The organism is Variovorax sp. JS1663 (assembly GCF_002157355.1).
GTDB lineage: Bacteria > Pseudomonadota > Gammaproteobacteria > Burkholderiales > Burkholderiaceae_C > Variovorax.
The window spans coordinates 1-54,728 of the sequence record NZ_LYMK01000042.1 but is presented as its reverse complement, the minus strand read 5'-3'; the positions used below and the strand labels follow the sequence as shown (position 1 = coordinate 54,728).

Sequence of the window (54,728 nt, the reverse complement as noted above, 5' to 3'; positions counted from 1 at the left end):
CGCCGTGCGGGCGAGGCCGAGAACCCCTACCTGGCCGCGCGCCGCACCTGGAACGATCACGTGGGCAGCGTCGTCTCGCAGCGCCAAACCTGGCAGGTGATAGGCATCCTGTCGCTGTTGATCGCGCTGGCCGGCGTGGGTGGCGTGATCCACATCGGCAGCCAGTCGAAGTTCATCCCCTACGTGGTCGAGGTGGACAAGCTGGGCCAGACGGTGGCCGCCGGCCCGGTGCAGGCCGCAGGGAAGGCCGATCCGCGTGTCATCCACGCCGCCGTTGCGGACTGGATGAGCTGCGCGCGCATGGTGTCGCCTGACGTGGCCTTGCAGCGCAAGTGCGTGTTCAAGGCGTACTCGATGCTCGCCCCCAACGATCCGGCGACGCCAAAGATGAACGAGTGGTTGAACGGCACGCCCGATTCCAGCCCGTTCAAGCGCGCCGAGAAGGAAATGGTCAGCGTCGAGATCAAGACCGTCATCCCGCAAACGCCCGACACCTGGCAAGTCGAGTGGGTGGAAACCACGCGCGACCGCCAAGGCACGCTGAAAGGTCAGCCCGTCACCTGGCGCGCGCTCGTGACTACCTACATCGCCGAGGTCACGCCCAACACCACCGATGAGCAACTGCGGAACAACCCGTTGAGCATCTACGTGCGTGATTACTCCTGGTCCCGCATCCAATGAATTCGAGGTCATCCACCATGAAGAAAACCCTCTCCGCTTTGATCGTGGGCGCTGCTGTGGCGGTGCCCTCCCTGGCTCTGGCCGCCCCTGGCGACGACATTGCCGACAAGTATTTCAACAAGACCAACCCGACGCTGACCGCTCAAGAGCGCGCGGCGCTCGCCATCGCCAAACGGTGGGAAGCGGGGTCGGCGACCGGCATCAAGCCGGTGGCCGGCTCGGGCGGTGCCATCAAGTTCGTGTACGGCGCGCAGCAGCCGAGCATCGTTTGCGCGGTGCTCCAGGTGTGCGACGTGGCCTTGCAGCCCGGCGAACAAGTGAACTCGATCAACCTGGGCGACACGGCCAGGTGGACGGTGGAACCGGCCATCACCGGCAGCGGCGCGACCGAGGTTCAGCACCTCATCATCAAGCCGATGGACGTGGGCCTCGAAACCAGCCTGGTTGTGACCACGAACCGCCGCAGCTACCACTTCCGCCTGCGCTCGCATCGCACCGAGTACATGCCGCAAGTCTCGTTCACGTACCCCGAGGAAGCGCAAGCCAAGTGGGACGCGATCCAGCGCCGCGAGAAGCAGGAACGCACCGACAACACCCTGCCGGCGACGGGCGAGTACCTGGGCGATCTCTCGTTCGACTATGAGCTGTCCGGGTCGGCGAGCTGGAAGCCTGTGCGCGTCTACAACGATGGCCGCAAGACCATCATCGAAATGCCCGGCACGATGCAGCAGACCGAAGCGCCGACGCTCCTGGTCGTGCGCAAAGAGGGCGGCTTGTTCACCGACGACGAAACGGTGCTGGTCAATTACCGCGTGCAGGGCAATCGCTACATCGTGGACACGGTGTTTGACCGCGCGATCCTGATTGCCGGTGTTGGCAGTAGCCAAGACCGCGTGACCATCAGCCGGAGGAAGTGACCATGCGCAAGATCGTCTCTCTCGCGCTGCTCGCCCTCGCCCTGGGCCTCGGCGGCTGCGCAACCACCAGCCAGTACGGCAACTTCGTCCAGTCGGCCGCGCTCGATCAGCAGAAGCTCGCCACCGACGCGGTGCAGCAGCTCGCCACGCTGTACGCGCCGGCGCGCACGCGCCTGGAGCTGCAACAGCCGACGCCCGATCCGTTCGGCCAGGCGCTCGTCAAGTCGCTGCGCGACAAGGGCTATGCCCTCCTGGAGTACGCCCCGGCCGGCGCTTCCACGCAGGCCCCGGCCTCGGCGGCATCGCAGGCGAGCGCACCGGCCACCACGGCCGCGTCGGGCGGCCTGCCGTTGCGCTACGTGCTCGACCAGGCTGGCGACTCGAACCTGTACCGCCTGACCTTGATGGTCGGCAATCAATCCATCACCCGCCCTTACCTGGCGCAAAACGGCACGTTCGCGCCGGCCGGGTACTGGGTGCGCAAGGAGTGACGCCATGACAGAAAACGCCGATCAGATGGCACCTGACGCTTCGCCTGGCGAAGTGTCCAAGAAGGCGGGCGTCCGTCGCGTCAACAACATGCCCATGTACATCCTCGGCGGCGTCCTGCTGTCGTTCGTGCTGGTCATGGCCCTGGTCGCGGCGGATCGCGCGGCCAAGCAGAACGCGCCGGCGGACGGCCCCAAGGAGAAGGCCGGCAACACGTCGATGTTCGCCAAGGAGATCGCAGGCGACAAGACCGGCGGCTTGATCGAGCCGGCAAGCCCGCTCAAGGTGCCCGACATGCCGACCGGCCCGGCGTCGGCTCCGCTGGAGATCGCGCGGCCGTCCAACCCGGACGCGCCGCCGGCCCCGCCGGCCAACCCCGGCAACCCGGGCCAGCCGGTGAACGACGACGAGGCCCAGCGCATCCGCATGGCGAAGATGCAGATGTTCGGCGAAGCCGTGAAGGCCAAGACCACCGTGCGCGTGGATGCCCCGCGTAGCAACGGCTCCGCGCCGGGTGGCCCGAGCACCTACACCGGCACGCCGCAGACGCGCGATGAAATGCTGACCCGCATCGCAGCGGTGCAGCAGCAAATCGACGCGCAGCGCAGCAACGATCCGACCGCCGCCTATCAAGCACGCCTGGCGCAGATTCGCGGCATGGGCGTCGGTGGTGGCGGCGCGGCTCCGGCCGCCGGCGGCATGGGCGCGGGCGGTGCGCCGCAGCTCCTGCAAACCTCGACCAGCGGCGGCGGGCGCAACAGCATGGCGCAGTTCGGCCAAGGTGGGCAGGGCGACCGCTGGAAGCTGGATTCGCAGCCGGAAGCGCCGCGCACACCGTTCGAGCTGCGCGCGGGCTTCGTCGTGCCGGCCACGCTCATTTCGGGCATCAACTCCGATCTGCCGGGCCAAATCATGGCCCAGGTCGCGCAGGACGTGTACGACACACCGACCGGCAAGCACCTGTTGATCCCGCAGGGATCGCGCCTCGTCGGCTCGTATTCGAGCGACGTGGCCTACGGCCAAGCGCGCGTGCTGGTTGCGTGGCAACGCATCGTGTTCCCCGATGGCAAGGCGATGGACATTGGCGCGATGCCAGGCGCGGACAGCGCGGGATACGCGGGCTTCCACGACCAGGTGAACAACCACTATGTGCGCCTGTTCGGCTCGGCCTTCCTCATGTCCGGCGTGACAGCAGGCATCACCTACAGCCAACGCCAGAACCAGGCCACAAACACCTATGGCGCACCGAGCGCCAGCAGTGCCCTAAGCGAAGCCCTCGGCCAGCAGCTCGGCCAGGTTACGGCGCAACTCATCGCCAAGAACCTGAGCATTTCGCCGACGCTGGAAATTCGGCCGGGGTATCGCTTCAACGTCGTGGTCACGAAGGACATGACGTTTTCCAAGCCGTACCGTTCCTTCGATTACTAACGCCATAGGAGAAAAGCACCATGAAGCCGAAGTTTTTAGCCGCTAAATTGGCCCTCGTCATTGCTGTTTCGAGCACGCTGGCGGTCACACCTGTGCAGGCTGGCATCCCCGTCATCGACGGCACCAACCTGTCGCAGAACATCATGACGGCCATCGAATCGGTGGCCCAGACGCTCAAGCAAATTGAGCAGTACAGCACCCAGCTCCAGCAGTATCAAAACCAACTCCAGAACACGATGGCCCCGGCCGCGTATATCTGGGATCAGGCGCAATCGACCATCAACGGGTTGATGAACGCGGTCAACACGCTGGATTACTACAAGACCCAACTCGGCAGCCTGGACAGCTACATCGGCAAGTTCCAGGACTTGAACTACTACAAGAACTCGCCGTGCTTTACGGCGGCAGGGTGCTCCGACGCGGAACGCGCAGCACTTCGGAATGTGGCCCAGCTCGCGAGCGAGTCGCAGAAGAAGGCCAACGATGCCTTGTTCAAGGGCCTCGATAGGCAGCAAACGAATCTCACGGCCGATGCAGCGACGTTGCAGCGTCTTCAATCGGCAGCGCAGGGCGCGCAGGGCCAAATGCAGGCCATCGGCTACGCCAACCAGCTCGCCAGCCAGCAGGCCAACCAGCTCTTGCAGATTCGTGGCCTGCTGATCGCGCAGCAGAACGCGATGGCAACCAAGATGCAGGCCGACGCCGACAAGGAAGCCCAGCAGGCGGCAGCGGCCGCACAACTGCGCCAGGGCAGCTACCGGGCCAGCCCGGCGCGCACCTGGTAAGGGGGATTCATGAAAGCAATCAAGGCTCTGTCCTTGGCCTCGGCCGCCCTCGTGGCGGCCTTGGTCGCCGGCTGCGACAACAAGCCGGCCACGGCCCCCATGCCGGAAGTGAACGACGAGAACTGCAAGCCCGAGAACATCGCCAAGATCGAGGACAAGGGCGTCCAGCAGGCTTTTTCGTCGCTGTGCTTGCGTCGTGGTGGGGATTTCAAGCCCAGCCCGAAACGCGAATGGTGAGGTGCTGACGATGAGAATGCCAGCCAATCTAAAAACCCTCGCCCTGCCGCTGTTCGTCTGGCTGGCGTTCTTCGCGGTCGATGCCCACGCGGCCATCGACAACGCCGGCGTGTTCGATAGCGTGCTGGATCGCTACCAGGCCGCCGCGAGCGGCTGGGCCGGTGTCATCACCACGGCCGCAACCTGGCTCTTCTGGACGCTGGTTGTGATCTCGATGGTCTGGACGTTCGGCATGATGGCCTTGCGCAAGGCCGACATTGGCGAGTTCTTCGCGGAGTTCGTCCGCTTCACGATCTTTACCGGCTTCTTCTGGTGGGCGCTAACCAACGGCCCTAACTTCGCCTCGTCCATCTATGCGTCGTTGCGGCAGCTCGCCGGCAACGCGACGGGCCTGGGCAATGCTCTGTCGCCCTCGGGCATCGTGGACGTGGGCTTTGCGATCTTCGACAAGGTGATGGATCAGTCCTCGGTGTGGTCGCCGGTGGACAGCATGGCCGGCATCCTCATGGCCGTGGCGATCCTGGTCATCCTGGCCCTGGTCGGTGTGAATATGCTTCTGCTGCTCGCGTCGGGCTGGGTGCTCGCCTACGGCGGCGTGTTCTTCCTCGGCTTCGGTGGTTCGCGCTGGACTTCCGACATGGCGATCAACTACTACAAGGTCGTCCTGGGCGTGGCCGCGCAGCTCTTCGCAATGGTGCTCCTGGTGGGCATCGGCAAGACCTTCCTCGATGACTACTACTCGCGCATGAGCGCCGGCATCAGCCTCAAGGAAATGGGCGTGATGCTGATCGTCGTCATCATCCTCTTGGCGTTGGTCAACAAGATTCCGCCGCTCATCGCCGGGATCATCACCGGCGCGAGCGTGGGCGGTGCCGGCATCGGCCAGTTCGGTGCAGGTGCTGCGTTGGGTGCCGCAGGCATGGCAGCAGCAGCGGCCGCGACCGGCGGCGCCGCTCTGGCCGCCGGCGCAGCCTCGGCCGCCGGTGGTGCCTCTGCCGTCATGGCCGCCTTCTCGAAGGCCAATGAGAACGTGTCGGCAGGCACGGACGTTATGTCGGCCTTCTCGGGCGGCGGCAGCTCGGGCGGCGGTGCGGGCGGCGGCGGCGACGCCGGCACCGGCAGCACGCCCTTCGCTCAGGCTGCGGGCTTTAGCGGCAGCTCCGGCGGTGGCTCTTCGTCGGGTGGCGGCAGCCCCTCGACCGGCAGCAGCTCGGGCAGCTCGAAGGGCGGCGATAAGGGCGGCGGCAAAGCCGACGCCGGCGGCCAGGGCAGCAGCTCGACGGCCAGCACCGGCAGCAGTGCCGACAAGGCCGCCAAGAACGAACCCAAGCCCGCCGGCGGGGCAGGGCAAGGGCAGCAGGCCGCACCGGGCAGCACCGGCCCCGGCTTGCTCGCATCGGCCGCATCGGCCCTCGGCACGGCCGGCCGCATCGCCGCCGACGCCGGCGCGAACTTGGCGAAGGGAACCGCCGATGTTGCCAAGGCCAAAGCCGCGAGCCTGCGCGAAGCCGCAGCCGAGCGGATCGCCGACACCACTGGCGGAAAGATCGCCGCCGCGATCAAGGCGCAAGGAAGCGGCACGGCCGAGAACATCGACGTGCCCGACCAGCAGCCCGCGCCGAGCTTCGGCGACAACAGCCTGGCAGGCGGCCCTGCCGATGCCGATCCCGAGTCCGAAGTAGCTGCGTTCGCCAACCGCGAGCAAGGCCGCGACGGCACAACTGCGTAACCAAGGAGAGTCCAACCATGAAGAAGAAACTGTTTGCCCTGGCCGCCCTCGTGGCAGCCCTCGGATCGACCGCCGGCACGGCCAGCGCGCAAGACGTGCTGACCGGCGACACGCGCCTGGCCTGCGAGGCGATCCTGTGCCTGTCGTCGGGCACGCGCCCGAGCGAATGCACGCCGTCGCTGTCGCGGTACTTCAACATCACGAAGCGCAAGCTGTCGGACACGATCCGCGCCCGCCTGAACTTCCTCCAGCTTTGCCCGGTGGCGAGCCAGACGCCGGAAATGCAGTCGCTCGTGTCGGCGATCTCGCGCGGCGCTGGCCGGTGCGACGCGCAGTCGCTGAACTCGACGTTGGTGATGTGGACGGGCGGCTACGACGATGGGCGCACGTACATCAGCAACCAGTTGCCTGACTACTGCGGGGCCTACACCGGCCACGCCTACACCGACTTCGCCAGCAGCGGCACGCTGCCGCGCTATGTCGGGACGCCAGAGCGGGGCGGGTATTGGGTCGAAGCGCGCGACTATGACCGCGCCTTGGCCGAGTACAACGAACGCATCCGGCGCGAGGACGAAGAGCGCCGCCGTCAGTCCTGGCTGAACTGAGGGAGGGGAGGGCATGCCGTTCTTCGCCGATCTGCCGCCGCAGCTCCAGGAGCGCGTCGTCTGCTCGATCTCGGCCGCCGTCAAGTACGAGGTGCCGGTCAACATCGTGTTGGCCGTCGCCGAGAAAGAGGGCGGCAAGCCGGGCCAGTGGGTGCGCAACTCGAATGGCACGCATGACGTTGGCCCGATGCAGTTCAACACCGCGTACCTGGGCGACCTGGCCCGATACGGCATCACGGCGAACGATGTGGCGGCTGCCGGCTGCTACTCGTTCGACCTGGCCGCCTGGCGGCTGCGGATGCACATCCGCAACGACAAGGGCGACCTCTGGACGAAGGCGGCGAACTACCACTCGCGCACGCCGCAGTACAACGCGGTGTACCGGGCCGACTTGATGCGCAAGGCGTCGAAGTGGGCCGATTGGCTCGAAGCTCGGTTCGTCACGCTTGACGTGACGAAGGCCGGGGCCACGCCCTCGACGCCCAGCCAGCCCGCGACGGTGGCCCAGCGGGCGACGCCGGCGGCCAGGCCGGCACCAGCACCCCAGCAGGCCGCCCCAGCGGCCGCAGCAGCTCGCAGCGTGTCGGTGGCCGGCTACGTGCCCCGCACGGTGTCTTTCAACACTTCACGCGAGGGGTCGGCCGAGTAGGCCGGCTCTTCCGATTTAGCGGCTAAACATGGACAAATTCCACGCCTTCATGATGCGGTACACGCTGGGCGTCGGCCGGTTGCTTCAAGCCTATTGCAAGTGGGCGGAAGGGCAGGCCAAGAACCAGCTCGATTTGCTTCTGCTGGGCCTCGGCCCGATCTTCGCCTTGGGCCTTCTGCTGTGGGCGCTGCCGGCGTGGATCGGCAAGCCCATCGCCTTCGTGCTCTCACTGCCAGCGCTCTACATCATCTTCCTGGTGCTGCGCGCCTACGCGATTCGCGGGGGCCGGCGCTGATGAAGGCCCTGCGGATTCCTGATGGAACCGTCGAAGCGTTGAAGTGGCTCGCACTGGTTCTCATGACCGGCGATCACGTCAACAAGTACCTGTTCAACGCGACGCTGCCGGTGCTGTTCGAGGCCGGCCGCGTGGCGCTCCCCCTTTTCGTGTTCGTCCTGGCCTACAACCTGGCCCGGCCGGGCACGCTCGAACGCGGCGTGTACGGCCGCACCATGTCGCGCCTGGCGATGTTCGGCGCGCTGGCCTCCGTGCCCTTCGTGGCCCTCGGCGGCCTGTACGCCGGTTGGTGGCCGCTCAACGTGATGTTCACGCTGCTGGTCGTCACGGCCACGGCTTACCTGGTCGAACGTGGCGGCAAGCTGCACCTGGCGGCCGCCGGCGTGGTGTTCCTGGTCGGCGGCAGCTCGGTCGAATATTGGTGGCCGGCCGTGGCTTTCGGCCTGGCGGTGTGGTCGTACACGCGCCGGCCGAGCTGGGCCGCCGCGGCGGTCGCGGTGCTGGCCTGCGCGGCCCTGTGGTTCGTCAATCGCAACCTGTGGGCCTTGGCAGCCCTGCCGGTGCTCTTCCTGGCCTCGCGGGTGGATGTGCGCGTGCCGCGCCTGCGCTGGGCCTTCTACGCCTATTACCCGCTGCACCTGGCCTCGCTCTGGTTGATCCGCATCCCCATGAGCAAGGCCGGCTACCTGTTCTTCTGATTGGAGTCCTGCCCCATGCGAAAACCCGTTCTTCTGGCCCTCTCTCTGGCGTTCCTGGTCAGCGCGCAAAGCGCACTGGCCGCCGGCGACGCCGGCAACTTCGGCACGCCGATCAAGTCCGGCGTATCGGTGTCCTTCCCCGACAGCAGCGCGACATTCCAGCCGACGCCAGAGGCCCTGGAGCTGCTGGCCGACGCTAGGAATGCGGCGATCATCTACATCAGCGGGCGCACCAGCACACTACGGCCCAGCGCGGCCGATGAGGCCCTTGCACTACGCCGTGCGCTCTCGGCCAGGTCGTACTTGGTGGCGCGCGGCGTCTCGCCGCTCAAGATCATGGTGAACTTCGCATCGGCCGCCGATTTCGTGGCAGACAACTCGACGGCCGAGGGCCGGCGCGAGAACCAGCGCGTGGACATTGAGGTGGTCTACATCCCCACCTACTGAGCGATCCGGCATCGCCATTCCTGGCGGTGCTGCAGGTCGCTCCAGCAGCTTCGCATCGTCGGCTCTGACGATGCAGGCCCGGCCGGCTTCCCTTGACAGCATCGCCATTTCTGACGATGCTGGCCAAGTCCCGATTTACTCCAGGAAGAAGGCCATGAGATACCCCGGCGGCAAGGGCGGTGCCGGCGTCTACCAGACGATCATCAACAACATCCCGCCTCACGACACGTACATCGAAACGCACCTGGGCGGCGGCAACATCCTGGAGCGCAAGCGGCCCGCTGCCCGCAGCGTCGGCATCGACGTTGATCCCGAGGTGATCGAGGTCTGGCAGCAGCTCGACGTGCCCGGCCTGGAGCTGCACCACGGCGACGCCGTGGCCTGGCTGGAGTCCCACCAGTTCACCGGCTCCGAGTTCGTCTACGCCGATCCGCCCTACGTGATGGACAGCCGGCGCGGCGGCAAGCTATACCGCCACGAATACGACGACGCCGACCACGTGCGGCTGCTCGACGTGCTGGCCGGCTTGCCGTGCGCGGTGATGGTGTCGGGCTACAGCTCAACGATCTATGACAGCTCTCCCTTGGCGTCATGGAGAACCATCGACTTCAACGCGATGACGCGCGGCGGCATCGCTATCGAACGGCTGTGGATGAACTACCCCGAGCCGGCCGAGCTGCACGATCTGCGCTACCTCGGCAGCAACTTCCGCGAGCGCGAGCGCATCAAGCGGAAGAAAGCCCGCTGGCAAGCGAAGCTCGCCAAGCTCGATCCGCTGGAGCGGGCGGCGATCATGGAATGCCTGCGCGAGCTGGAGGCGGCCGAGTAGGTCACGCCTGCGCCTGGTTGTGCAGCGCCCATACGCGCTTGACCTGGCTTTCACTGCACCCGGCCAGCCTGGCCGTCTCTGGAATGCTGTGGCCTGCGCTGCGCAGCGCCACGATGCGTTCATGCACCTTTGTGTTGGCCTTGCGGCCGGTGTAGCGGCCGGCGTCCTTCGCCAGCTCGACGCCCTGCCGCTGCCGCTCGCGGCGATCCTCGTAGTCGTCGCGGGCCATCTGCAACGCCAGCTTCAAAAGCATGTCCTGGATCGACTCCAGCACCACCTTTGCCACGCCCTTCGCCTCGGCGGCCAGGTCGGATAGATCGACCACGCCAGGGACAGCCAGGCGCGCGCCCTGGGCGCGGATCGAGGCCACGAGGCGTTCGGCCTCGGGCAGCGGCAGGCGGCTGATGCGGTCGATCTTCTCCGCAACGACGACTTCACCGGGTTGCAGGTCGCCGATCATGCGCAGCAGCTCGGCGCGATCGGCGCGAGCGCCCGAAGCCTTCTCGCGGTAGATGCCGGCGACGTAGAAGCCGGCGGCCCTGGTGCTCTCCACGATGGCGGCCTGCCTGGTCAAGTCCTGCTCGTCGGTGCTGACGCGCAAGTAGATGCGCGCGACCTTGAAAGCGACGCCGGCGGCCTGGTGCTCGGTCGGCGTCCGCATGATGCGGTCGGCACCTTCGACCAGGCCATCGCCGCCGACGCGCAGCGGTGGCGTCTTGGCGAGCGCCTGGCGCGCTGCGCGTGACTGGCGCGGCATGGCCGCAATCTGTGTTTCCTGGGCGGTGCGCGGCGTGATGATCGCGCTGCGCTTCGCCTTGGTCTTGCCTGGGAAGTAGCCGTTGCGGCTGGTCATGGGTTCCTCCGGTCATTTTGGGTATACGCAAAGTGTCCGGTCATGCTACCCCCGGCCAAAAAGGCCGTCATGCGATTTATCTTGTCGTTTTCAGAAGACGGCTGCACTGAACGTCAGAAGCCGACTGCACTATAGCAGCGGAGGGGTTGGATCCATCAGGCAACGACGGGCTGCTGCCGGCCATCAGCGGACGCAGGGAGGACTTTCCGCAACCGGCCGTTCGATGCGGCACCGATGGCCTTCGCGCAGGGGTAGTGAATCCGCCAGGATTGACTTGCGCTGCCCTACCTCTCACTAGTGAGGGGCGGCAGCGCATCAAGCGGTGAGCGCACTCCGGCACCGCCAACTTTCAGCACATGCGTGTAAATCATCGTCGTAGAGACGTCGGAATGGCCGAGCAGATCCTGCACGGTTCGAATGTCGTAACCGCTGCGGAGCAAGGCCGTCGCGAACGAGTGGCGGAGGGTGTGCGGTGTGGCGGGCTTCGTGATGCCTGCTTGTTCTACGGCACGTTTGAAGGCGCGCTGAAAGGTCTGGTCATACATGTGATGGCGACGCACGACACCGCTCCGTGGATCGGTCGAATGCGTGTGCTGCGCAAAAACCCAGAACCACGGCCAGGAATGCCCGGCGCGCGGATACTTCCGCTCAAGGGCGTCGGGAAGCGCAACGCCGCTGCGGCCCTCGGCCTGGTCCTTCAGCCACCATGCCCGTGCACGCGACAGCTGCTCGCGCAGGCTGGGTGCCAAGCTCTCGGGTAACATCAAGGCCCGATCCTTGGAGCCCTTGCCCTCCCGCACGATGATCGTGCCGTGATCGAAATCCAGATCCTTGACCCGCAGTTGCAAACCCTCACTGATCCGCATGCCCGTTCCATACAGAAGCTGGGCGAACAAACGATGCTCGCCTTCCAGAAAACCGAGGATGCGAACCACTTCATCCGGGGTCAGCACCACCGGCAAGCGCCGCGACGGCCGAGGTCTTCCGATCTCCTGAAGCCAGGGCAGATCCGTGCACAGCACCTTGCCGTAGAAGAACAGCAAGGCCGCCAATGCCTGACGATGCGTGGAGACCGAAACCTTGCGCTCGTTCGCCAGCCAGGACAGAAATGCCTCGACTTCGCTGCTGCCCAAGGTTGCCGGGTGACGCACACCGTGGAAACGGATGAAGGCACGAACCCAGTGGACATAAGCCTGTTCGGTTCGTAAGCTGTAATGCAAGTAGCGTATGCGCTCACGCAACTGGTCCAGAACCTTGACCGAACGCAGCGGTGGTAACGGCGCAGTGGCGGTTTTCATGGCTTGTTATGACTGTTTTTTTGTACAGTCTATGCCTCGGGCATCCAAGCAGCAAGCGCGTTACGCCGTGGGTCGATGTTTGATGTTATGGAGCAGCAACGATGTTACGCAGCAGGGCAGTCGCCCTAAAACAAAGTTAGACTTTTGGGCGGCGCGAATCTTGCTGCCCAAAGGCTTGCATTTACGGAGGGCGGTCTCAAATCCGAAGCGCAACACTGCTGCTTGATTGAAACGGTTTGAGAGTCAGTGAATGGTAGCGCTTTGGCGCTGCGCGATCGCCTGCATGAACTGCTGGAAGGCCTGGTACGGCGACTTCCATCCGAGCGTCTCGCGCGGCCTGTAGTTCATCAGGTCAGCAATCGAGTCCAGGGCATCCTGATCATGCACGCTCAGGTCCGTTCCCTTGGGCAGGAACTGGCGCAGCAGCCCATTCGTGTTCTCGCAACTGCCCCGCTGCCAAGGGCTGTGCGGATCGCAGCACGGAACAGGGCGGCGTCGCCGCCAAAATAGGCAAGTACCGCGTCGCTCTTGGCGCTGCTGGGGTCGGCAGGCTGCGCCGACACATCTGCTGACGGCGGCGCTGCATCCTGTCCCGCAAATTCCTCCAGTACGCAGGCCTGCAACTGGGCAACCGACTCCGGCTTGCGCAGAATGCGCCATATGCCACGGCCTTCAAGCCGCGCCCCGGGGACACGCCAGGACTGCAGCATGCGGGTGAACCCAACGGCTGCGGGCACTGAAGCCGAAGCCCCTTGCGAGCACCGGGCATGCACCGGCGGCTTTGTCGCCCCGCGAGCGCGCCATGCCCTGAGCAAAGCACCGCCGGCTTCGGCGCAAGACCCCCCAACCCACCTTCAGCCATGCAGGGAGCTCTGCAGGGGGGGGGGCTATCCGCCTGATGGACACCTTTCCAAAAATTTGACACAGATCAAATCATCCATAAAATGGACACAAGTCTCATCAGACGAACAATCTATTCCAACCCACCGACCCCCACGGAGACGACTGTGAACAAGGAAATGTCTGAAACGCTCACCCGCGTAGGCCCCGGTACGCGCATGGGCAACCTGATGCGCCGCTACTGGGTGCCTGCTCTGGCGTGCGCCGAAATACCCGAGCCCGATGGCCCGCAGGTGCGCGTGCAACTGCTGGGCGAAAAGCTGCTCGCCTTTCGCAACACCGACGGCCAGGCCTGCCTGATCGGCGAGTTCTGCTCGCACCGGGGCGTGTCGCTCTACTTCGGGCGCAACGAAGAGAACGGCATCCGCTGCGCCTACCACGGCGTCAAGTTCGACGGCAAGGGCCAGTGCGTGGACGTGCCCTCCTCGCCCCAGGCCTGCTCGCGCATGCACATCAAGGGCTACCCCTGTGTGGAGCGTGGCGGCATCGTCTGGGCCTACATGGGCCCGGCCGACCAGCAGCCCGCGCCGCCCGAGCTGGAGTGGTGCACCCTGCCGCCCGAGCATGTATTCGTCTCCAAGCGCCTGCAGTACAGCAACTGGCTGCAGGCCATGGAAGGCGGCATCGACACGGCCCACGTCTCGTACGTGCACCGCTTCGAGGTGGACACCGACCCCATGCACCAGGGCGTGAAGGCGCTCGACTACATCAAGGCCGACGGCAACGTGAAGTTCGAGATCGAGCAGACCCCCTTCGGGCTGAGCCTGTTCGGGCGGCGCAACGGCGAGGCCGATTCGTACTACTGGCGCATCACGCAGTACCTGTTCCCGTGGTTCACGCTGATCGCGCCGTTCGGCGAGCACGCGCTGGGCGGCCATGTGTGGGTGCCCATCGACGACCACAGCTGCTGGGCCTGGAGCATCAACTGGCAGCCTGCCCACCCGCTCACCGCCGAGGAGCGCACGGCGATGGAGGAAGGCAAGGGCATCCACGTCGAGTACGAGGCGCCGGGCAGCTTCGTCCCCAAGGCCAACCGCGACAACGACTACGGCATGGACCGCGTGGCCCAGCGCGAGGACCGCTCCTACAGCGGCATCTTCGGATTCTCGGCGCAGGACTACTCGCTGCAGGAGAGCATGGGTTCCATCCAGGACCACGAGGCCGAGAAGCTGCTGCCCACCGACAAGGCCATCGTCATGGCCCGGCGCATGCTGCACGAGGCGGCCCTCGGCCTGGAGCAGGGCCAGACGCCACCGGCGCTCGATGCCAGCGCGCAGCACGTGCGCCCTGCCGGCGTGCTGCTGCCCAAGGACCAGGACCCCGTGGCCTGGGCGCGCGAGGAACTGGCCGACGCCACGAAGAAGCCGGTCTTCAGCCTCTGACCCAAGCGCCCCAGCGGGGCGCCCGCACGATCGACTACTACGGAGACAACGATGAAATTCCCCACGAAACTGGCCTTCACCTTGGCCGCATGGGCCTGCGCGGCCACCGCCGCCTGGGCACAGACAGCCGCAGCCACCGACTGGCGCCCGACCAAGCCGGTGCGCATCGTCGTGCCCATCACCGGCAGCACCAACGACGTGCTGGCGCGCATGATTGCGCCCAAGCTGCAGGAGGCGATGGGCCAGCCCTTCTTCGTCGAGAACAAGCCGGGCGCGGGCGGCAACATCGGCGCCGCCGAAGTGAGCCGTGCGGCCCCGGACGGCCACACCCTGCTGATCGGCTACAACGGGCCGCTGGCCATCAACGCCACGCTGTTCGACAAGATGCCCTATGACCCGCAGAAGGACCTGGCGCCCATCACACTGGCCGTGAAGTCGCCGCAGTACCTGGTGGTGAACCCGGACACCGGCATCACCGACGTGCGGGACTTCATCGCCAAGGCCAAGGCCGACCCGAAGAAGTTCGCCTACGGCTCGGTGGCCATGGGCAGCGCCTCGCACCTGACCATGGAGATGATGAAGTCGGCCGCTGGCTTCCAGATGACGCACGTGCCCTACCGCGGCGCAGGCCCGGCCATCACGGACCTTATCGCGGGCAATATCCAGGCCGGCTTCTTCGTGCCGGGCAATGTGCAGGGTTTCGTCAAGGAGGGGCGCCTGAAGCTGCTGGCTTCCACCGGTCCCAAGCGCTTTCCGAGCACGCCGGACGTCCCCACCCTGGCCGAGTCGGGCCTGAAGGATTTCGAGGCCACGTCGTGGATCGGCCTGCTCGCCCCGGCCAACACGCCGCCGGCCATCGTCAACAGCTACCACCAGGCGATGGTGCGCATACTGAACTCGCCCGACATCACCAAGCGCCTGCAGGAGATGGAGTTCGAGGTCGTCGCCAGCACGCCCAAACAGTTCAGCGACTGGATCGCCACCGAGATCACGCGCTGGGGCAAGGTCATCAAAGCCACTGGCGCGAAGGCAGATTAAGACGATGCGCAACGAACTCCGACTCGCAGGGCGCACCGCCCTGATCACCGGTGCGGGCGCGGGCATCGGCGCCGCAGCCGCCCATCTCTTTTGCCGCGAAGGCGCCGCCGTGCTGCTGGTGGACGCCAACGGCGAGGCGCTCGAACGCACACGAACGGCCATCGAAGAGGCCCTGCCCGGCGCACGCCTGGCCTGCGCCACGGCCGACGTGGCCGACGAGGCCGCCGCCCTGGCCGCCGTGCAGCAGTGCGCCACTCTGTGGGGGGGCCTCGACATCCTGGTGAACAACGCGGCCATGCGCAACTACAGCGCGGCAGCGGACGCCACGGCCGCCGAATGGCATGCCATGGTGGGCGTGAACCTGGTGGGCATGTCCAACTACTGCCGCGCGGCCCTGCCGGCGCTGCGCACGGCGGGCACAGGCAGCATCGTCAACGTGTCATCGTGCTACGCCGTCACCGGGCGCAAGGGCATGGCGCTGTACGACGCGACCAAGGCCGCCCAGCTGGCATACACGCGCAGCCTGGCCTTCGAGGAAGCCGCGCACGGCGTGCGCGCCAACGCGGTGTGCCCCGGCTCCACGCTGACCGACTTCCACGTCGGCCGCGCGCAGGGGGCGGGCAAGAGCGTCGAGCAGCTCAAGGTGGAGCGCAAGGACACCTCGCTGATCGGCCGCTGGGCATCGCCCGAAGAGATCGCCTGGCCCATCCTCTGGCTCGCATCCGGCGAAGCCTCGTTCATCACCGGCACCACGCTGATGGTGGACGGTGGCCTGCACATCATGTGAGAGAGCCATGTCCTCCAGCTCCCTTCAGGCATTCGTTCAGCAGCTGCGGTACGAGGCGGCGGGCACCGTCAGCGTGGAGCTGCGCCCGCTGGCGCCGGCCACGGCCTTCGCGCAGGCGGTCGAAGCCGGTGCCCACATCGACCTGCACCTGGCCGATGGCCTCACGCGCAGCTACTCGCTGACCAACCCCGGCGAAAGCCACCGCTACGTGGTGGCCGTGGCGCTGGACAAGGCCAGCCGCGGGGGCTCGCGCTTCGTGCACGAATCTCTGCGCGTGGGCCGACAGATCGCCATCGGCGGGCCGCGCAACCACTTCGCGCTCGACGAAGCCGCGCCCTACAGCGTGCTCGTGGCCGGCGGGATCGGCATCACGCCCATCTACGCCATGCTGCAGCGGCTGGCAGCGCTCGGGCGCCCGGCCCACCTCATCTACTGCGCGGGCAGCCGCCAGAGCGCGGCCTTCGTGGCCGAGATCGAGTCGCTCGCCGCCGCCTCCCAAGGCCGGCTCACGGTGGACTGGCATTTCAAGGACGAGCGCGGCACGCGCGCCGACCTGCCCCACCTGCTGGCCGGCCACCCCGCTGGCACGCACTTCTACTGCTGCGGCCCCCTGCCCCTGCTGGATGCCTATGAGCAGGCCTGCGAACAGCTGGGCCTGGCCCATGTGCACCTGGAGCGCTTTGCCGCCGCGCCGCTGGCCGCGCCCCAGACGCCCCAGGACGGCTATGCCGTGGAGCTGCGCAAGTCCGGCAAGACCGTGCACGTGGCGCCCGGCATCGCGCTGCTGGACGCACTGATCGACGCTGGCATGAACCCCGAGTACAGCTGCCGCGAGGGGGTGTGCGGCGCCTGCGAGGTCAAGGTCATCTCGGGCGATGTGGACCACCGCGACCTGATCCTGAGCAAACAGGAGCAGGCGGCCAATCGGTCGATGATGGTCTGCGTCTCGGGCTGCAAGTCGGGAAGCCTCGTGCTCGACTGCTGAACACCGCCACCCATGCAAACGCCGGCCGTTGCGCAATGCAACGGCCGGCGTTCCTTGTTGGCAAGCGTCAATCAGCAGTTCTGGCTGCTCGGCAATCACCTTGTCCATCAGCGGCTGCATGGCGAACCAACCCGCGCGGTGCGAGCCGACCTGGCGCGCCGTGGCGGCGGCCGTGGCCGCGTCGATCTCCACGGGCGAACCCACCGCGCAGGCCAGCAGGTACTGCTCGAAGGCGCGCTCCATGCGCAAAAACCAGAAGACCGCCTCGTCCACCGAATGGCCCACGGTGAAGTGCGCGTGGTTGCGGCAGATCACGGCCTTGCCCTGGCCCAGGCTCTGGGCGATGAGGTCGCCTTCGGACAGCTCGCTGGCAATGCCGCCATAGGCCTGCATGACGGCATGGTCGCCGTAGAACGCGCAGGCCTCCTGCGTGATGGGCGGCAGCGGCCGACCCAGCGAGGCAAAGGCCGTACCGTAGCGCGAATGCGAGTGCGCTGCCGCCACCACATCGGGCCGCGCGCGGTGGATGCGCGAGTGGATGGAGAACGCCGCCGCATTCACCGGGTGCTGGCCCTGCACGATGCGCCCGTCGTGGTCGATGAGCACCAGGTCGGACACCGTGATGCGGCTGAAGTGCATGCCCAGCGGGTTGACCCAGAAGTGGTCCGTGAGAATGGGGTCGCGCGCGCTGATGTGGCCCGCGATACCGGCGTCGAAGCCATGCATCGCGAAGATGCGAAAGCCTGCAGCCAGGCGCTGCTTCAAGTGCAGGCGCTCGTCCTCCGGGCTGGCGAACACCGGTGGCGTGGGCCAGTTCAGGCCCGTGCTGGTGACCTGCAGCAGCACCTCGGGGGTGGATTGTTGGGTGGTGGCGGGCATCGCGTCGCCTTTCAATCGGCCTTCACGCCGCTGCGCCGGGCGGCCTCTTTCCAGCGCACGATCTCGCTGTCGATCTGATCGGAGAACTGGGCCGGGCTGCTGGAAGCAACGGGCGTCACCCCCAGGGACTCCAGCCGCTGCCTGGCCTCCGGCGTGGCCGCGATGCGCTCCACCTCCGCATGCAGGCGCTTGACGATCTCGGGCGGCGTGTTGGCCGGCGCGAACAGGCCACTCCAGAGCGTGATGGTGGCGTCGATGCCCAGTTCCTTCATCGTCGGCACGTCGGGGTACTGCTTCATGCGCTCGGCGGAGGTCACCGCCAGGGGCTTGGCCTTGCCGCTGTTGATGCCCGTGGCCGCCGGGCCTGCGTCGATGATGGTCATGGACACCGTCTTGGACATCACCGCCGTCACCGACTCCATGCTGCCCTTGTAGCCGATGTGCGAGAACTTCGCGCCCGTGGCCTCGTTGAACAGCTCGGTGATCAGCTGGAACGATGCCGCACTGGCCCCGTAGTTGGAGCGCTCGGGGTGGCGGATGGAGGCCTCCACCAGCTCCTTGACGTTGCGCGCCGGGTCGTCCTTGTTGGCGATCAGCACCAGCGGGAAGGTGCCGGTAAGCGAGATGGGCGCGAAGTCCGTGGGCTTGTAGGGCAGCTTCGAATACAGCGCGTGGTTGAACACCATGGGGCCGCTGGCGCCCATGAGCAGGGTGTAGCCATCGGGCTTGGCGCGCGCCACGGCCTGGGCACCGATGATGGAGGCGACCCCGGCGCGGTTCTCCACGATGACCGTCTGCTTGAGCACAGGCTGCAGCTTTTCGGCCAGGAAGCGCGCGATCACGTCGTTGGCGCCCCCGGGCGCATAGCCCACGATGATGGTGATGGGCTTGTCGGGCCACTGCGCCGCGGTGGCGCCCATGGAGGCGCCCATGGAAGTGGCCAGGCAGGTGAGTGCCAGGAGGGTCTTGGTGGCTCGGCCGAGCCCGGTGGTTGCGTGTGTCATGTGTCTCCTTTTTATGTATTCGGGGGAATGTCCGGTGGCGTCCCACCTATCGTGGCATGCGGCCTGCCATCAGGCCACTTCCACGTCGATGACGCTGGGGCCCTGGCGCTGCAGGGCCTGTGCAAGCGCTGGCTCGACCTGCTCCCAGCGGTCCACCTTCTCGCCAAAGCAGCCCTGCGACGTGGCCAGGCCGCTGAAATCGATGCCGGGGATGTCGATGCCGACCAGTTTTTCACTCGGCGCGAAGCCGAGCACGCCGGCAAAGCGCTTGAGCGCCGCATAGCGGCGGTTGTTGAGCACCACGAAGACCACGTTGGCGCCCTGCTGGGCAGCCGTCCACAGGCTCTGGATGCTGTACATGCTGGAGCCGTCGCCAATCACACAGATGACACGCCGGTCGCGCCGCGCCATGGCGATGCCCACGGCCGCCGGCATGCCGTAGCCCAGCCCGCCGCTGGCCATGGTGTAGAAGGTGCCGGGCTCGGTGATGGGCAGGTACTGGTGCATCACCACGCGGGCCGTCGGCGCCTCCTCGACGATGATGTCGCGCGCATCACGCAGCCGCGACAGGGTCTGCAGCACGTAGGCCACGCTGATGGGGCTGGTGCCCTCGGCCAGCGCGGGCCGGGGGCGGCGCGGCACGTCGGCCGCGAGCCGCTCGCCCAGGCCCTGCAGCAGCGCCTGCAGCCCCAGGCGCACGCTGCCCTGCACCGCAATGCCCTGGGGCACGGAGGCGGCGGCCTCGGCGTCGTCGGTCAGCACCGCCAGCATGGCGTCCTCGGGCAGGTGCGAGCCTTCGGTATCGCGCTCCACATGGTAGGTGAACGCAGGCCCGCCGACCACCAGCACCAGGTCATGGCCGTGCAGTTGCTCACGAATGGCCGCCGCCGAGGCGGGCAGGAAGCCCTGGAAGTGGGGATGTGTCTCGGGGAAGGAGGCGCGCGAGGACATGGGCGCCGCGAAGACGGCAGCCTGGCAAGCCTCTGCCAGCTGCACTGCTTCGGGCCAGGCCGACTCCCGATCAATGGCCGCGCCCACCACCAGGGCGACGCGCCGGCTTCTGCCGATCAGCGTGCGCAGCCGCTGGATCTGCGCCGGGTCGGGCGCCACTGCCTGGCTTACCTGCGCCGCCATCAGCGGCTGGCAGCCCCTGTCCCAGTCGTCGGAGGGCACCGACACCAGCACGGGGCCGCGTGGCTGCTGCATGGCGATGTGGTAGGCCTTGCGGATGGCTGCGGGCACGTCCTCCGCGCGCGCGGGTTCGATGCTCCACTTCACATAGGGCTGGGGCAGCTCGGCCGCGCGGCGCGAGTTCAGATACGGGTCGAAGGGCTGGATCGAGCGCGACTGCTGGCCCGCGATGATGACCAGCGGCGTCTGGTTCTTGAAGGCAGTGTAGATGTTGCCCATGGCGTTGCCCACGCCGGCAGCCGAGTGCAGGTTCACGAACGCGGCGTTGCCGCTGGCCTGCGCGTATCCGTCGGCCATGCCGACCACCGAGGCCTCCTGCAGGCCCAGCACGTACTCGAAATCGTCGGGAAAGTTGCGCACCATCGGCAGCTCGGTGGAGCCGGGGTTGCCGAAGATCTTCGTGCAGCCCACCTCGCGCATCAGGTGGTAGAAGGTGTCGCGCACGCTGGGCAGGGCCAGTCCCTGCAGGGCCTGGGTTGTAATTGGGGATGAATTCATCGGGTCGCTTTCTGCTGCGGGGTCACGCAATGTGGCTCTGGTAGACATGCTTGGTCACCAGGAAGTCGTTCATGCCCTCCACGCCATGCAGCCGGCCGTAGCCGCTGTCGCGCTCGCCGCCGGTCTCGATCTCGGCAAAGAGCTTGTTGTGCGCGTTGATCCAGACGCTGCCCGAGCGCAGCCGGCTGGCGACGCGCCGGGCCTTGCCCGCGTCGCCCGTCCAGACGCTGGCCGCCAGGCCATAGCGCGTGGCGTTGGCGCGCATGACGGCATCGTCCTCGTCCTTGAAGCGCTCGATCACCATCACCGGGCCGAACAATTCGTTCTGCACCAGCGGGCTGGCGAGGTCGTCAACGGCGATCAGGCTGGGGGCGATGAAAGCGCCTCGGGCCAGCGCACCGCCCGGCACCTCGCCGTGCACCAGCACCTTGCCCGAGGCGCCTGGCGCGCCCTCCACCAGCGCGCGGATGCGCTCGCGGTTGGCCACGTCGATCAACGGCCCCATGCCGGATGCGGGGTCCATGCCTGGGCCGGGCTGCACGCGGCTCATGGCCTCGGAGAGTTCGGCCGCAAAGCGGTCGTAGACCGATTCGTGCACCAGCACCCGGGCCAGCGCCGTGCACTGCTGACCTGACAGGATCAGCCCGCCCGCCAGCATGCCGCGCACGGTGGCGGCGATGTCGCAGTCGCCAAAGACCAAGCCAGCGGCCTTGCCACCCAGCTCCAGCGACAGGCGCGTGAGATTCCCCGCCGTGGCCCGTGCGATGGCCTTGCCCACGGCGGTGGAGCCGGTGAAGCTGATCACACCCACGTCGGGCGACTCGCACAGCGCGCGCGCCACCTCGGCGCCGGACTCGGTGACGGTGTTGACCACGCCGGCCGGCACGCGCGGGTCGCACAGCACCGTCTCCAGCACCAGGTTGCTCACCAGCGCGGTCTGGTGCGCTGGCTTGACGACCACGGTGCAGCCGGCCGCCAGCGCGGGGCCCAGCGAGCGCACGAGCAAGGTCACCGGTGCGTTCCAGGGCACGATGATCACCGCCACGCCGGCCGCCTCGCGGTGCAGCGTGCTGAAGCAGCCCGGCTCGATCTCGACCACCCGCCCGAACAGGTTGCGCGCGAGGCCGGCGTAGTAGCGCAGCTCGGAAATGGCAGCGCCCACCTCGCCCAGGGCCTCGCGCAGCAGCTTGCCGTTCTGGGCCACCAGCAGGTGGGCCACCTGCTCGCGGCGCTCCTCCAGCCGGGTGGCGGCGGCCAGCAGCACCTCCGAGCGCAGCCGGGCATCGTGCTTCCAGGACGTGGCATGGAATGCGCGGTCGGCGGCGGCGATGGCGGCCTGCGCGTCTGCGGCCGTGCCCTCCACGAACTCCCCGGCCGGCTCGCCCGTGGCGGGGTTCAGCGTGGTGCCGATGGCTCCGCGTGCGGGCACCCAGGCCCCGTCGATGTAATGCTGCGCCACCTTCGTCATGAGTCGTGTCTCCTGGTTGTCGTTCAGTTGCGCAGTATTGGTGGCAAGCCATCAACAATCCAATGAATAAAATGACTTAGCTATACAAAACAGGACATACCTCATGGACTGGACACAACGCATCCGTCTGCGCCACCTGCAGCTGCTGGTCAGCCTGGCCGAGACACAGAACGTGAGCCGCTCGGCCGAGCTGTTGCACATGACGCAGCCCGCGCTCTCCAAATGGCTCAAGGACCTGGAGGCCGACATCGGCGTGGTGCTGTTCGAGCGGCATGCGCGGGGCCTTCGGCCCACGCACTACTGCGAGGCACTGATCGAGCACGCCCGGCGCATCGGCGTGGACCTGGACCGGGCGCGCGACGAAATGGCGCTGCTGCTGGCCGGCAGCACCGGCTACGTGGCCATCGGCGGATCGGGGGCGACGATTGCCAGCACCGTGCCGGCCGCCGTGCTGGCCCTGCTGCAGGCCATGCCGCGCGCCCGCGTGGACATCTTCGAAGGCACGATGGACCGGCTGATGGAAATGCTGGGCCGGCGCGAACTCGACATCGCCGTGGGCCGCTACCAGCCCCAGTACCTGACGGCGCAGGTCGAGTCGGAAGCGCTCTATGACGAGCCCCTGCACTTCGTGGCGCGCAAGGGCCACCCGCTGCACCGCCTCAAGTCCATGGGCTGGGACGACCTGTACCGCTACCGCTGGGTGGTGTTCAGCCCCGACACCCCCGTACGCACCCTTCTCAACGAAGAGCTGCGCCTGGCCAACCGCAGCCTGCCGGCCGATGCGCTGCAGTCGAACTCGGTGTTCGCCAGCTTCTCGATGCTGACCGCCAGCGACATGGTGACCATCGCCTCAGAGCGCTCCATCGCACAGTACGAGCGCATGGGGGCGCTGAAAAGGCTGCCCATCCGCTTCAGCGCCGCCCCGCCGGTGATGATGTACTGGCGCCGCGACACCTCGCGCAGCGCCGCCATGGACATGGCCCTGCAGTGCCTGCGTGAACTCGAAGCTTCTTGAGGAAAATCGCCCCGGAATCGAGTCCGTCAGATGGACAATTCACGCTACAGTAGCACCATGAAAATACCCACTGCGTCGGCAGCCGATGCCGCTGCCGACACCGACAAATCCGAGGGCGGCGTGCGCGCCGTGCAGCGCGCGCTGGACATTCTGCTGGCCTTCAAGCCCGGCGACGATGGCCTGCTGGTGGCCGAGCTGCTCAAGCGCGTGGACCTGAGCCGCCCCACCCTGTACCGCCTGCTCGACACGCTGGACGCCAAGGGCTTTCTCAGCTCGCAGGGCGAGCCCCAGCGCTTTCGCCTGGGCCCTGCCGTGGCGCAACTGGCGCATGCCTGGTCGGCCGGCACCAGCTACGAGACCGTGGCCCAGCCCATGATGCGCAGGCTGTGGGAGACCACGCGCGAGACCGTGTCGCTGCACGTGCAAGAGGGCGTGGACCGCGTCTGCGTGGCCGAGCTGCCCAGTACCCAGCCGCTGAGCTTTCGCCGCGGCGTGGGCTACCGCGAAAAACTGGTGCGCGGCGCCAGCGGCCGCTCCATCCTGGCCTGGCTGAATGTCGACGCACGCGACCTGCCGGCGTATGGCGCGATCAGCGCGGCAGATGCGAAGCGGGTCACCGGCCAGCTCCAGCAGGTGCGCAGCGACGGCCATGCCACCAGCCGCGACGAACTGATCCAGGGCGCGGTCGCCATCGCCGCCCCTTTCTTCGAGAGCAGCGGCCGCGTGGTGGGCTCGCTCGGCCTGTTCGGCCCGAGCGCCAGACTCAGCGAAGAGGTGGTGAAGAGCTATGCCGCGCTGGTGCAGGAGGAAGCGCGGGCGCTCTCGGCGGCACTGGGGTTTGCAGCAACTACGCCATGACTCGGCAAACCCAGGGGGCACGGATTTTCACTAGAACATGTCATTTCTTGAGGAGCATCTAATGCCAACGTGCCTACCATAGACTACGTGATGATTTTTATAGAGGGCGGTCTCAAATCCGAAGCGCAACACTGCTGCTTGATTGAAACGGTTTGAGAGTCAGTGAATGGTAGCGCCTTGGCGCTGCGCAATGGCCTGCATGAACTGCTGAAACGCCTGGTACGGAGACTTCCATCCGAGCGTCTCGCGCGGCCTGTTGTTCATCAGGTCAGCAATCGAATCCAGCGCATCCTGATCGTGCACGCTCAGGTCCGTCCCCTTAGGCAGAAACTGGCGCAGCAAGCCATTGGTGTTCTCGCAGCTACCTCGCTGCCAGGGACTGTGCGGATCACAGAAGTACACCCGCACCCCCGTGGCCTTCGCCAGTTCCCGATGGCGGGCCATCTCCTTGCCCTGGTCGTAGGTGAGCGTCTGGCGCATGGGTTGGGCTACCTGGTTGAGCTTGGCCGTGAAGGCCGCCAGGGCACTCTGGGCCGTTGCATCAGGCATCTTGCACAGCAGCACCAGGCGCGTGCTGCGCTCCACCAGCACACCCACGGCAGACTGGTTGTTGGCGCCCTTGATCAAGTCCCCCTCCCAATGGCCCGGCATCAGCCGGTCATCGACCTCGGGAGGGCGCACATGGATGCTGACCATCTCGGGAATCTGACCTCTGCGATCCTGACCTGCTGAACGAGGCCGGCGGCCACTGCGCCCCTGGCGCAGTAAGGCAATCAACTGCTTCTTGAGTTCTCCACGGGGATAGGCATAGATGGCGTTGTAGATTGTCTCGTGAGACACATGCTGGCTGGAGTCCTCGGGGTGCATGCCCTGCAGTGTGCGGGCAATCTGCTGGGGCGACCAACGCCACAGCAAAAGATCGCAGACCACGCGCCACAGCGAGCCATGCGGGTGCAGCTTGGGCAAAGGCCGAGAGGCAATGCGGCGGGCCTCACAGGCCGCCTGGGCGGGCTTGAAGGCATAGCCATCAGAGGTCGAACCATTGCGGGAAAGCTCACGGCAAATGGTGCTGGGGCTGCGCCCGAGCAGGTGAGCAATGGATCGTTGGCTATAGCCCTGCTGCAAAAGAGAAGCCACAGTCAGTCGATCTTCTGGCTGCAAGTGCGTGTATCGTGAAGTCATCTGTGCAAATTACCTGGGGTTCAGGTGTTGCACTTCAAGTTTGAGACCGCCGAGCAAAAAATGAGCACTCACCGCGTGTATAAGTCCCATGAATTCATGCAGCCAGCCGAGAAAGAACCAATACGGTCTGTTGTTGTTGAATCTTCGCATTCAGTTATCGTGGCTTGGCATGTGGAGCCCGGCCAAACTATTGCGCCACATATTCACCCCGACGGACAAGATACATGGACCATCCTTTCAGGGGAAGGTCAATATCAAATTGACGAGCAAGGCAACACCGTTGCAATTGTTCCGGGGGATATCGTAGTTGCAAACAAAGGGCAGGTGCACGGTGTTCTTTGCACCAGCGTTGGCCCACTTCGGTTCATTTCAGTGGTTGCGCCTTTGGATGCTGGTTATGAACCGCTATCAGCAAAAACATAGGGGATATCAAGTGCAACAAGCTGCCTCCGCTCCCCAGCCTAACTGTTTGGTCAAGCTGACGCCAACAGGCTCCGCCTGTTGGTACCCTCCGCTTCGCTCCGGCGCAGCTTACCGCGGGCGTTGAACGACAGCTTTCCCAAAAGCTCTACGGCTGCTCTGGGTCGACACCGGTAATCGGATCGTTGCCGCACTGAACAGCGCCCCGTTCCAGGTCGCCTCCATTTATGCGGCTGAACCGAGGGAGAGCAGCTTTACGCCGTCTGGCCGCAGTTCGCCCTTGGGCGACACGTGCCGGTAGAGCGTCTGCCGGGTAATCCCGAGTTCTTCGCAGAGATCGCCCACCTTGGTTTCCGGTTGCCCCATGCTGGCCATCGCCAGGCGTAGCTTGGCGGCGGTCATCTTGAAGGGGCGCCCCCCTTTCCTGCCGCGAGCGCGCGCCGAGATAAGTCCAGCGACTGTTCGCTCGGAAATCAACTCACGCTCGAACTCGGCCAGCGCGGCAAAAATACCGAACACAAGCTTGCCGGCGGCAGTCGTCGTGTCGACCGCCGCACCGTGACCGGTCAGGACCTTCAGGCCCACGCTACGCGCAGTTAGGTCGTGCACGGTGTTGATCAGGTGGCGCAGATCACGGCCAAGCCGATCGAGCTTCCACACGATCAGCGTGTCCCCTTCACGAAGCGCCTTCAGGCAAGCAGCCAACCCTGGGCGATCATCGCGCCTGCCCGAGGCCAGATCCTCGTAAAGGTGCGCAAGGCTCACACCAGCGGCGATGAGCGCATCGCGTTGCAAATTGGTGGACTGGGATCCGTCCGCCTTCGATACCCGCATGTAGCCGATCAGCACCTTTTCACCCGTCACGTATACGTTCGATTATGTGACAGTGTGAGCCGGAAAGCTCTATCCGTCAAAATTTGTCACTTAACCCGTCATTTTGTTTAAGACATGCAAAGGGTGCATCAGGCAGGTAATGTGACAGAAATTCCGGCGGGATGCCTTCCTTCACGAAGGTGGCGCGCAACCGTTCCAAGGAAGCGGGATCGCGCCGACCATAGGAAGCCAACGCGAACAGCGAGCGTGCCGTCTCGGGGTTGTGTCGCGCTTCAATGATGGCCTCGTCGATGGCCTGGACTGCACGCTGCCAGTGATTGATGGGCTCGGGCTTCGGCGCTTTCGTCGGCAGGCCACTGGTGAACCCGGTTTGGGGCTCGGACCAGAATAGCTTTGCCTGCTCGCCTGGCGGGCTGATGTCCCTCACCTCAATCAAGCTGATTGCCGTTGCCGCCGCCTCCAGCATCTGTAACCGTACTATCGGATTCAGGGTTTCATACGGTCGCCACAGACTTTGCCCAGCACGCAGCGGATGCCCGCAGCCTTCCCAGACTTGGCGGGGATACCCCGCGCAGGTTCCGCACGCGTAAAGCGGGGTGTTCAGCTCATCGAGCAGCGTGCGAAGAAGTCGAAACCACAATCCGGCGTGGATGCGTCGGCGCGGCAGCTCCACGTGACCGGTTGTCAGTGCCTGCCAGGTACGCTGGTCCATCGCCGCAATCGCGTCGCTGGCGGTGCGCGGTTCGGCGTCGGCGTTCTCCCAGCCGAGAAACCGCCCTGGCACGCCCCAATAGGATTCCAGCCAGCAGCCATGCAGCGGGCAGCTCAGCATCAGGGGCAGCTTCCACGCGAGCAGTACGGCTTGGTTCTCCGGATCGCTCAGGCAGAGCGGACAGGCGCGGTTTATCGGCTGGCTGGGCAGCCAGGCACGCCAGCTCGTGATGGATCGCGTCTTACGGCGGAGTCTTGGCAGCAACACCGAGAGCTGAAACGCATAGGTTTCCAAGGCGTCTGGAATCTGGTCATCAAGGCTGTCCAGTAGCCAAGGCACCCATCCGGCGAAACTCATACAGCGCAGCCGGTCCAGCTCGATGCCGCTCCGCTGGGAAAGCAACGCCAGCAGCGAGAGTGGTGGCGCGGTGTCCAGGTCATCGACCTGGCCGTGACCAAGATCGTGCTCCAGCAGGTCGGGCTCCTCCATGTGATAGCAAAGGGCCACGCGGTTGAGCCATGAGGACAGCGCCTCGCCTTCTTTCGGGGCGGGATGCAGCGGCCAGCGCGGCGCAGGCTTCACATCAGTTCCCGCTCGAATTGCCGCCGCCGCTCGCTGGGTCCGGTGTAAACGGCCATGCTGAGTGTGCGATGGTTGATCGCTTCCTCGCCGCTCTCCACGGCGACGATGGCCGCCGCCATCAGCAAGTGCGCCAGTTCCCCTATGGTGCCCTCGCTGCGTGTGAGCAGGTAGCGAGCCATGTCCAGCGTGGCAATTGGGGAAGGCCGGCGCAGCGGGAGCGAAGCGGCGAAGCTGGCCAGCAGTGAGCAGCAATCGTCGTTGGCCTCCCATACCGGCAGCATCATCGGCTCGAAGCGATTTTCCAACTGGTCATCGGAGCGGATGGCTAGGTAGGCGTCGCGCGTGCCTACCCCAACCAACGGGATGCGCAGTTCGTTGCCGAGGAAGCGCAGCAGGTTGAGGAATTCCCGGCGGTTGACGCTGTTGCCGGCCAGCACGTTGTGCAGCTCGTCGATCACCAGCATGCGCACGCCGACCTTGCGCAGCAGTGCCAGAGCCAGTTGCTCCATTTCCGGCAACCGTGGGCGTGGGCGCAGCGGCGCGCCCATCGCGGCGAGCAGCGCGACGTAGAAGCGGATCACGGACGGCTCGGACGGCATCTGCACGACCAACACCGGGATGTGCTCCTGGTCGGCGTCGGAGCTGGCCGGGTGGGTGCGGCGGAACTTCTCGACGATCATCGACTTGCCATTGTTGGTCGGGCCAACCAGCAGCAGGTTGGGCATGCGTTGCTTGTTTGGCCACGCATAAAGGGCTTCCAGCCGGTTCAGCGCCTCGACTGCGCGCGGATAGCCGATCCAGCGGTCGGCGCGAAGGCGCTGGATGCGCTCGTCCGCCGGAAGACGGGCCAAGCCCTGGGCCGCCGGCAGCAGGTGGGACAGGTCGATGATGGGATATTCGTCCACGGCTACCACTCCTCAATCTGGTCGAACGGTTTGGCGGGTGGCAAGTTGTCTGCCTGCGGGTCGGCAATATCCGTATCCGGCGGAACGGGCTTGTCCGGCCGAGCTGATGTCTTGAGGTGCTGGCGGCGATCCGCGTCACGCCGCGCCTTGCGTGTGGCCTTCTGCGCGCTGGTCACAATCTCACGCATCTGGCCGATCATGCGGAACAGCGCCGACTCATCCACCTGTTCGCGCCCTTGCTGCCGCAGTTTCGCCAGCGCCTGCCGTTGTTCCCAGAGGGTGACAGCCGGATGCGACAAGGTACGGTAGGGAATTTCCAGGTAATGCTGTCCCTCCGGTTCCAGGACCCAGATACGGCTGATGTCGCGCGGATCGCGCCGGATCAGAAAGGACGGCCAGCGTTCACGCCGCGCAATCCACGGCTTGAGCGCATCGGCGTAGTAGTGGATGTGGTCGATGACAAAGCCGGTGCGGGTCAGCGTGCGCCGGAGGATCGGCAGAAAATCGACCAGGAACGAAGTAGCGCGTGTGACGACGGCCGGTACGCCGACACGCGCCACGGCCTCGGCCCAGCGCGCGGCCGGCGGTTGGAGCAGGCCGTTGTGCACCGAACCGTGGTAGGTGCCGACCGCCAATGTGAGCCAGCGCTCTAGCTCGCGCAGCGTCAGGGCGGCCTTGTTTTCGGAATCGTAGTCGCCGCGCTGGTCAGGGTTGGAGAAGGTCGTTCCCGGCAGTTCGTCGTGAATCATCTGCATCGCCGTGCCGATGATCCGTTCCACGATGCCGCCATAGTGCGGCTGTCCCAGCGGGCGATAGTCCAGCCGGATGCCATGCTGCTCGCAACCCCGGCGCAGGGCCTCGCTCTTGAACTCGGCCGCGTTGTCTAGGTAGAGCAGCAAGGGCTTGCCGCTCATCTGCCAATCCATTTCCACGTTCAGTCCTTCCAGCCAAGGGCGCTTGTCGCAGGCGACATGCACGAGGCACAGGCCAACCGAAACGGCAGACGGCGCTTCCAGCGTGACGACCATGCCGAGCACGCAGCGGGTGAACACGTCGATGGCGAGGGTCAGGTACGGGCGGCCAATAGGTTGCCGGTCGCGGTCATCGACCACGATCAGGTCGATGACCGTATGGTCTATCTGCACCTGCTCCAGCGGCGCGGTCACGGCAGGAGGCTCGCCGCCCACACCTTGTAGGTCACGAGCGGCATCCTGGCCTTCCCGCCGGCGGATGACCTTGCGCGGGTCAAGGCTAGCGATCCGTAAGGCCACGGTATTGCGCGCCGGCACTCGCAGTTTTTGAGCCTTGCACACCTGAGTGACTTCGCGGTGAAAGGCCGCTAGGCTGCGCTTCTGCTTGGTCAGGAACCGCTTTTGCAGTAGCTCGTGGATGACGCGCTCGACCGGTTCCGGCAAGCGCCCCTTACCTTTACCTCCACCGGACCGGCCGGGCACCAGATCCGTCACGAGGCCGCTGCCTTGCCGGGCACGCCGGATCAGAACGTATACCTGGCGCCGAGACAAGCCCAGCGCCTGAGCCGCCATATCGGCCGCTTCGTGCCCGACCGTCTCCGACTGCGCCAACGGACTGATGATCTCCGCACGACGGCGCGCACGCTCCCAAGCCTCATCAGGCAGAGTGGCCACGCCTTGTTCTGGAATCCGTGGGGTGTCCGTCGCCATGCTCACCTCGCTTTGGTGCACACGAGTATTGAGCATAGTCGAGATTGGTGCAGATCACTTCTGATATTGAACTGTCAGGAGCTGGCTGCACAACAGCCATTACGCCCAATCAACTGGTGCAGTCGTCTTCTGAAAATGACATATCTTGGCCGGGTCGTTATTGGCGGGTCTAAATGGCCGCTCCGTGGATCTCATCGCCAGAAATGGCGATGCGAGATCCAGGGCAGGGCGGCCGCCATCGTCAGACCTGGCGATGGTCGACGCCGGCGCGCATCGTCGGATGTGGCGATGCGAGCTCGAGGTCGGTGGCCACCGCCGGCGACCTGGTGCCATCGTCGGCAATGGCGATGCTGCAGCTCGACGTGCGCGGCCTGGTCGTCTCGGCATCGTCGGATGCGGCGATGCTCGAGCGAGGCGAAAAAAAACCGCCTCGGGGTGTCCGAGGCGGCAAGTCTGCATGCGGTTCAGGGAGGAAGAAACCGCGCCGGCGATCAGGGAGGAAAACCGCGCGGCCTGATGTGCAGCTCGGCCACTTTAGCCGGATTTTTCGACTTATCCGATGCGAGCGGCCCGCCGTGGGCGCTGCTCGATCTGCTGTTGCTTTTTCTCGACGTGCTTCTGCTCCTGGTGCTGCTGCTCGTCGCGCTGCACCTGGCTGATGGCCGCGCCGATCTGCCGCTTCACGCCCTCGATGCCCAGCTCGCTCTTGTGCGCCAAGTCGTTGAAGTCGGTGTGCTGCTTCATCGTGGACAGCGCCGCGATCTGCGCGCCGCTCAACATCGACGCCTTGAGCTTGGCCGCCTCGTCGCCGGCCAGCTCGACCTTGCCGGCGGCGGCGTCGGCAAGGCGCTGCTCGGCGCGCAGGTGGGTCTTGAAGCTGTCGGGCGTGATGGCGGGCAAGTCGCGCGGGTAGGTGTTCTCGGCCGGCGCGAAGATCGGGAAGATCGCCTTGCCGCCCACGGCCTGGGCGGCCGCCTCGGCCTTCTCCCGGCCGGGGTTGTTGCCGTGGGTCATGACCAGGTGCCGGTCGTCGTCGCCGGCGATGATGATCGGCTTGTCCGGGAACTTGGCGTGCAGCGCCTTCGCCACGGCCTCAAGGTTGCCGCTGTCGAAGGCGGCGACCGTGGCGTGGCCCACGGCCTCGGCCACCTGGGCCGCCGTGGCGTAGCCCTCCGAGATCACCAGCGCCGGCGCGGCCGCCAGGGCGTCCATGCCGCCGACCGGGTGGAAGCATCCTTCCTTCTTCGAGTCCTTGGCGAACCGCTTAGTGCCGTCCTCCTGGATGTATTGCATCGTCCATTGCTTGCCCTCTGCGTCGAAGGCCGGGATGTAGGTCTTCTGGCCTTCGCGGTCGGTCATCACGCCGGCCTGCGCCTGGATGCCTTTGGCTTGCAGGTAGGGCGTCGGCTGCTCGATGGGCACGAGGTCGGCCATCTGCCGACCGACGCGCTGCGCGGTGGCCTCCTGGGCCTTGTCCTGCTCGACGGCTCGCTGTGCCAGCTTCTCGGCCGCCTCGGCCTGGAGCTTGGCCTTCTCCTGGTCGCTCAAGGCGTAGCCCTTGCTCTTCCAGGTAATGTCCGTGCCGGTCTTGTTGTTGATGATCCGCCCGGCCGGGTGCCCGTCCAGGTGGCCCACGTAGAAGCCATCGAGCGCGCCCTTCTTGCCGCCCTCGACCGGCACGCGGTGCCGCTTGCCATCCATGATCGGGTGATCGCCCTGGGCGTTGCTGCCGGTGAACAGGCCGGCGCTGCGCATGGCCTCGGCGAACTCTTCCCTTGGCGTCATCGCTGGCCCTTGCTGGGCCTGCACGTTCTCGGGCTTCCAGCGTTCGAGCTTCGCCGCGTCGGCGCGCGGGCCGACATACCAGGACTTCGCGGCCTTGTCCCAAAGCGCGCCGGCGGCCTTGGCCGCGTTGCGCTGCTCGTAGGGCACGGCCAGGTACTGGCGGGCCTGCTGGGCCTGCTGCGCGGGCTTCTGCGCCTCGCCCTGGGCTTCGGGTGCCGGCTGGGCCGAACGCGGCTCTACGGCCGCTGTAGCGGCTCCCTGCGCCCATTTGGCGAAGGGAGCGGCATCGGTGCCCGGCGGCACGTACCAGGACTGTTGCTGCCGATCCCAACGCGCCCCGAGGCTCTTGGCCTCGTCCTTCTCCTTGTACGGCACGTTGATGTACTGCCGTTCGGGCTTCTCGGCCTGCGGCTGCGCCTGCTGCCGCTCGCGTTCCTGGCGCTCCAGCTCGGCCGCGCGGCGCTGCGCGTCGCTGTCGTTGAGCATGGCCGACGCCTCGGCGGTCTTGCGTGCCTCTTTAGCGGCTGAAATGTCCTCTTCGGTCGCGTTGGGGTCGCGCCGTACACGCTCTTCCTGCACGCGGGCCAGCTTGGCGGCGCGCTCGTGCTGGTTGTCGGTGCCCAGCGCATCGACCAGGTGCAGGCGCTCGGTCAGAGCCTCGGCCTGGCCCTCGGTGCGGGTGCCGGCGACGAAGGCAAAGGCGTCCTCGCCGAACTGCGCATCGGCCTTGCGCGCGTAGACCTGGAACGCCTGCGGCTCGATGCCGGCCTGGGCGGCATCGACGGTCTGGCCGTCCTGCTCGGCCACGCCGACGATGCGCAGCTCTCCGCTCCAGTCGGGCGGCAGCTCAACGCCAAGGTGTTGACGGGTCGCGTCGGCGAACGCCTGGCCGTCGATCTCGCCGGCGGCGAGCTGCCGGCGCGCGGCGGCGGCCTGCTCGATGCCCTGCACCGCGTCGGCAGGATGGGCGGCCAGCAGGGCGGCCGCCTGGTCGTTGGTCGGTGGGGTCATGTTCGCCTCCTGGTCTGCGACGGCCGCTTGCTGCTGGGTCAGCGCCGGCAGGGCCATCAACTGGTCGGGCGCGTAGTTGTTCAGCTCGTCCAGGCTGCGAACCTGGTGGGGTTCACCGTCCTGGTCGTGGAACGCAAAGATGCGCTGGCCGTCGCTCCACCTGGCTTCGGCGTCGATGCTCGACACGATCTGTTCGCCGTGCTGCTGGAGCTGCTGCGCGAGGTGGAGCTGTTCGGCCATGTTGGCGAACTCTTGCGCCAAGCCCTTGCGCTCCAGGTAGGCGTTGTCGGTGTCGGTGTGGCTCGGGTCGATGCCGAACACCGGCGACAGCCGGTCATGCGCGACCGCGTAGAACTGCTCGGGATCGGTGCCGGTGATGCTGCCCACGGTTTCGAGGCCACGGCTGCGCAAGGCGTCTTCCAGGGTGTCGCCCTGGAATGCCTGGTAGTGGCTGAAAGACACGTCCGGGTTGTCCAGGACTTCGGCAATGTCCACGGCCAGGGCCTGGGCCACGGCTTCGTCCTGGGCCTGGCTCTGCTGCTGGTCTTGCTCCTGAACCTGCTTCTGCTCGAAGGCCAGCACGTAGTCGTGAATCTTCTCGGCATCGGCGGCCGCGCGGAACACCTCCAGCGGCTCGTCTTGCAGCGCCTTGATCCACGAACCCACATAGGCGGCGTGCTGGCCCGGATCGTGGCCGATGCCCAGCTCGTCGCCGACGATCATGGAAGCGATTTCGGCGCGCAGCTCTTCCTTGGCGTACCCCTCGCTCCCGAACGGGTGCGCCAGGTCGCGGTCAAGGCGCGAAGCGTGGCCCGTCCAGTGGCCCAGCTCGTGCAGCGCGGTCGCGTAGTAGCGGTCGGAGCTGGGGAACTGGCCGCGCTCCGGCAGGGTGATGCTGTCGGTCGAAGGGCGGTAGAACGCCCGATCACCGGCGGCGTGGGTGATCGTCGCGCCCGAGGCTTTCAGGATGTGCTCGGCGCGCTCGACGGCGTTCCAAGTCTGTTCCTTCTTCGGCTGGAGCGGCGGCAGGCCGTCGATCTGCTCGCCGTTGAACACGGTCGCAAAGAACACGCGCGGCCGCTCCAGCATGACGGTTTCCTTGACCGGCTGGCCCTTCGCATCGAGGACGGGCCGGCCGCTGTCGTCCAGCTTGTCTTGCTCTTCGCTGAACTTCCAGTATTGAACCGGCGTGCCTTTCTCGCCCTTGCGAACCTGCGCGCCCACGGCGGCGGCCTGCTTGTAGGTCATCCAGCGCGCATCGCTGCGGCCCTGGGCCATCAGGTGGATGGCGTTGATCCCTTTGTACCGCTTGCCGGTGGTCGGGTTCATCGGCAGGTAGGCGTTGGGTTCGCCCGGCTCCCACGGCTTTTGCCACGGTGCGGTGCCGGCCTTGAGCTGCTCGATCAGCTTTTCGGCCACGACTTCGTGAAACGGCTTCTTCGGCTCCATGTTCTCGTCCCTTCGGAATAGCTCGTTGAACTGAGGGAAGTTCTGCTGTGTCCGGGAACGGTCGCGCAGGCCCTGGGCGACCATGCACACGATGTTGTGCAGGTCGTCGGCCTGCATGGGCCGCACGCGGGCGATGCAGGTTTCCGTGAATGACTGTTGGCCGCGCTGCTGCACCTGGTCGGCGACCTGGTGCTGGCTCGGCTCGATGCCCTCGCAGTGCAGGGCAAACACTTCCTCGGCGCGCACGTCCAGGGACTGGCCGGCATAGCGCCGGTTCACGTCATCCCATAGCGGCTTGAGGGTGGGTTCGTTGCGGGCGGCCGCCAGGCCGTCCAGCAAGGCGCGCTTCTCGCCCGGCGCGAAGGTGTTGGCCCCGTAGTGGCCTAGCACCTCGTGCCGCAGCGTCATCAGTAGGTCGCCGGCGCTCTCGACGTTCTGCAAGGGCACGTCCACGCGGCCACGGTAGGCGCGGCCGGCGTGCAGCGTCTCCTTGGGCACGTAGCCGCCCTTCATGTCGGCCGGCACCTCGGCCGCTCGCGGCCCGTACAGCTCGGCCGCGTCCTCGCGGAACTTGTAGGCCAGCTCCAGCGCGCCGGGGTAGTCGCGGACGAAAGCCCGCGTCACCCCTTGCGCCTCGGCTTTCGTGATCGGCATGGGTCAGCCCTCCGACGCCTTGCGCGCGGCGGCCTGGGCAACCGTCTCGCCGGGCCGCAGGTCGTACAGCTCGCGGGCGTTCGTGGTGGTGATGAACGGCGGGATGTCGGCGCTCGGGCCTTCGTCGTCCAGGAATGCCGGCTCCAGCGCGCCATCGACTTCCACCAGGTCGTCGCCGCTCGCGGCGGCGTCCTGCTCGGACAGCGCGTCCTCCACGAACGCGCCCACGCGCTCGGCTTCGTCGGGGTCGAACTCGACCTGGAAGCCGGGCGTCAGCGCGTCGGCCATCTTCTCGCGCACGGCCTCGCGGCCGGCGGCGTCGTCGTCAACCGGCGGCAGGACGGCCAGCGGCTCGTCGTGGGCGGCGGTGTTGGTGGTGGTTTGCTCGTTCATGGTCGATCTCCTTCGCTGTGGTCATTCGGATGCCGGGCCGTTGCGGCCCTTGCTGTAGTCGGGCCGACCCTTGAGGTCGGGGTAGGTCTGCTTGCATGTGGGGAAGTTGCTGCAACCCCACCAGAATTGCCCCTTCTTCTTGCTCGGCCGGCGCGACAAGCCGCTGCCGCAGGCCATGCACTTGTGAAGGGATGACACCGGCGCGGCTTCCTTGCCGCCGGCGATGGTCACGGCTCCGCTGTTGGCCTTCGCCACCTGGTCGCGGATGAACGTCTCTTGCTTCGTGATGAAGGCGCCCAGGGCGGCCGTGCCCTGCTCGACGCCTTTCAGCATCCGCTCGTAGAGCGCGGTCAGCACCGGGCTTTTCACAACCTCGGGCAGCGCGTCGATGACGCTGCGGCCGAGGGTCGTGCTGATGATCTGCTTGCCTTTGACGGCCAGGAACTCGCGCCGCTTCAACTCGGAAATGATCGACGCACGGGTGGCCGACGTGCCGATGCCGTCGCCCTCGCGCAGCATCTTCTTGTGCTCGGCATCGCTGACGAACTTGAGGATGTTCTCCATCGCGCGGATCAGCGTGCCCTCGGTAAAGCGCGCTGGCGGCTTCGTCTTGGCGTCCTTGCGGGTGGCGTCCGTGCAGGTCACGGCGTCGCCCTGGGCCATCGACGGCAGGGCCTGCGTGCCGCTGTCGTCGTCCTCGTCCTTCTCGCCTTCCTCGTCGGCCTGGCTGTACACGTCACGCCAGCCGTTGCGCGTGACTACCTTGCCGCTCGCGGCGAAGTTCTCGCCCGCGATCTCGACGCCCACGGTGGTCTGCATGTACTCGTGCAGCGGGTAGAACTGCGCCAGGTAGGCGCGCACGATCAGGTCGTAGATGTTGCGCTCGCGCTCGCTGAGGGCGGCCTTGCTGCCCTTCTGCATGGTCGGCACGATGCCGTGGTGCGCGGTGATCTTCGAGTCGTCCCACGTCTTGGACTTGATACGCGGATCGGCACCATCGACCAGGCCGGCCAGTTCGGGGTTGACGTGCTTGATCGCCTCCAGCACGCGCGGCGCGTCGGCGTGCTGCGACTCCGGCAGGTAGGCGCAGTCGGTGCGCGGGTACGAGGTCAGCTTGTGCGTCTCGTAGAGCGCCTGGCAGGTGTTCAGCACGTCCTCGGCGCTGTAGCCGAACTTGGCCGAGGCCAGTGCCGTAATGTCGGACAGGGCGAAGGCCAGCGGCTGGTTCTGCTTCTTGGCCTCCTGTTTGTACGCGGCGATGGTGCCCGGCTGGCCCTTGACGGCGGCCACCAGGGCGTCGGCGACGGCGGTATCGACAAGGCGGCCTTCGCTGTCCAGACCGGCTTGATCCTCCTTCGCCTTCCATGCGGCGGCGAAGCTGCCGCCGGCGTGCTGCACCACCGCCCGGATGGTGTGGTACGGCACGGCCTTGAATGCCTCGATCTCGCGGTCGCGGGCGACCACGAGGGCCAGCGTCGGCGTCTGCACGCGGCCCACGGTCAGCAGGGCGCGCGAGCCGCCGCGCTGCGCGCGCAGCGTGTACGCGCGGCTGAGGTTCATGCCGATCAGCCAGTCGGCGCGCTGCCGCCCGCGTGCAGCGTCGGCCCAGCCTGCATAGGTGGTGTTCTCCTTCAACGCGGCCAGGCCGCGCTTGACGGAAACGGAGTCCTGCGCGCTCACCCAAAAGCGGCGCACCGGCTTGCTGTTGCGGAAGTGCTCCAGCACTTCGTCAACCAGCAACTGGCCTTCGCGGTCGGGGTCGCCGGCGTTGACGATCTCCTTGGCCTCCTTGAGCAGCTTGCCGATCACGGCGAGCTGCTTCTTCGCGTCGTCCTTGGGCTTGAGAATCCAGCTCTCGGGGATGATGGGCAGCTCATCGACGCGCCAGACCTTCTTGCCGGACTGGCCGCGCGGCACGTCATCGGGCGTGTACTCGTCGGGGTCGGCCTGTTCGAGCATGTGCCCGAAGCACCAGGTCACTTTGTCGGTGCCGCACTCGATGAAGCCGTCGCCCTTGCCGGTCGCGCCCAGCTCGCCGGCGATGGCCTTGGCGACGGACGGCTTTTCTGCGATGAAAAGGCGCATGGTGTGTCTCCCTACCAGGTGATGACCGGACGGATCACGGTCTTGATTTGCGAACGATTGATCGGGCCGAAGTAGCGGCCGTCGAAGGATGTGGCGCTCACGTCCGACATAAGCAGCACCTCGGAATTGCCGAGCGTGTAGCTGTTGGACTGATAGCGCGGCAGCGGCCGACCGGCCTTGTCGGCCTTGATCGGCGCGCTGAGGGGCAGCAGCTCGCCGTTGACGCGCACGCCGTCATCGGCGACGGCGACGGCATCGTCTTTAGCGGCTAAAACGCGCTTCATCATGTAGCCGTAGCCGCCCTGGCAGAAGCCGGCCCCGATGTAGCCCCTCTCCTTGGCGTCATCGAACACGCCGAGCTGCGGCGGGCAGAAGAGGACGTAGGCCCCCTTCTCCACCGGCGCGCTGCTCGTCCAGTACAGGCCGACCGGAATGCTCTTGGTGGTGTTCACGCGGGCACCGGCGGCATAGCCGCCGGCGGCCAGCAGCAGGGCGGCCACGCCCGCGATGACGACGCCTGCCGCGATGCGTTTCAGGATGCGGCTCATATCGTGATGCCCTCCCCTTCCGTCTCGGCCTGTGCGACGGCGCGCAGGCGGTCGCTGACCTTGGGCGCAGGGATCGCGGCGCGTGCCGAGAACACTGGGTCTTTGAAGTACAGGGGTTGCTTGCCGTAGATCGCCGGGTAGCCCGCGACGTAGATCACCATGTCGCCGGCTTCTTCGATCTCGCCCTGGGCGTTCTTCTTTGGCCCCGGCATGCGCAGGCATTCGTCGGGCGTCAGCAAGGGCCGCTGCACTTCCTGGTAAGTGCGCGACACCTGGCCCAGCATCGCCGCCGTGCGGCGGCCGCTGGTCGTGATCTGCTCCTTCACCACGGTGGTCTGCCCGGTGAGGCGGGACAGGTGTTCGGCCGTCTCGACGCGGTTGGGCGGGTAGGCGTTCTGCACGTGGCAGTTCGACGTGATGCTTTCGTCGTGGCCGTAGCCCGTCTCGCGGCTCTTGAGCTGGTTAATGTCCTGGCAGATGAGGTAGCACTTGATGCCGTAGCCGGCCACGAAGGCCAGCGACTCTTGCATGATCTCCAGCTTCCCGAGGCTCGGGAACTCGTCCAGCATCATCAAGAGCCGGTGCTTGTAGTGCGCCACCGGCCGGCCGCCCTCGAAGTCCATCTTGTCGGCCAGCAGGCGCACGATCATGTTCACCATGACGCGCACCAGCGGCCGCAGGCGGGCCTTATCGTTGGGCTGGGTGACAATGTAGAGGCTTACCGGGTCGTCCTCGTGCATCAACTGCTTGATGCGGAAGTCCGACCGGCTGACGTTGCGGGCCACCACGGGGTCGCGGTACAGGGCCAGGTACGACTTGGCCGTGGACAGCACCGATCCGGCTTCTTCCTCGGGCCGATCCATCATGTCGCGGGCCGCCGAGCCGATGGCGTGATGGTTCTGGCCGTCTACGTGCCCGTAGGTCGCCATTTCCATCCAAAGCTCGCCAATGTCCCGGTTCGGGTCGGCCAGCATCGCATCGACGGACGGCAGCGTGGCGGTGCCGCCATCGTCCTTGGCCTTGTACAGCGCGTGCAGGATCACGCCGACCAGGAGCGCGAAGGCGGTCTTCTGCCAGTGCGAGTCCAGGCCCTTGCCGTCCGGGTCAACGATCAGCGTGGCAAGGTTCTGCACGTCACCCACCTCGTATTCGGTGCCGAGGCGGATTTCGTCCAGCGGATTCCAGCAGACGCCGCCCGAGGTGCTGGCCGGCTCGAAGCGCAGCACCTTGTTCTTGGCGTGCTTCTGCCGCCAGCCGGCGGTCAAGGCCCACAACTCGCCCTTCAAGTCGGTGATGACGCTGCTCGCGCCCCACGACAGCAGCGTGGGCACCACCAGGCCGACGCCCTTGCCCGAGCGCGTGGGCGCGTAGGTCAGCACGTGCTCGGGGCCGCTGTGCCGCAGGTAGAAGAAATTGCCGTCCTTGTCCTGCCAGCCGCCCACGTACACGCCGGTAGCCGTGGGTGCGGCCTTGCCGGTGACGATCTCCAGGACGTTGCGCTCGCGTGGCAGCAGGCCGGCCGCCTGAATGTCCTTCTTCTCGGCCCAGCGGGCCGAGCCGTGCAGGTACTCGTTCGCCTTCGAGCTGTTGGACGTGACGACCTTCGCCACGGCCACGCCCAGCAGGCCCACGGTCGAAACCAGCATCCCCATGCTGCCGGCCTTCATGATCTCGTCCGGGTACTGGCTGTACCACTTGTACGTCCAGTGCAGGATCGACCAGGGCGCGTACACGTGGCCCACGTTGGGGCCGAGGGTCGCGTGATAGGCGAACGTGTGGGCGAAGAACTGCGTCGCGGCCTGGAGGCCGCCGACCATCGAGGCCGCGCCCAGCACCGGCAGCAGCTTGCTCGGCTTCGGTTTGGCGGTTCGGACTTGCGGCCCTACCGCGTTGTTCATCTTGATCTTCATCTACTCCTTCCTTTCGACGTTTTGATGGAGCCTTTCGCGGTGATCGAGACGGCATCGCCGACCGCGATGCGCGTCAAGCGCCGGGCCGTGGCCTGGTCGATGGGCATAACCATGACCTCATCACCTCGTTTCAAGAGGGCCAGCGCCTGGCCCTCGATAGTCCTGGTGCCCTGGAACGTGAGCGCACCATCACCGGCAGTATATCGGGAATGCTTCGGTATATCGAAACCTTTTAGGCGCTTTGCCTCGCGTTCGGCGATGTACTTGTCGGCGGCGGCGACGCCCGGCGGCGTCTGGCCTACTCCTGTTCCTGGCCGAGAAATTCCCCGTCGCAGTGCGTGATCTGGTTGGGTTCCTTGCTGCTCCACGTGACGAGGAACATCACGCGGCAATAGCACTTCACTTCCGCCGGCGATGCGAACCACACCGAGTTCGGACAGTGCTCGCAAACGGTGCTGGCTTTGGGGCGGCGGTTTTCTTCCAAGGCGTCCAACGTCGGGCTTCCGGTGGACGGTGGCGGCGTGAAGGCCGGCGTCGGCGCGGTCGCCTCGGCCGGCGGCTGGCCGGCCGTCGCCTGCTCGGGCGACGGCTGCGGCTCCGGTAGCGTGCTGGTCGGCAGCGGGCCGCTGTCCAGGGCCGCCAGCGCCGCGTCCAGTTCGTCCTCGATGCTCTGGTCTTTCGGTTCGCTCATGGGTGTTCTCCTTGTTCAAAAGCGCCTGCCGCCGGCTCTCAAGAGCCGGATCGGTGAAGGTGATGGGTAGCTGGGAATCGACGGCGGCGCGGATCATCTGCGCCTTGAACTCCACCGTGCCGTTGACGGTGATGCGGTTGCCGTAGCGTTGCATCGCCAGGCGCAGGGCTTCTTGCAGCCCTTCGCGCGTGGCCTCGCGGGAGACTTGCAGGCGGTCACCGTCATCGCGCACGGCGCTCATGCCGGCGCGGAAGATGATCGTCCCCTTCTTCGTGATGTTGTCCACCGCCGGCGCGTGGCCGGGCTTCGCCTGGCCCTCGCCCCGGATGGTGTTGCCCTTGAGGCCCTGGGCCGCCTCGCGGGCGCGCAGGGCGGCCAGGGCGTCGGCGCCGCCGTGCTGCGCCTCCTTCTTGAGCCAGTCGGCCCACGTGCGCCGGCTGTGCTCGGCGTAGAGGGCCGTGCGCTCCTGTTGGAACTGCTTGTTGATCGCCTGGAGTTCGCTGCGCAGGGCCTTGCTCGCCTGGGCGTACAGCAGCTTCTTGTTCGCGCGGCCCTCGCCGACCACCTTAATCGTGGCGCGGCGCAGGCGGTTCGACCTCTTGGCCGCCTCGATCAGCCGATCCTTGCGATGCCGGGCGCGCTCCAGGGCCTGGGCGCGCGCCGTGGTCAAGCTCTGCTGCTCGGCCTTGTACTTCGCGTACAGCTCCACGGTGTTGACGCGAAGGCGGATGGGGTCTTTGCGGTACTGCCGCTTCGCGGTGGTTTGCGCCTGCCGTTCGGGCGAAGCCTCGAACGGGCCAAGCCGCGCCTCCAGGCTCGGCTTGGAAAGGTCGCGGGCTACTGTGCTCGCCTTCACCATCGTTCCGTCGCCGGCCTCGAACACGAGGCCATTGGCGCGGACGCGCAGCTCCATTCCGTTGTCCCGCATGACCTGGTGCAGTTCCTGCCAGGACTGCGCGCCCTTGATCTCGTCCAGGCACTCGCGCTTGATCCAGCCGACCAGGCTTTCAACGCCGGCATGCCGCTCCATGTCGGCGGCCCGGCCCTCCGCGCCGCGCTTGCGCGGCTCGTGGTTGTCGCGCTCCAGGCCGTAGTCGCGCTCCAGGGCCGTGCAGAGTTCCGCCAGCGCCCGGTGCGGGTAGTACGGCTCGTGCATCGTGTGCCGCGTCGGGTGAATCTTGTTGATGGCGATGTGGATGTGCAGGTTGTCGGTGTCGTTGTGGACGGCACTGATTCGCTGATGCTCGCCATAACCCAGCCCGACGCAGATGCGTTCCTCAATCGCGCGCAAGGTGTCGGCGCTGGGCTGCTCGCCGGCCCGGAAGCTGACGATCAGGTGGTAGGTCTTGTCGCCCTTCGCGCGGGTGTTCGTGTGCTGGGTCGCCAGCACCTCCGTGATGGCGTCCTGGATGGAACCGGCTTCGCAGTTCGTCGCCTGCACGTGGCCCAGCCGGTGGTCTTTGCTTTGGGCGTCGGTGATGTAGTTCGCCAGGCCCGCGAAGTCGCTCTTGCCAAGCGAGCGCATCGGCACGTGCTTGGCGATCATGGCCGCCCCTCCGGCTTTTTAGCCGCTAAAGAAGTCAAGGCTCGGCCCTCGGCTGAACCACGGCCTTCATGATCCGGCTCATTTCGTCCTGGGTGGCCTCGATCCGGCCCAGCAGGGCCAGGATGGTCGCCTCGCCGAACTGGAGCGTTCGCACGTCATCGGTCAGCCAGAGCTTGAGCAGGCCGCCAAGGCGGCCAAGGTCGCCGTTGACGCGCACCAGCTCGCGCACGTGCTGGTAGTCCATGACGCCCTTGATCTGGTAGCCCTGGCCCACGTCGCGCAGATAGCGCGCCACGCTGACGCCCGCCCTCTTGGCGTTCGCCTCGATCTCGTCTTTCTCTTCGGGGAACACCGGCACCCGCAGGTGCTGCCGCCGCCGGCGGCCGTGTTCCTTTTCGTCGTTCTCCATGCCTCGCCTCGTCTCTCATGCCGGCGGTAGCCGGCTGCCTCGCAGAGCAGGATGACCCGTTGAGCGCCCCCGGCGCGAATAAGGGACAGTGAAGATAGATAACCGGCTCGCCGGTTAGCTAACTTCACACATCCTGCCCGCCTTACGGCGTTAATAACACCAAGGAAAGTCTACACCAGCCATTACGATTTATCCGCAACTATCGCGCTATCAGGCCGCAAAAGCAGCAACGGATATAGCGAAAACCGCCACAATGGCCCATAATGCCGCTATCGAAGCGTGCCAATGCACGCCGATAGCGGACTTTTTGCGTTTCCGTAGCGCCGCTTAGTAGCGTTACATTTGCGATGAGAGGATTAGATGGACGAACACGATGCCAAAGACCTACCCCGAAGAGCTGGCTGAATGGGTGAAGGGACGGGAAGCCAAGAAGCCGCGCCAGGACAAGCACGTGGTCGCGTTCCTGGCCGTCAAGAGCGACGTTCAAGCGGCGCTCGATGCGGGCTATGCGATGAAAACGATCTGGGAGCACATGAAGGAAACCGGCCGGCTGCGCTGTCGGTACGAAACCTTCACCCAGCACGTGAAGCGGTACATCAAGGCCGCGCCGGTAGCTTCCCCGCCGCCTCCCGCCACTCCCCCGGACAGCCAGCCCAAGGGCGCGAAGCCCGAGCCGAAGGCCGCCCCGCCGGCCTCGGAATCCAAGAGTGAGCCGCCCAAGATCGGCGGCTTCACGTTTGATGCGACTCCAAAGAAAGAGGATTTACTGTAATGGCGAAAATTCACATGGTTCTGCAAGGCAAGGGCGGCGTCGGCAAGTCGATGATCGCGGCCACCATCGCGCAGTACAAAGCCGGCAAGGGACAGAAGCCGCTTTGCATCGACACCGATCCGGTGAACGCGACGTTCGAGGGCTACAAAGCCCTCAACGTGCGCCGGCTCAACATCATGGACGGCGACGAGATCAACACCCGGAATTTCGACGCCCTGGTCGAGATGATCGCGTCGGCCGAGGGCGACGTCATCATCGACAACGGGGCCAGCTCGTTCGTGCCGCTGTCGCACTACCTCATCAGCAACCAGGTGCCGGCGCTGCTCCAGGACATGGGCCACGAACTCGTGGTGCATACGGTCGTCACCGGCGGCCAGGCCCTGGTGGACACGGTGAGCGGCTTCGCCCAGCTCGCCAGCCAGTTCCCGGCCGAATGCCTGTTCGTGGTCTGGCTGAACCCGTATTGGGGGCCAATCGAGCACGAGGGCAAGGGGTTCGAGCAGTTGAAGGCGTACACGACCAACAAGGGCCGTGTGTCCGCCATCATCCAGATTCCGGCGCTGAAAGAGGAAACCTACGGCCGCGACTTCGCCGAAATGCTCCAGGATCGGCGCACCTTCGATGAGGCCCTGGCCGATTCGGCGCTCACGATCATGACGCGGCAGCGGCTCAAGATCGTGAAAACCCAGCTCTTCGCCCAGCTCGAAAACGCGGCGGTGCTCTGATGGCGGCCGACGACAAGATCGAGGAGCTGATACGGGAGATCGCGGCCAAGCACGGCATCGCCGTGGGCCGCGACGATCCGATCTTGATCCTCCAGACCATCAACATGAAGCTGATGCAGGACAGCGCATCGGCCCAGCAGGAAATCTTGGACGCCTTCAAGTCGGAACTGGAGTCCATCGCCCACCGATGGGGTGATGACGCCAAGGGAAAGGCGGAAAGGACGCTCAACGCGGCGTTGGCGGCCAGCAAGGACGCCATGACGCGGGGAATGCAGGAGGGCGCGAAGGCGGCCGCCGAGGCCGTGCGGCGTGAGGTTGAGGCGGTGACGGCGCAGCTCGTCGCGCCGATCCGCGAGGCGCGGCGCGTCGCCATGATGAACATGGTCGCGGCCGGCATGGCGGTCGTGGCCGCCGGCCTGGCCCTGTGGGCCTCGCTGTAGATGGCGATGCGGGATCTCATCGTCAGAACTGGCGATGGTCGACCGCGCCGGCGGCATCGCCAGGTTCGGCGATGCTGGCCAGCTCCCGGCATCGTCGCTTGTGACGATGCTGCAGGATGATTCCACCAGGCCCTCGGCGGGCCTCCCTCGCCAGAAATGGCGATGCTCGAGAAAAAAGCCCGGCGACCGCCGGGCTTCGTTTTTATGCGGGCCTGGCTGACAGGCCCAAGGACTGCGATCTCCCTGGCCGCTCCTGGGCCTGGGATTGCTTGCGCTCCTGCTCCTGCTTGCGCATCAGCAGCTCATGCCGGCGGGCGGCCTCGCGCATGGCATCCCAATCGGAAGCCAGCTCGGGGTTCTCGGCGCGCATCTTGCGCGTCGCCAGCTCTTCGATCTTCGGCGAGTGCAGGCCCATGCCTTCCTTGATCTCGCGGACGGCCTCCAGGCGCGCGTGAAGCGTCTGCAAGCGGGCCTGCTGCTGCGCCTGCTGGTTCTGCCAGGCTCGCTTAGAGCCGGGCAAGGAAAGCCGGCCAGGCGCGGACGCCTGGGTCTGCTGCAAACGGGCCTGCTGCCGGTCGATCAGGTTTTCTAGCCTGTCCTCGATGTGCTCCACCTGGTCGTGCTTGGCCTGCACGTAGAGCGCCAGGGTTTCGGGGTAGGACTGCTCGACCGGGGCCGCCTCTAGGGTGGCCTGCTGCTCGATCTCGGCCGCCTGGGCGGCCTCCAGCAAGTCGGCTCCGGTGTCCTCGCGCGAAGCGCCGAAGGCGGCACCGCCGAGGGTGGCCGGCGCGCTGACGCGGGCCGGCTTGGTGGCGCGGCTCTCGGTGCCGCTGCCGGGGATGGTGAGTCGTTTCAAGGGCGTGCCTCCTTTTTAGCCGCTAAAGCTACATGGAGCGCCCCCGCGTCAGTTTCGGGGCCTCTGCGGCGACTGCCGCCTTGCCCTGGGCGTTGTAGCTGATGCTCTTTGCGCTCCCAATTTCAGGTACTTTATCGAAATCTGACCGAGCGTGCATGACAAAGTTCTTGCCGATCTGCTGGTACACGTTGGTGGCGTCGGCATGAACGATCACGCCGGCGTGGGTCTGCTTCTTGTCGGCCGCTTGGGCCGTGTACAGGTTGTAGATGCCGGGCTTCAACGCGCCCGCCTTGTCTACTTTCTGATTCGTCCAAGCGCCGTCCTTTTCGGCCTGAACGATGCGTTGACCGTTCATGACCAAGAGGCGTTCTTTCATCGGGCACTCCTATGGTTGCCGTAGTTCTCAAAAGGGTGATGGTGGCCCCATGCAAGCCGCGCTCCAACAAAAAAGCCGACCTCGGCAAAGCGAGGCCGGCTCTTCCCAGCGGCCGGGTTGTGCGTTTTGTCAGGGTTCCAGGGTAATTTTAAGGAAAACCAACCGATTTATCAGGTCTTTTTGCGTCCGCCGCTGGTCGGATCGGCCGCCCGGCCTTGCGCCATGACGGTTTCCAGGGCCTCCAGCCGGCCGCGAAGCCCGGCCGCTTCCTCGCGGGCCTGGGCAGCGTCGCGCTTCGCCTGGTCGCGCTCGCCCTGGGCGGCGGTCAGCCGCTCGGCCTGGCGGTGTGCCTCGGCCGCCATCGCCTTGCGCTGCTCCTGGTGGGCCTGCTCGGCCGCCTCGGCCTTGGCCTGCACCTTCACCAGCTCCGCGCGCACCTGGTCGCGCTCGGCGGCGGCCGCCTCGGTGGCCTTCCGCTGCTCGGCCTGAGCGGCGCGCGCCTGGTCGGTCGCCTGGTTCGCCCGCTCCAGGTCGGCACGCAGCTCGCCGGCGCGGCGCTCGATCTCGGCGGTACGGCTGTTCGCGGCCGCGAGGTCGGCCCGCAGGGCCTCCACCTGGTCGGCGCTGGCCGTGGCCCTCTCCTGGGCCTTGTCGCGCTCTGCGCGCGCCTGGCGGGCTTCCTGATGGGCGTGATCCAGCTCCGTGCGCAGCTCGCCGGCCCTGGCCTCGGCCGTGGCCGCGCGCTCGCTGGTCGCCGCGAGCTTGCCGCGCAGCTCGTCGGCCTCGCCCTTGGCGGCCGCCTCGACGGCCTCCAGGGCCGCGATGCGGGCCTTGGCCTCGTCCAGCTCGCCGGTGAGCTGGTCGGCCAGCTCTGCGGCTTCCTGGCGCGCTGCTTCCGTCTCCTGGCGCACGGCCTCCAGCGCCTCGCGCTCGGCGGCCAGGCGGTTGTTCGCCATTTCCAGCGCCACGGCCCACAAGTCGCCGCCCAGCTCGGCCAGCTTGTCAGTGATCGCCTGCGGTGCCGGCTCGCGGATCGGGGCGGCCTGGCTGGCCTTGCGTGCGCGCCACTCGTTCATCGCCTCGCTGATGGTGGTGAAGCTGCCGCTGCCGAGCTGCTTGCGCACGTTCGCCAGCGTGGGGTTCTGGCCGGCCGCGTCCAGTTCGTCGGCCACCGCAAATATCTGCTCCTTCGAGATCGCCATGTCGGGCCTCCTTTGGCCGGTTGTATGTTGTAGCGTGAAGCATACTACAACATACAACACTACGCAAGCGGTTTAGCTGAACTTTTTTTAGCGGCTAAAACGCGGGCAAAAAAAGCCCCGCTCGATGGCGGGGCGATGGGTGGGGGTCGGTGGTCGGCGATGCCCGGCGCTGGGCGTGTCAGCCCTCCAGCAGCGCGACAAGCTGCACGGTGCCAAGGTCGGCCTCGAACTCCTGGCCGTCATCCTCGTATTTGAGCCAGGCCCAGCCCTCGGCCGGGGGCCGGCGGTTGAGGATCAGCCGTGCCGGCCGGTCGTCGTGCTTGACCTGGATGATGGCCTTCTTGAGCTTGTCGGGGTCGGCCTCCTTCGGCTCCTTCTTCCCCTTGGCGTCATCATCCTGCGGCCCCTGCTCGCCGTCGCCGGCCTCGGCGTCGGTCTTGCCGGTCAGCGCATCGACGGTGTTGGGATCACGGTCGCCGTCCTCGTGACTGCGCTTGTCCTCCAGGAACTCGCGCAGCAGCTTCACCGAGCCGCGCGTCAGCTCCTGGCTGTCGTCGGCCAGCCAGGCGGCCACCTCGTCGGGGTTCTTCTTGTAGGCCGTCACCAGCTCGTTGATGACAGTCACGTCCTTGCCCCGGCCGCTATTGAACGCCTCGGCAATGGGTTCGGGCAAGTCCAGCAGCGTGACGTGCTGCGTGACGAAGGCCGGCGACTTGCCGATCTCCTTGGCGATCTCGCCCTTCTTCTTGCCCTTCGCCAGCTCGCGGCCGATGAAGTCGGCGATCTCACGCGCCGTCAGCTCGTTGCGTTGCAGGTTCTCGATAACCTGGTCGGCCTCGTTGTAATCGTTGTCGATGAAGGCCGGGATCGTGGTCTTGTGCGCCCACTTCGAGCCGCGATAGCGCCGCGCGCCGTGGTTGATGAGGTAGCGCCCCGGTGCGTCCGGGTTCTCGCGCACGCTGATGGGCGACTTCACGCCGCGCGCTTTGATCGTCTCGCCGATCTCCGCGATGCTCTCCGGCGAGAAGCCGGGGTTGTCGGCCGTGCGCGGCTGGTGCGGGTCTTCGTCGATCAGGTCAAGCGGCAGCTCCTGCGGGCCTGCGCCGCCGGCGTTGGCCGCCGGCTGCTCGTTCAGCAGGCCGGCCAGGTCGCCCAGCCCGTCCAGGCCCAGCCCGGACGATTGCGGCTTGTCCTGCTCCTTCTTCTTGGCGTTGGTCTTGGCGCTCATTGCGCGATCTCCATCTTCGTGAACACGTAATCCGCCAGCGCACGCACCTCCTGGGTGGCCTTCCGCGCGGCGGTCTTCTTGATCTTCCACACCGGCATCTGCTCGCCCAGCGCCTCGGCGATGCTGTCACGCGCGCCGATGCTGAACGGCAAGATGAGCTGCGGGTATGCCTGCTGCAACGTCGCCAGGTTGTTGACGTGGCGCGGCTTCCGCGCGTCCACCTTGTTCGGCACCATGCCGAGGAAGCGCAGCTTGGGGTTCTGCTTGCGCAGGTTGCTGATGACCGCGACCATCTTCTTCATGCCCTGCAAGCTGTACGCCTCCATTTCGATGGGCGACAGCATGTAGTCGGCCGTCAGCACGGCCGCCGTCATGGCGACGCCAAGGGAGGGGGCCGTGTCGATCAGGCACACGTCGAAGAACTCGCCCAGCGCGGCCACACTGGCCCGCAGCGCGGCGGCCGCCTGGGAAAGCTCCATCTTGTCCAGGTTCGCCAGGTTGGCGTCTGCCGCGATCAGCGCCAGGCCGTCATCCTCCCGGTCAGCGAACCAGGCGCGCAGCTCGTCGCCGCCGGCGGTGAACATGCGACTGGCGGGATAGCCCGAGTCGTGGCCGGCCAGCGTCCAGCTCGCATTGCCCTGGGTGTCCAGGTCGATCACTGCAACCCGAAGGCCGCGCTCCTGGAAGTCGAACGCCAGGTGGCAGGTTGCGAACGTCTTGCCTTGACCGCCTTTCTGAATTGCCGTGACCAGTGTTTTCATGAGTTGGGTTCCTGTTTCCTCTTTCCCTTGGCGTCGGCTTCCCAACGCTTGACGATGAACGCTTGATGCTCCGGCAGTACCGCCGTCACCCGCTCGAAGCCCTGCGGGAGCACTTCCCCCGCCACTGCCCACACGCGGCTGACCGCTTGCGATACCGCCCCCTTGGTCAGCCCCAGCGAGGCCACAAACTCGGCCTGGGGCCTTCCATCAACCAGCACGCCGCGCGCTATGTCGATGGTCTGTTGCCCGATCTCCAGGCCCTTGATCGCCGCCTGGAATTGGGCTTCGGTTAGCCGTTTCTTCATGGAGAACACCCATATAAACTCCACACCCGGTTGTTGAACAAAAGGCGGTGCCAGCCGCCGACCATGTGCAGAAGTTTAGCTAAACTCGCCGCCCGCGTCAAGCGTTTTAGCGGCTAAAAATGGGCGCGTGATCTTCTTTCTTGGCGTTCAACCTGGCCGCGTCAGCGGCACTCATGAAGAACGTCATCAGCGGGCCGACCGTGCGGCTCGAACCGTTGGCAAAGCACACGTCGAACTGACCGCCGGCGGTGTGCGGATCGACGCCTTCCACCAGTCGCCAGGGGTCAAGGCCCCATTCCTCGGATTGCGCGCTGTACCAATAGGCCGGCGCATCGCCGTTCAAGTCGCTGGCCGCGTACTCGCGCACCAGGACGGCCACCCGGCCGGTGTTCGGCTCCACGAATCCCGGCGGGTAGGGTAGGGTCTGTTTTTTCATGTCAAAGCCCCTTCGGCTTGTAGATCGAAACGAAGTAGGTGATCGCGGTCAGCACCGCGAAGTACGCCAGGAACGACCAACCGGCATACACGCCAGGCGTGTTCCAGTGGTAGAGCATCCGCACGAACTGGAAGAAGGTGGCAATCGACAGCACCCACTTGAGGATCGGCCAGACCAGCACGGTCGCCACCCATACGAACTTGACCAGGCCGGCCAGCAGGCCAGCACCGGGGGCCTTGTTGGGGGCAGCAGACGCGGCGGCAGGCTCCACCGGCGCGGGCGCGGCGGGCTGCTCGATCTCCTTGGGGAACTTGATGATGTTGGACATAGCTTGACCCTCCACGCGCTTACGTGTTGAATGCTGGGTGCTCCCACTCGGAAGCATGGTTACGGTGTGCCAGCACCAGGCCAAGCGCCCCGGATCACTCCGGGGCGTTCCTCCACCTGGGGCCGCCCTTGATCTTGCCTCGGCTCACGCAATACTCCTTCTTGGCGTCCTCGATAGGCCCGGCCGTTGCCGACCGGGCCATGTGCTCTTACCAGCCGGCCCGGCGCTTGGCCTGCTCGACGGCTTCCATCGACCAATGGCCCTTGGCCTGCCCCTCCAGGGAGCATCCGGCGAAGTACGCCTTGCCGCGCAGTTCCTCGGCTTTGCACACCAGCTCGGCCGCCTCGGCCATCATGGCCGCGATCTCGTCACGGCGGGCCGGGAAGTCGGTCGCTGCCGCGCCCTCCAGCTCGTCAATCCAGGGCATAATCTTGTTGTCGCTCATCGGACTTTCTCCGGTAGTTGACCTGGGCAATGTGCCCGGCCTTCAAGTGCTATATTAGGGCAAAATGCCCTAACCTGTCAAGCACTTTAGCTAAACTTTTTTCGCTTTACCGGAATCCGAAGGCTAAACTTTAGCCGCTAAAACCTTTCCCTTGGCGTCAATCCTCTTTCCAGATCACGCCCAGCCCGGCCTGGTCGCACAGGATCGCCCATGCCGCATAGGGAATCGGGGTGTCCTCGCCGATCCAGCGGCGGATCGTGCGGTCGCCCTTCGCGCCCAGCCCCAGCGCCTTCGCGGCCTTGCTGCCGCTGAACCCGGCCAGGCGCAGCACCTCTCGGACTTCCTCGCCGGTCGGTTGCGCCCAGCGTTCGGCCGGCTTCAAGCACTCCAGCCGGATATTGGCGTCGTTCGTCATTCGTTCGTTCTCCTGGTCAAGTGATAAGCCGCAACTGGTCGAAGCCGTAGATCGACTGGATGCAGCTCGGGTCTGAATCGACCACGCGCCGGCCTGCGCGATTGGTCTTGTACGTTACCGGCCTGTCGTCGTGCGCCCACACCTGGCGGGTGTCGGGATGCACCTTCACGATGATGATGCGCTTGCCGATGTAGCGGTCGAAAACCGGGTGATGGACGCTCACGATCTCGCACCGCTGGCCGGGCTTGAACTCCACCAGGTCGGCCGGGCCTCCATCGCCATTCCTGGCGATGCTGCAGGTTGCCGCGCTCGCTCGCGGCATCGTTGTTTCCGGCGATACAGGCCCGCCCTCGCCCGGCTCGGCATCGTCGGCTTTGACGATGCTGCAGGTCATCGTCGTTTCTGGCGATGCGGGATCTCGCTCCGGGCCTGCGCCGGTGATTTTTCCCTTGGCGTCCAACCCGGCGGCCCTGGCCGCCTTGATCCTGGTCGCGGCCTCGGCCGCCCAGCGCCTGGCGATGAAGGCCCGATGCGAGGGCAGCACCACATCGACCAGGACGAACCCCGGCGGCACCAGGACGGTCGCCGGTGCGCGCCGCGCCGGCGGCTCCAAGCCGGCCAGCCAAGCGGGCAGGGGAGCATCGGCCAGGCGGTCGCGGTAGCTGGCCTCGACCATCACCGGGCGCTTCTTCTCGGCTCGCTGCGCAGCCAGGATGCCGCGCGCAACCTCGTCCACCGTCATGCAGCCCTGCGCCGTGTCGAAGTGCGAGCGGTAGCCCGTTTCGGAGATAAACGGCCTGTCCAGGTCGATGACGTGGAACTGGAAGTGGGCACCCAGCGGCCCGCCGTAGCCGGCCTCGTACTCCACCAGGGCGCGCATGTCGCCATCCGCGACCAGGAACTGGCCGCGCTGGCCCCACAAGGGCACGTCGCCAGGCACCGCCGCGCAATGGCGCTCGATGACCTGGCCGGGCGCGTCGTGGTCGGCCATGCTGCCCACGTGCGTTCCGCCGTTCATCTTCCAGATGACGGCCTCGTATCGGTCGCTGGCCGCCTCGGCGGCCGCACCGTCACCGCGCATGATCGCCGCGTCGATCTCCACCACGGCCGCCACGGCGGCGGCCAGCAGCTCGTCGCGGTCGGTGGGCAGCTCGGCCAGCAGCTCGGCCGCCGGCGCGTTCCAGTCCTGGCCCGGCTGGGCCGGCGTCTTGCGTTTCTTCGCCATCGGCCGGCCCCTCAAGTGTCAGCACGCCGCCACGCGATCACGTCGCGGGCTTCGTAGCCGTGGCGCTTTCAGTCGTCGCAGAATCCCGAGCTGAACCCCTTGTGGTTCGTGCCGATCCATGCGGCCGGCTTGCCGCATTCGTGGCCGTAGGTGCCCGGCTCGGCGTTGTGGCACTTGCCGTCCGTCGCGTAGCTGTTCGTCGGTGCCTGGGGAGCGTTGTTCCTGGTCATGGTCGCCTCCTGGAAGCCCCGGCCGAAGCCGGGGCCGCCCCTCATCAGTCAATAGCCCGGTAGATCGCGGCCGCCTCGGCGTGGCTGGCTGCGAAGCCGCGCAGGAAGTGATAGCGGTCGATCAGGGCATCGCCGGCGTCCGTGTCGGCGGCCTCGGCCGCGAGCTGACCCAGCGCGAACAGGGTTGCGACAATGCCGGCGGCGTCGGCCGACAACTCGCCTCGGAAGCCGTTGCCGTCCACCTCGATCTCCAGGCGGTCGGCCAGGTCGGGGGCCATGTAAAAACCGCCGTCCGACAAGGTGTAGTAGTGCCAATACGCGCCGCTGTAGCGTTCGCAGAGCCGGCGAAGCCAGGCATACACCAGGGCCTCGCCGCGCATCATCAGACGCGGGCCGAAGTAGGCGGGCAGGAAGTCGAGGCGCTGGGCCTCGGCGACCAGGGAAGCGGTAACGGGTTGCTCTTGGGTGTTCATCGGACTTTCTCCGGTAGTTGACCTGGGCGAAATGCCCGGCCTTCAAGTGCTATATTAGGGCAAAATGTCCTAATCGTCAAGCACTTTAGCTAAACGTTTTAGCCGCTAAACCTTGCCCTTTCCCTTGGCGTGCATTACAATGTAATTCACGAACCCAACCGGAGAACCAATCATGGCTGCAAACCAGCTCGTACAAACGCGCATCGACGGCGCGATCAAGGAAGAAGCGGCGGCCGTCCTGGCCGCGATGGGCCTTACCGTGTCCGACGCGGTGCGGCTGCTGCTCACGAAGGTGGCCCAGGACAAGGCGCTGCCCTTCGAGCCGCTGATTCCGAACGCCACCACCATCGAGGCGATGAAGGAAGCCCGCAAGGGCAAGCTGCCGCGCTTCGCCACCGTCAACGATCTGATGGCCGATCTGCATGCGGCAGATTGAGCGCACCGGCCAGTTCAAGCGCGACTACAAGCGCGAGGCGAAAGGGCAGCACCGGGCCACGCTCGACGCCGACCTGGTGCCCGTCCTGGTCGCGCTCGCCGACGACCAGCCGCTGGAACCTCGGCACCGCGACCACGCGCTGACCGGGGACTGGAAGGATCACCGGGATTGCCACGTCAAGCCCGACCTGGTGCTGATCTACCAGAAGCCCGACGCCGACACGCTGCGCCTGGTGCGCCTCGGCTCTCACTCCGAACTCGGCTTGTGATCGGCGCGGGCCTGGCCCCGCGTCTCACGTTTCATTGACACTTGAGGGGCGCTTTCCGCGCCACCGGCCGAGCTGGCCGACCCCCTTCCTTGGCGTAAAACCTGCGGCGGTGGAGCTGCTGCGATGCTTGAGGATCGCGCGGCCGGTCGAACCGCGGCGACCTGGTTGGGGAGTGTGAGGGGGCTTTGCCCCCTCGCAAGCTCTCGAACTTACTGCCTTCCGCCAGGCGCTTGCGCCTGGCTCTCCTAAGCCGTAGCGCCGAAGGCGCTCCATTGTGGGGTGAGGCCGCAAGGCGGCCGAGGGGCGTAGCCCCTGGGGGGATGGGAGGCCGCTTGCGGCCGGGTGGGATCGAGAAGGGGGGTTTCCCCCCTTCGGCGGCCGGTCATGCTGCGCGGTAGCTTGGGCCGTGTTGCCGTTTTTTTCGCCAGCCTCTGGTTAAAACTACCTGGTTATATAAAAAGGTTATAAAGACGGTTAAAAACCTGGTTAGCATGACCGAAAAACGCGCGTAAACCGTTGTCACGCCAAGGAAAAGCGCGAAGAGGCCGCCCCTCAAGTGTCAATGGATAAGCCCCCCATGTGTCAATACGCTGCCCCTCAAGTGTCAAGAACCGCGCCCCTCAAGTGTCAGTAGGGCCGCCCCTCAAGTGTCAATACCGGGGCAGGGTTCCTAACAGGGTTATCCACAACTTCGGTGGATAACTCCATGCCGATCAGGCACTTAGGCCGCCTCGGCGGCCGCCTGGACGGCTCGACCAGGCCGAAATCGGCCGCTGCCCCCCAAGTGTCAACATCGCGCCGGCCCCGCTGCCCCTCAAGTGTCAACGTCAGGGCTGCGCCGGCCGGCCTCGGCCGACTTGTCCCGAAACTGTCCACAACGGCCGCGCCGGTAGGGCAGGGCAGGGAAGGCCCCGGAAACGGGCCAGGAAGGCCCGTCAGGGCCGCAAAGCCCAGCGGCGAGGGCCACCGGCCCGGTGAGGGGTCTCCTCGTTTTCAGTGCAATAAGTGACGGTACGAAAAGCTAGCACTGGCGCGGAGGTGGTGTTGGTAGATCGTTGATTTCA

At 66.2% G+C, this 54,728-nt stretch carries 55 protein-coding genes and 2 pseudogenes (1 of these 57 running past the window's edge); 25 read left to right on the top strand and 32 right to left on the bottom strand.

The window, feature by feature from the left end:
• The 13 genes from A8M77_RS27240 to A8M77_RS27180 form a co-directional block, all read left to right on the top strand.
• Positions 1-681: the 3' portion of a conjugal transfer protein TrbF gene (locus tag A8M77_RS27240; protein WP_011114048.1), read on the top strand. The gene continues 102 nt to the left of window position 1, outside the view; the window shows 681 of its 783 coding nt (coding positions 103-783); its start codon lies beyond the left edge, outside the window; the stop codon is at positions 679-681.
• A gap of 17 nt (positions 682-698) precedes the next feature.
• The gene (gene trbG / locus A8M77_RS27235; protein WP_006122480.1) at positions 699-1,598 is read left to right on the top strand and encodes a P-type conjugative transfer protein TrbG; all 900 of its coding nucleotides are present in this window, start codon (positions 699-701) and stop codon (positions 1,596-1,598) included.
• Between the two features lie 2 nt (positions 1,599-1,600).
• A complete protein-coding gene (locus tag A8M77_RS27230) occupies positions 1,601-2,089 on the top strand; it encodes a conjugal transfer protein TrbH (protein ID WP_006122479.1) in 489 nt (162 codons plus the stop codon).
• Positions 2,090-2,093: 4 nt separating this feature from the next.
• Positions 2,094-3,515 carry a TrbI/VirB10 family protein gene (locus A8M77_RS27225; RefSeq protein ID WP_086924611.1) on the top strand — a complete coding sequence of 474 codons (1,422 nt, stop codon included), beginning with the start codon at positions 2,094-2,096 and terminating at the stop codon, positions 3,513-3,515.
• A gap of 20 nt (positions 3,516-3,535) precedes the next feature.
• The gene (gene trbJ / locus A8M77_RS27220) at positions 3,536-4,300 is read left to right on the top strand and encodes a P-type conjugative transfer protein TrbJ (RefSeq protein ID WP_086924610.1); all 765 of its coding nucleotides are present in this window, start codon (positions 3,536-3,538) and stop codon (positions 4,298-4,300) included.
• Positions 4,301-4,333: 33 nt separating this feature from the next.
• On the top strand, positions 4,334-4,537 hold the full coding sequence (trbK, locus tag A8M77_RS27215) for an entry exclusion lipoprotein TrbK (protein WP_020206002.1): 204 nt from the start codon (positions 4,334-4,336) through the stop codon (positions 4,535-4,537).
• Positions 4,538-4,553: 16 nt separating this feature from the next.
• Complete coding sequence (gene trbL / locus A8M77_RS27210; RefSeq protein ID WP_015586029.1) at positions 4,554-6,266, top strand: P-type conjugative transfer protein TrbL; 1,713 nt, start codon at positions 4,554-4,556, stop codon at positions 6,264-6,266.
• 17 nt (positions 6,267-6,283) lie between these two features.
• Entirely contained in the window at positions 6,284-6,871 is a 588-nt protein-coding gene (locus A8M77_RS27205) for a TrbM/KikA/MpfK family conjugal transfer protein (RefSeq protein ID WP_010890138.1), read from the top strand.
• 13 nt (positions 6,872-6,884) lie between these two features.
• Positions 6,885-7,520: a transglycosylase SLT domain-containing protein gene (locus A8M77_RS27200; protein ID WP_011114052.1), complete on the top strand. Its 636-nt coding sequence runs from the start codon at positions 6,885-6,887 to the stop codon at positions 7,518-7,520.
• Between the two features lie 28 nt (positions 7,521-7,548).
• Complete coding sequence (locus A8M77_RS27195; protein WP_010890140.1) at positions 7,549-7,815, top strand: hypothetical protein; 267 nt, start codon at positions 7,549-7,551, stop codon at positions 7,813-7,815.
• Complete coding sequence (locus A8M77_RS27190) at positions 7,815-8,513, top strand: TraX family protein (RefSeq protein ID WP_011114053.1); 699 nt, start codon at positions 7,815-7,817, stop codon at positions 8,511-8,513. Before A8M77_RS27195 ends, A8M77_RS27190 begins: the two co-directional genes overlap by 1 nt.
• A gap of 15 nt (positions 8,514-8,528) precedes the next feature.
• The gene (locus tag A8M77_RS27185; protein WP_001665065.1) at positions 8,529-8,960 is read left to right on the top strand and encodes an OmpA family protein; all 432 of its coding nucleotides are present in this window, start codon (positions 8,529-8,531) and stop codon (positions 8,958-8,960) included.
• Between the two features lie 154 nt (positions 8,961-9,114).
• Positions 9,115-9,789: a DNA methylase gene (locus A8M77_RS27180; RefSeq protein WP_011178411.1), complete on the top strand. Its 675-nt coding sequence runs from the start codon at positions 9,115-9,117 to the stop codon at positions 9,787-9,789.
• 1 nt (position 9,790) lies between these two features.
• Here the strand turns inward: A8M77_RS27180 and A8M77_RS27175 are convergent, their stop codons facing one another.
• The 3 genes and pseudogenes from A8M77_RS27175 to A8M77_RS27160 form a co-directional block, all read right to left on the bottom strand.
• Positions 9,791-10,642 carry a recombinase family protein gene (locus A8M77_RS27175; protein WP_011296189.1) on the bottom strand — a complete coding sequence of 284 codons (852 nt, stop codon included), beginning with the start codon at positions 10,640-10,642 and terminating at the stop codon, positions 9,791-9,793.
• 284 nt (positions 10,643-10,926) lie between these two features.
• Positions 10,927-11,940 (bottom strand): class 1 integron integrase IntI1, encoded by a 1,014-nt coding sequence (gene intI1 / locus A8M77_RS27165; RefSeq protein WP_000845048.1) that lies wholly within the window; start codon positions 11,938-11,940, stop codon positions 10,927-10,929.
• Positions 11,941-12,183: 243 nt separating this feature from the next.
• Positions 12,184-12,417 (bottom strand): annotated as a pseudogene (locus tag A8M77_RS27160) (transposase); the annotation flags it as partial.
• Between the two features lie 530 nt (positions 12,418-12,947).
• Here A8M77_RS27160 and A8M77_RS27155 point away from each other — a divergent pair.
• Genes A8M77_RS27155 through A8M77_RS27140 form a run of 4 tightly spaced genes read left to right on the top strand, consistent with a single transcriptional unit; the run spans position 12,948 to position 17,032 of the window.
• Positions 12,948-14,222 (top strand): aromatic ring-hydroxylating dioxygenase subunit alpha, encoded by a 1,275-nt coding sequence (locus A8M77_RS27155; RefSeq protein WP_057204701.1) that lies wholly within the window; start codon positions 12,948-12,950, stop codon positions 14,220-14,222.
• Between the two features lie 51 nt (positions 14,223-14,273).
• Positions 14,274-15,260 (top strand): Bug family tripartite tricarboxylate transporter substrate binding protein, encoded by a 987-nt coding sequence (locus A8M77_RS27150; protein WP_086924608.1) that lies wholly within the window; start codon positions 14,274-14,276, stop codon positions 15,258-15,260.
• 4 nt (positions 15,261-15,264) lie between these two features.
• On the top strand, positions 15,265-16,047 hold the full coding sequence (locus A8M77_RS27145) for an SDR family NAD(P)-dependent oxidoreductase (RefSeq protein ID WP_086924607.1): 783 nt from the start codon (positions 15,265-15,267) through the stop codon (positions 16,045-16,047).
• 7 nt (positions 16,048-16,054) lie between these two features.
• On the top strand, positions 16,055-17,032 hold the full coding sequence (locus A8M77_RS27140; protein ID WP_086924606.1) for a PDR/VanB family oxidoreductase: 978 nt from the start codon (positions 16,055-16,057) through the stop codon (positions 17,030-17,032).
• Positions 17,033-17,164: 132 nt separating this feature from the next.
• On the opposite strand, the pseudogene A8M77_RS27135 reads toward A8M77_RS27140, so the two are convergent.
• The 4 genes and pseudogenes from A8M77_RS27135 to A8M77_RS27120 all read right to left on the bottom strand — a co-directional run.
• A pseudogene (locus A8M77_RS27135) lies at positions 17,165-17,911 on the bottom strand (class II aldolase/adducin family protein); the annotation flags it as partial.
• An 11-nt stretch (positions 17,912-17,922) separates the two neighbouring features.
• Entirely contained in the window at positions 17,923-18,915 is a 993-nt protein-coding gene (locus tag A8M77_RS27130) for a Bug family tripartite tricarboxylate transporter substrate binding protein (RefSeq protein ID WP_086924605.1), read from the bottom strand.
• 69 nt (positions 18,916-18,984) lie between these two features.
• Entirely contained in the window at positions 18,985-20,604 is a 1,620-nt protein-coding gene (gene mdlC / locus A8M77_RS27125) for a benzoylformate decarboxylase (protein WP_057204710.1), read from the bottom strand.
• 22 nt (positions 20,605-20,626) lie between these two features.
• Positions 20,627-22,072, bottom strand: coding sequence for an aldehyde dehydrogenase family protein (locus A8M77_RS27120; RefSeq protein WP_057204712.1), 1,446 nt, complete (start codon positions 22,070-22,072; stop codon positions 20,627-20,629).
• A 103-nt stretch (positions 22,073-22,175) separates the two neighbouring features.
• On the opposite strand from A8M77_RS27120, the gene A8M77_RS27115 reads away from it, so the two are divergent.
• Positions 22,176-23,087, top strand: coding sequence for a LysR family transcriptional regulator (locus A8M77_RS27115; RefSeq protein ID WP_086924604.1), 912 nt, complete (start codon positions 22,176-22,178; stop codon positions 23,085-23,087).
• 57 nt (positions 23,088-23,144) lie between these two features.
• Positions 23,145-23,945 (top strand): IclR family transcriptional regulator, encoded by an 801-nt coding sequence (locus tag A8M77_RS27110; RefSeq protein WP_086924612.1) that lies wholly within the window; start codon positions 23,145-23,147, stop codon positions 23,943-23,945.
• Between the two features lie 159 nt (positions 23,946-24,104).
• Here the strand turns inward: A8M77_RS27110 and A8M77_RS27105 are convergent, their stop codons facing one another.
• Positions 24,105-25,127: an IS30 family transposase gene (locus tag A8M77_RS27105; RefSeq protein WP_086924603.1), complete on the bottom strand. Its 1,023-nt coding sequence runs from the start codon at positions 25,125-25,127 to the stop codon at positions 24,105-24,107.
• Between the two features lie 60 nt (positions 25,128-25,187).
• On the opposite strand from A8M77_RS27105, the gene A8M77_RS27100 reads away from it, so the two are divergent.
• Positions 25,188-25,550: a cupin domain-containing protein gene (locus A8M77_RS27100; RefSeq protein ID WP_013722854.1), complete on the top strand. Its 363-nt coding sequence runs from the start codon at positions 25,188-25,190 to the stop codon at positions 25,548-25,550.
• Between the two features lie 222 nt (positions 25,551-25,772).
• Here the strand turns inward: A8M77_RS27100 and A8M77_RS27095 are convergent, their stop codons facing one another.
• The 11 genes from A8M77_RS27095 to traJ all read right to left on the bottom strand — a co-directional run bounded on the left by A8M77_RS27095 (position 25,773) and on the right by traJ (position 42,743).
• Entirely contained in the window at positions 25,773-26,381 is a 609-nt protein-coding gene (locus A8M77_RS27095; protein ID WP_152960984.1) for a recombinase family protein, read from the bottom strand.
• 76 nt (positions 26,382-26,457) lie between these two features.
• Positions 26,458-27,675, bottom strand: coding sequence for a TniQ family protein (locus A8M77_RS27090; RefSeq protein ID WP_086924602.1), 1,218 nt, complete (start codon positions 27,673-27,675; stop codon positions 26,458-26,460).
• Positions 27,672-28,580, bottom strand: a complete 909-nt coding sequence (locus A8M77_RS27085; RefSeq protein ID WP_003155746.1) for a TniB family NTP-binding protein — start codon at positions 28,578-28,580, stop codon at positions 27,672-27,674. Before A8M77_RS27085 ends, A8M77_RS27090 begins: the two co-directional genes overlap by 4 nt.
• A gap of 2 nt (positions 28,581-28,582) precedes the next feature.
• Positions 28,583-30,298 carry a Mu transposase C-terminal domain-containing protein gene (locus A8M77_RS27080; protein WP_086924601.1) on the bottom strand — a complete coding sequence of 572 codons (1,716 nt, stop codon included), beginning with the start codon at positions 30,296-30,298 and terminating at the stop codon, positions 28,583-28,585.
• Between the two features lie 516 nt (positions 30,299-30,814).
• Complete coding sequence (locus A8M77_RS27065) at positions 30,815-35,161, bottom strand: zincin-like metallopeptidase domain-containing protein (protein WP_011114055.1); 4,347 nt, start codon at positions 35,159-35,161, stop codon at positions 30,815-30,817.
• Between the two features lie 3 nt (positions 35,162-35,164).
• Positions 35,165-35,554 (bottom strand): protein TraD, encoded by a 390-nt coding sequence (locus A8M77_RS27060; protein WP_006122510.1) that lies wholly within the window; start codon positions 35,552-35,554, stop codon positions 35,165-35,167.
• 21 nt (positions 35,555-35,575) lie between these two features.
• The gene (locus A8M77_RS27055) at positions 35,576-37,639 is read right to left on the bottom strand and encodes a DNA topoisomerase III (protein WP_086924600.1); all 2,064 of its coding nucleotides are present in this window, start codon (positions 37,637-37,639) and stop codon (positions 35,576-35,578) included.
• Between the two features lie 11 nt (positions 37,640-37,650).
• On the bottom strand, positions 37,651-38,187 hold the full coding sequence (gene traF / locus A8M77_RS27050; RefSeq protein ID WP_006122512.1) for a conjugative transfer signal peptidase TraF: 537 nt from the start codon (positions 38,185-38,187) through the stop codon (positions 37,651-37,653).
• Entirely contained in the window at positions 38,184-40,097 is a 1,914-nt protein-coding gene (locus tag A8M77_RS27045) for a type IV secretory system conjugative DNA transfer family protein (protein WP_000694765.1), read from the bottom strand. The genes traF and A8M77_RS27045 overlap by 4 nt, the downstream gene beginning before the upstream one ends.
• Positions 40,094-42,334, bottom strand: a complete 2,241-nt coding sequence (gene traI / locus A8M77_RS27040; protein ID WP_011114057.1) for a TraI/MobA(P) family conjugative relaxase — start codon at positions 42,332-42,334, stop codon at positions 40,094-40,096. The genes A8M77_RS27045 and traI overlap by 4 nt, the downstream gene beginning before the upstream one ends.
• Before the next feature lie 34 nt (positions 42,335-42,368).
• Entirely contained in the window at positions 42,369-42,743 is a 375-nt protein-coding gene (gene traJ / locus A8M77_RS27035) for a conjugal transfer transcriptional regulator TraJ (protein WP_000426567.1), read from the bottom strand.
• A 373-nt stretch (positions 42,744-43,116) separates the two neighbouring features.
• Here traJ and A8M77_RS27030 point away from each other — a divergent pair, with 373 nt between their 5' ends.
• From A8M77_RS27030 to A8M77_RS27020, 3 genes are read left to right on the top strand one after another with little or no spacing between them, the layout of a single operon-like run.
• Entirely contained in the window at positions 43,117-43,515 is a 399-nt protein-coding gene (locus A8M77_RS27030) for a TraK family protein (RefSeq protein WP_001127128.1), read from the top strand.
• Complete coding sequence (locus tag A8M77_RS27025) at positions 43,515-44,240, top strand: nucleotide-binding protein (protein ID WP_011114058.1); 726 nt, start codon at positions 43,515-43,517, stop codon at positions 44,238-44,240. Before A8M77_RS27030 ends, A8M77_RS27025 begins: the two co-directional genes overlap by 1 nt.
• Complete coding sequence (locus tag A8M77_RS27020) at positions 44,240-44,680, top strand: conjugal transfer protein TraM (protein WP_000718516.1); 441 nt, start codon at positions 44,240-44,242, stop codon at positions 44,678-44,680. Before A8M77_RS27025 ends, A8M77_RS27020 begins: the two co-directional genes overlap by 1 nt.
• 202 nt (positions 44,681-44,882) lie before the next feature.
• Here the strand turns inward: A8M77_RS27020 and kfrC are convergent, their stop codons facing one another.
• The 13 genes from kfrC to A8M77_RS26955 form a co-directional block, all read right to left on the bottom strand.
• Positions 44,883-45,536, bottom strand: coding sequence for an IncP plasmid survival protein KfrC (gene kfrC, locus A8M77_RS27015; RefSeq protein ID WP_000826922.1), 654 nt, complete (start codon positions 45,534-45,536; stop codon positions 44,883-44,885).
• Positions 45,537-45,564: 28 nt separating this feature from the next.
• Complete coding sequence (gene kfrB, locus A8M77_RS27010; RefSeq protein WP_000664557.1) at positions 45,565-45,912, bottom strand: IncP plasmid survival protein KfrB; 348 nt, start codon at positions 45,910-45,912, stop codon at positions 45,565-45,567.
• A 170-nt stretch (positions 45,913-46,082) separates the two neighbouring features.
• On the bottom strand, positions 46,083-47,114 hold the full coding sequence (locus tag A8M77_RS27005) for a DNA-binding protein (RefSeq protein WP_011114059.1): 1,032 nt from the start codon (positions 47,112-47,114) through the stop codon (positions 46,083-46,085).
• A gap of 178 nt (positions 47,115-47,292) precedes the next feature.
• On the bottom strand, positions 47,293-48,342 hold the full coding sequence (locus A8M77_RS27000; protein WP_011114060.1) for a transcriptional repressor gene korB: 1,050 nt from the start codon (positions 48,340-48,342) through the stop codon (positions 47,293-47,295).
• Positions 48,339-49,103, bottom strand: a complete 765-nt coding sequence (locus tag A8M77_RS26995) for a ParA family protein (protein ID WP_011114061.1) — start codon at positions 49,101-49,103, stop codon at positions 48,339-48,341. Before A8M77_RS26995 ends, A8M77_RS27000 begins: the two co-directional genes overlap by 4 nt.
• A complete protein-coding gene (locus A8M77_RS26990; RefSeq protein WP_011114062.1) occupies positions 49,100-49,408 on the bottom strand; it encodes a transcriptional regulator KorA in 309 nt (102 codons plus the stop codon). Before A8M77_RS26990 ends, A8M77_RS26995 begins: the two co-directional genes overlap by 4 nt.
• 106 nt (positions 49,409-49,514) lie before the next feature.
• Positions 49,515-49,844, bottom strand: a complete 330-nt coding sequence (locus A8M77_RS26985; protein WP_011114064.1) for a DUF2761 domain-containing protein — start codon at positions 49,842-49,844, stop codon at positions 49,515-49,517.
• 1 nt (position 49,845) lies between these two features.
• Positions 49,846-50,172 (bottom strand): KleE stable inheritance protein, encoded by a 327-nt coding sequence (gene kleE, locus A8M77_RS26980; RefSeq protein ID WP_011114065.1) that lies wholly within the window; start codon positions 50,170-50,172, stop codon positions 49,846-49,848.
• Positions 50,173-50,380: 208 nt separating this feature from the next.
• A complete protein-coding gene (gene kleA, locus A8M77_RS26975) occupies positions 50,381-50,617 on the bottom strand; it encodes a stable inheritance protein KleA (protein WP_011114066.1) in 237 nt (78 codons plus the stop codon).
• Between the two features lie 157 nt (positions 50,618-50,774).
• Positions 50,775-51,032, bottom strand: a complete 258-nt coding sequence (gene korC, locus A8M77_RS26970) for a transcriptional repressor KorC (protein ID WP_011114067.1) — start codon at positions 51,030-51,032, stop codon at positions 50,775-50,777.
• A 16-nt stretch (positions 51,033-51,048) separates the two neighbouring features.
• Positions 51,049-52,257 (bottom strand): hypothetical protein, encoded by a 1,209-nt coding sequence (locus A8M77_RS26965; protein ID WP_011114068.1) that lies wholly within the window; start codon positions 52,255-52,257, stop codon positions 51,049-51,051.
• Between the two features lie 68 nt (positions 52,258-52,325).
• On the bottom strand, positions 52,326-52,487 hold the full coding sequence (locus A8M77_RS26960; RefSeq protein WP_238136984.1) for a hypothetical protein: 162 nt from the start codon (positions 52,485-52,487) through the stop codon (positions 52,326-52,328).
• Between the two features lie 44 nt (positions 52,488-52,531).
• Complete coding sequence (locus A8M77_RS26955) at positions 52,532-52,960, bottom strand: antirestriction protein (RefSeq protein WP_011114069.1); 429 nt, start codon at positions 52,958-52,960, stop codon at positions 52,532-52,534.
• A 172-nt stretch (positions 52,961-53,132) separates the two neighbouring features.
• Between A8M77_RS26955 and A8M77_RS26950 the strand changes: the two genes are divergently transcribed.
• Positions 53,133-53,396 (top strand): type II toxin-antitoxin system RelB/DinJ family antitoxin, encoded by a 264-nt coding sequence (locus tag A8M77_RS26950; protein WP_011114070.1) that lies wholly within the window; start codon positions 53,133-53,135, stop codon positions 53,394-53,396.
• Positions 53,383-53,664, top strand: a complete 282-nt coding sequence (locus A8M77_RS26945) for a type II toxin-antitoxin system YafQ family toxin (RefSeq protein ID WP_011114071.1) — start codon at positions 53,383-53,385, stop codon at positions 53,662-53,664. Before A8M77_RS26950 ends, A8M77_RS26945 begins: the two co-directional genes overlap by 14 nt.
• Positions 53,665-54,728: the final 1,064 nt, after the last annotated feature.

What these genes read in the sequence shown, in the direction of transcription:
- A8M77_RS27140 (WP_086924606.1), top strand. Translation starts at nt 16,055, where the DNA reads ATGTCCTCCAGCTCCCTTCAGGCATTCGTTCAGCAGCTGCGGTACGAG.
- A8M77_RS27000 (WP_011114060.1), bottom strand. Translation starts at nt 48,342, where the DNA reads ATGAGCGCCAAGACCAACGCCAAGAAGAAGGAGCAGGACAAGCCGCAA.
- trbG (WP_006122480.1), top strand. Translation starts at nt 699, where the DNA reads ATGAAGAAAACCCTCTCCGCTTTGATCGTGGGCGCTGCTGTGGCGGTG.
- trbL (WP_015586029.1), top strand. Translation starts at nt 4,554, where the DNA reads ATGCCAGCCAATCTAAAAACCCTCGCCCTGCCGCTGTTCGTCTGGCTG.
- A8M77_RS27025 (WP_011114058.1), top strand. Translation starts at nt 43,515, where the DNA reads ATGGCGAAAATTCACATGGTTCTGCAAGGCAAGGGCGGCGTCGGCAAG.
- A8M77_RS27020 (WP_000718516.1), top strand. Translation starts at nt 44,240, where the DNA reads ATGGCGGCCGACGACAAGATCGAGGAGCTGATACGGGAGATCGCGGCC.
- A8M77_RS27060 (WP_006122510.1), bottom strand. Translation starts at nt 35,554, where the DNA reads ATGAACGAGCAAACCACCACCAACACCGCCGCCCACGACGAGCCGCTG.
- kleA (WP_011114066.1), bottom strand. Translation starts at nt 50,617, where the DNA reads ATGAGCGACAACAAGATTATGCCCTGGATTGACGAGCTGGAGGGCGCG.
- A8M77_RS27095 (WP_152960984.1), bottom strand. Translation starts at nt 26,381, where the DNA reads ATGCGGGTATCGAAGGCGGACGGATCCCAGTCCACCAATTTGCAACGC.
- intI1 (WP_000845048.1), bottom strand. Translation starts at nt 11,940, where the DNA reads ATGAAAACCGCCACTGCGCCGTTACCACCGCTGCGTTCGGTCAAGGTT.
- A8M77_RS27105 (WP_086924603.1), bottom strand. Translation starts at nt 25,127, where the DNA reads ATGACTTCACGATACACGCACTTGCAGCCAGAAGATCGACTGACTGTG.
- A8M77_RS27110 (WP_086924612.1), top strand. Translation starts at nt 23,145, where the DNA reads ATGAAAATACCCACTGCGTCGGCAGCCGATGCCGCTGCCGACACCGAC.
- A8M77_RS27190 (WP_011114053.1), top strand. Translation starts at nt 7,815, where the DNA reads ATGAAGGCCCTGCGGATTCCTGATGGAACCGTCGAAGCGTTGAAGTGG.
- traI (WP_011114057.1), bottom strand. Translation starts at nt 42,334, where the DNA reads ATGATCGCCAAGCACGTGCCGATGCGCTCGCTTGGCAAGAGCGACTTC.
- A8M77_RS27185 (WP_001665065.1), top strand. Translation starts at nt 8,529, where the DNA reads ATGCGAAAACCCGTTCTTCTGGCCCTCTCTCTGGCGTTCCTGGTCAGC.
- A8M77_RS27205 (WP_010890138.1), top strand. Translation starts at nt 6,284, where the DNA reads ATGAAGAAGAAACTGTTTGCCCTGGCCGCCCTCGTGGCAGCCCTCGGA.
- A8M77_RS26965 (WP_011114068.1), bottom strand. Translation starts at nt 52,257, where the DNA reads ATGGCGAAGAAACGCAAGACGCCGGCCCAGCCGGGCCAGGACTGGAAC.
- A8M77_RS27145 (WP_086924607.1), top strand. Translation starts at nt 15,265, where the DNA reads ATGCGCAACGAACTCCGACTCGCAGGGCGCACCGCCCTGATCACCGGT.
- A8M77_RS26985 (WP_011114064.1), bottom strand. Translation starts at nt 49,844, where the DNA reads ATGAAAAAACAGACCCTACCCTACCCGCCGGGATTCGTGGAGCCGAAC.
- A8M77_RS26950 (WP_011114070.1), top strand. Translation starts at nt 53,133, where the DNA reads ATGGCTGCAAACCAGCTCGTACAAACGCGCATCGACGGCGCGATCAAG.
- A8M77_RS27120 (WP_057204712.1), bottom strand. Translation starts at nt 22,072, where the DNA reads ATGACGAAGGTGGCGCAGCATTACATCGACGGGGCCTGGGTGCCCGCA.
- A8M77_RS27150 (WP_086924608.1), top strand. Translation starts at nt 14,274, where the DNA reads ATGAAATTCCCCACGAAACTGGCCTTCACCTTGGCCGCATGGGCCTGC.
- A8M77_RS27055 (WP_086924600.1), bottom strand. Translation starts at nt 37,639, where the DNA reads ATGCGCCTTTTCATCGCAGAAAAGCCGTCCGTCGCCAAGGCCATCGCC.
- A8M77_RS27225 (WP_086924611.1), top strand. Translation starts at nt 2,094, where the DNA reads ATGACAGAAAACGCCGATCAGATGGCACCTGACGCTTCGCCTGGCGAA.
- A8M77_RS26990 (WP_011114062.1), bottom strand. Translation starts at nt 49,408, where the DNA reads ATGAAGAAACGGCTAACCGAAGCCCAATTCCAGGCGGCGATCAAGGGC.
- A8M77_RS27080 (WP_086924601.1), bottom strand. Translation starts at nt 30,298, where the DNA reads ATGCTCAATACTCGTGTGCACCAAAGCGAGGTGAGCATGGCGACGGAC.
- A8M77_RS27200 (WP_011114052.1), top strand. Translation starts at nt 6,885, where the DNA reads ATGCCGTTCTTCGCCGATCTGCCGCCGCAGCTCCAGGAGCGCGTCGTC.
- korC (WP_011114067.1), bottom strand. Translation starts at nt 51,032, where the DNA reads ATGACGAACGACGCCAATATCCGGCTGGAGTGCTTGAAGCCGGCCGAA.
- traF (WP_006122512.1), bottom strand. Translation starts at nt 38,187, where the DNA reads ATGAGCCGCATCCTGAAACGCATCGCGGCAGGCGTCGTCATCGCGGGC.
- A8M77_RS27030 (WP_001127128.1), top strand. Translation starts at nt 43,117, where the DNA reads ATGCCAAAGACCTACCCCGAAGAGCTGGCTGAATGGGTGAAGGGACGG.
- mdlC (WP_057204710.1), bottom strand. Translation starts at nt 20,604, where the DNA reads ATGAATTCATCCCCAATTACAACCCAGGCCCTGCAGGGACTGGCCCTG.
- A8M77_RS26945 (WP_011114071.1), top strand. Translation starts at nt 53,383, where the DNA reads ATGCGGCAGATTGAGCGCACCGGCCAGTTCAAGCGCGACTACAAGCGC.
- A8M77_RS26960 (WP_238136984.1), bottom strand. Translation starts at nt 52,487, where the DNA reads ATGACCAGGAACAACGCTCCCCAGGCACCGACGAACAGCTACGCGACG.
- A8M77_RS27195 (WP_010890140.1), top strand. Translation starts at nt 7,549, where the DNA reads ATGGACAAATTCCACGCCTTCATGATGCGGTACACGCTGGGCGTCGGC.
- trbJ (WP_086924610.1), top strand. Translation starts at nt 3,536, where the DNA reads ATGAAGCCGAAGTTTTTAGCCGCTAAATTGGCCCTCGTCATTGCTGTT.
- A8M77_RS27100 (WP_013722854.1), top strand. Translation starts at nt 25,188, where the DNA reads ATGAGCACTCACCGCGTGTATAAGTCCCATGAATTCATGCAGCCAGCC.
- A8M77_RS27065 (WP_011114055.1), bottom strand. Translation starts at nt 35,161, where the DNA reads ATGCCGATCACGAAAGCCGAGGCGCAAGGGGTGACGCGGGCTTTCGTC.
- A8M77_RS27175 (WP_011296189.1), bottom strand. Translation starts at nt 10,642, where the DNA reads ATGACCAGCCGCAACGGCTACTTCCCAGGCAAGACCAAGGCGAAGCGC.
- A8M77_RS26955 (WP_011114069.1), bottom strand. Translation starts at nt 52,960, where the DNA reads ATGAACACCCAAGAGCAACCCGTTACCGCTTCCCTGGTCGCCGAGGCC.
- traJ (WP_000426567.1), bottom strand. Translation starts at nt 42,743, where the DNA reads ATGGAGAACGACGAAAAGGAACACGGCCGCCGGCGGCGGCAGCACCTG.
- A8M77_RS27005 (WP_011114059.1), bottom strand. Translation starts at nt 47,114, where the DNA reads ATGGCGATCTCGAAGGAGCAGATATTTGCGGTGGCCGACGAACTGGAC.
- A8M77_RS27115 (WP_086924604.1), top strand. Translation starts at nt 22,176, where the DNA reads ATGGACTGGACACAACGCATCCGTCTGCGCCACCTGCAGCTGCTGGTC.
- A8M77_RS27230 (WP_006122479.1), top strand. Translation starts at nt 1,601, where the DNA reads ATGCGCAAGATCGTCTCTCTCGCGCTGCTCGCCCTCGCCCTGGGCCTC.
- A8M77_RS27130 (WP_086924605.1), bottom strand. Translation starts at nt 18,915, where the DNA reads ATGACACACGCAACCACCGGGCTCGGCCGAGCCACCAAGACCCTCCTG.
- A8M77_RS27180 (WP_011178411.1), top strand. Translation starts at nt 9,115, where the DNA reads ATGAGATACCCCGGCGGCAAGGGCGGTGCCGGCGTCTACCAGACGATC.
- A8M77_RS27045 (WP_000694765.1), bottom strand. Translation starts at nt 40,097, where the DNA reads ATGAAGATCAAGATGAACAACGCGGTAGGGCCGCAAGTCCGAACCGCC.
- A8M77_RS26995 (WP_011114061.1), bottom strand. Translation starts at nt 49,103, where the DNA reads ATGAAAACACTGGTCACGGCAATTCAGAAAGGCGGTCAAGGCAAGACG.
- kleE (WP_011114065.1), bottom strand. Translation starts at nt 50,172, where the DNA reads ATGTCCAACATCATCAAGTTCCCCAAGGAGATCGAGCAGCCCGCCGCG.
- kfrB (WP_000664557.1), bottom strand. Translation starts at nt 45,912, where the DNA reads ATGAAAGAACGCCTCTTGGTCATGAACGGTCAACGCATCGTTCAGGCC.